The organism is Streptosporangium sp. NPDC087985, assembly GCF_044741965.1.
Taxonomy (GTDB): domain Bacteria; phylum Actinomycetota; class Actinomycetes; order Streptosporangiales; family Streptosporangiaceae; genus Streptosporangium.
The window spans coordinates 36,155-93,825 of the sequence record NZ_JBIUTQ010000006.1 but is presented as its reverse complement, the minus strand read 5'-3'; the positions used below and the strand labels follow the sequence as shown (position 1 = coordinate 93,825).

Genomic DNA, 57,671 nt, shown 5'->3' with positions numbered 1-57,671 from the left:
CGGTCACGGCAGCCGCCTGCTCAACGCGACTGTCGACTACCTCCGTGACGACGGCTACCACACCATCGTGACCTGGGTGTTCGCCGACAACCACGGCCCGCTCGGATTCCTGGAGTCGGCCGGCTGGGGCGAGGACGGGGCCGAGAGGGTTCTCAACATAGGCCGGCCGGTGCGGATGATCCGCCTGGCCACCGACATCAGCTAGGACCGCCGGCGCCGGGACCATCGTTGTCGACGTGGCCCTGGCGCCGGCGGCAGGAAACACCCGAGAGGAAAACCGCAACACCATGGCCACCCCGAGCCAGTGGATCGCCGGAGCCCGTCCGCGCACCCTTCCCGCCGCCGTCGTCCCCGTCGCCGTCGGTACGGGCGTCGCGATCGGGTACGGCGGGGCGGTCTGGTGGCGGGCCCTGCTCGCCCTGTTCGTGGCGCTCGCCCTGCAGGTGGGCGTGAACTACGCCAACGACTACAGCGACGGCGTGCGCGGCACCGACGACGAGCGGGTCGGCCCGATGCGCCTGGTCGGTTCGGGGGCGGCGGCGCCCCGCGAGGTCCTCGGCGCGGCTTTCGGCTGTTTCCTGGCCGCCGCGGTGGCCGGGCTGGTGCTGGTCATGGTCACCGGCGCGTGGTGGCTGCTGCTGGTCGGCGCGGTGTCGATCGCGGCGGCTTGGTTCTACACCGGCGGCTCCCGGCCCTACGGCTACCGCGCGCTCGGCGAGATCTCGGTATTCGTGTTCTTCGGCCTGGTCGCGGTGGGCGGCACCACGTACGTGCAGCTCGAATGGCTACCCTGGACCGCGCTGGCGGCCTCGGTCCCGGTGGGCCTGCTGGCCTGCGCGATGCTGGTGGTCAACAACCTGCGTGACATCGTCACCGACGGTCCGGCCGGCAAGCGCACCATGGCGGTGGTGCTCGGTGAGCACCGCACTCGCACGCTCTACGCCCTCTGCCTGATACTTCCCCTGGCCATCGCGCTGGTCATGGCACCGTGGCAGCCGTTAGCGGCGCTCGCCGTGCTCGCCACACCGCTCGCGCTCGGTCCTGTGAAGGCCGTCAGGCAGGGCGCGACCGGCCCCGCCCTGATCGCCACCCTCCAGCAGACCGGCCGCTTCCAGCTCGTCTACGGCGTGCTGTTCACCATCGGCCTGGCCCTCCAGGCGCTCTGAAACGATCACTTTGGAGATCGCTACAGGCGCGCTCTCCCCGTCTCGTGCTCGCCGACAACGAGGACATTCCCCTCTCTTTGATTCACTGAACGTGAACGTTCAATGACAAAGTTGGAGGAGTCGTGGCCGTCGAGCAACGCGGGATCGAGCTGGTCTCGCCGTCTGAGAGGTACGGCCGGCCGCGTGATCTGCTCTTCCTCTGGAGCGGCACCACGCTCGGCATCTTCACCCTGGTCTACGGCACGGTCGTCGTCTCCCTGGGACTGAGCTTCCCGCAGGCGGTCATGGCCATCGTGATCGGCAACCTGCTGGCCTTCCCGCTGGTCGGCCTGACCAGCCTGCAGGGTCCGGCCGTCGGCACCTCCACGATGGCAGTCTCCCGGGCCGCGTTCGGCCCCAAGGGCGCCCGGGTGCTCAGCTTCTTCGGCTGGATCAACATGGTGGGCTTCGAGGCCGGCGGCATGGTGCTGATCACCTTCGCCGCCCTGGCCCTGCTCGACCAGGCCGGGGTCACCGGCCAGGGTGCCGGCCTGAAGATCGGCGTCATCGTCGTCGCGGCCCTGATCCAGCTCGTGCTGCCGCTCATCGGGCACGCCGCCGTGATGAGGGCGCAGAAGTACTTCACCTGGGTGTTCGTCGCGATGTTCGCCGTCATGGGCGCGCTCATCGCGCCGAAGGTCCAGATCGCCTCGGCCGGCGGCGCCGACTTCGCCACGTTCACCATCGCGGTGGCGCTGGTCATGGCGGCCGGCGGACTGTCGTGGGCGCCGCTGGGCAGCGACTACTCGCGCTACCTGCCGGCGGACTCCAGCAAGAAGGCCGTCTTCGGCTACGCGATGTTCGGCGGGCTCGTGCCGTACGTCCTGCTGATGACGCTCGGCGCGGCCGTCGCCACTGTGGTCAAGGACGCGGGCGACCCCGTCTCGGGCCTGCCCGGCGCGCTGCCGTCCTGGTTCGTCGTGCCCTACCTGCTGCTGGCGATCGTCACGCTGTTCGCGGTGAACACCACCGACCTCTACTCCTCCGGTCTGAACCTGCAGGCCTCCGGGATCAGGCTGAGCAGGTCCTCCGCGGTCGTGCTCGACCTGGTGATCTGCGTCGCGATCACCTGCGTGGCGGTGTTCTCCGACTCCTTCAACACGATGCTCAACACCTTCCTCGGTCTGCTGATCCTCTGGCTGGCCCCCTGGGCGGGCATCTATCTGACCGACTGGCTACGACGCAGGGGCCGTTACGACGCCAAGGGCCTGTTCGCCGACGGCGGGCCGTACCACGGCAGCGGCGGCATCCGCTGGACCGGCATCGCCGCGCAGGTCGCCGGCATGATCGCGGCGGGCCTCTGGATCAACTCGACGGCCTTCACCGGACCGCTCTCGGAGATCACCGGCGGCTCCGACTTCAGCATCTTCGCGGGCTTCGGAGTGGCGGCTCTGGTGTACGCCGCGCTCGACCGCCGGACCGCCCCCGTCCCCGTCTCCGTCTCCGTCCCCGCCTGACAGCCCGCCGACGCGAAAGGCACCACAGAGAAATGCCCGACCACACCCTGCTCGACGTCGCCTACGGACGGCGTCCCGCCGACACGATCATCACCAACGGCGTCCTCGTCAACGTGCTGACCGGTGAGACCTACCCGGCCGAGATCGGCATCAGCGGCACCCGGATCGCCGTCGTCGGAAACGATCTCGAAAGGGGTCCCGGCACCGAGATCATCGACGCCCGGGGCGGCTACCTGGTCCCCGGCCTGATAGACGGCCACCTGCACATCGAGTGCAGCAAGCTCTCCGTGACGAGCTTCGCCGACCTGGTCGTCCCCTACGGCACCACCAGCGTCGTCTCCGGCCTGGACCAGATCCTGGTGGTCGACGGCCTGCCCGGGGTGCGGGGCTTCCTGGACGAGGCCGCCCGGACCGGCATGCGCGTCTGGTGGGGGGCACCCGCCAAGGCTCCCTACACGGTCCCCGAGTCGACCGTCGGGCACACCTTCGGCCCGGCCGAGCATCTGCTGGCGCACGAGTGGCCCGAATGCGTCGGCATCTGGGAGACCGTGCAGGAGTTCGTCGAGCACGGCGACGAGGCCGTAATGGAGGCGCTCGACCTGGCCGCCGGACGCCGGCTGCCGGTCTTCGGCTGCGCCCCGCTGTCGGACCCGCGCCGGATCAGCGGCCTGGCCGCGGCAGGGATCCGCCTGGACCACGAGTCCTACTCGGCCGAGGAGACGCTGGAGAAGCTGCGCCGGGGCATCTACGCCATCGTGCGCGAGTCGAGCGTCGCTCATTTCCTGGAGGAGAACATCAAGGTCGTCTCCCAGGTGGGCGCGCGCCGGGTGGCCTTCTGCACCGACGACGTGCACGCCGCCGACGTGCTCGCCGGAGGCCACATGGACAAGCTGGTCCGGATGGCCGTCAAGGCGGGCGTGGACCCGGTGACCGCGATCCAGATGGCCACGGTCAACTGCGCGGAGATGTACCGGATCGACCACCTGGTCGGCAGCATCGCCCCCGGCCGGTACGCCGACGTGCTGATCGTGGACGACCTGGCGGACTTCCGGGTGCGCGAGGTCGTGGCGGACGGAACCCTGGTCGCCAGGGACAGCGCGATGATCACTCCCTCCGCGCCTCCCCCGCGCGGCCAGGTGCGGCCCTTCCCCGTCCCGGAGCTGACCGCCGGCGACATCGTGCTCCGCGCCCCCGAGGGCGCCTCCACGGTCACCGCGCTGTCGATGCGGATGACTCCGGAGCAGGTGTTCGTGCGCAGGCGGCACGACGTCACCCTCCCGGTCACCGGCGGGATCGTGGAGCCCTCCGTGGAGGACGATGCGCTCTACATCACGGTCGTCGAGCGGTACGGCAAGACCTCCAACCGGCCGGTCGGCCTGATCAGCGGCTACGGTCTCACCCGGGGCGCGATCGCGACCAGCGCCGCCCCGGACGACAACAACATCATCTGCGTCGGCGCCTCCCGTTCCGACATGGCCCTGGCCGTCAACGAGGTCGTGAAGGCCGGCGGCGGCCAGGTCGTCGTCGTGGACGGCGAGGTGCGCGGGCTCCTGCCGCTGCCGGTCGGCGGTATCGTCTCCGACCTGCCGGCCGGGGAGATGGCCGAGGCCGAGAGCGCGCTGGACGACCTGGCCCGCGAGCTGGGATGCGAGCTGCCGTCCCCGCTCATGTATCTGTTCTTCCTGTCGATCACCGCGATCCCCGACTACGCCATCACCGACCTCGGCCTCGTCGACTGCGTCAAGCTCGAGGTCGTCGACCCGATCCTCTCCTGGAGCTGACAATGACGGATTTCATCGAAGGTATGCCCAAGTGCGAGCTGCACCTGCACATCGAGGGGACCCTGGAACCGGAGCTGAAGTTCGAACTCGCCCGGCGCAACGGGCTGGAGCTGCCCTACGCCTCCGTCGAGGAGATCCGGGCCGCCTACTCCTTCGACGACCTGCCCTCGTTCCTGAAGATCTACTACGAGGGCATGGACGTGCTCCGCACCGAGCCCGACTTCTACGACCTTGCCATGGCCTACCTGCGCAAGGCCGCCTCGCAGAACGTCCGCTACGCGGAGATCTTCTTCGACCCGCAGGCCCACACCTCACGCGGGGTGCCGTTCGACATCGTGATCCGCGGCCTGCGCCGGGCACTGATCGACGCCGAGAACCAGCTTGGGATCAAAGCGCAGCTCATCATGTGCTTCCTCCGCGACTTCCAGGCGGAGTACGCCATGGCGACACTCCTTGAGTCCCTGCCCTACCGCGAGTGGATCGTGGGCGTCGGCCTCGACTCCGATGAGAAGGGCAACCCGCCGGCCAAGTTCGCCGCCGTCTACGAGCGGGCCCGGCAGGAGGGCTACCTTCTGACGATGCACTGCGACGTCGACCAGGAGAACTCCACCGAGCACATCCGCCAGGCCATCGAGGACATCGGCGTCAACCGCATCGACCACGGGGTCAACGCCCTGGAGGACCCCGCGCTCGTCGAGGCGATCCGCGCGAAGGGACTGGGCCTGACCGTGTGCCCGATCTCCAACGGCTACGTGACCGACTCGATGAAGGCCGACGCCATCCGCCGGATGCTCGACCTCGGCCTGCGGGTCACGGTCAACTCCGACGACCCGGCCTACTTCGCGGGCTACGTCCAGGAGAACCTCGTCGCCCTCGCCGAGGCCCTCACGCTCTCCCGGGAGGAGCTCGTCCAGCTGGAGCGGAACGCCTTCGAGATCACCTGGCTCCCCCGCCGCCTCAAGGACGCCTACCTCGCCGAGCTGGACGCCTACGCCGCCGCGACGTCCTGAGAAACCGCCGCGGGGACACGGCGGCGTCCGGGGCGCGCCGCTCGGAGCCGTCTAGCGCATCCTGATCGCCAGCAGGAAGTCGACCCGCTCGTCCAGGGCGTTGAGCGACCGCCCGGTCAGCTCCTCGATCCGCTTCAACCGGTATCTCAACGTGTTGACGTGGACGTGGAGCCGGTCGGCGGTCGCGGCCCACGACCCCGACTCCTCCAGGAACGTCTCCAGCGTCTCGATCAGATCTGTCTGGTGCGCCGCGTCGTACTCCTCCAGCCGCCCCAACAGCCGTGTCCGGAAGGAGTGACGCAGCTCCCCCGGGATCGCGGCGATCAGCGAGCGGTGGGAGCTGACGTCGTCGCCGGTGATCGCCGACACCCGGCCCTCGCCCAGCTCGGCCAGGATGCGGGCGTGCCTGGCCTCCTCGATCACACTACTCAGCGCGGCCGGCCCCGTGGTGACGCTGCTGACGCCGACCGTGATCCGGGCGTCGCCCAGCCCGGCCTCCAATGTGGCCGCCCCGGACAGCATGTGGGCGGTCAGCTCGGCGGCGGTGTTGCCGGCCAGCGGAACCAGCGCGACCACCTCTCCGCCCACCGCCGTCGCCACGCCCGGCGCCAGCGGGCGTAACAGCTCGTCGAGCACGGCGACACCCACCTCGTCCGCCCGGTCGGCCCCCTCGACCGCGAGCACCACCGCCAGCAGGCCGTCCTCCGTCTCGATGTGCAGAGTGTGCAGCCGGGAGACCACACCCGGCAGGTTCGCGTCCCCGGAGGCGAGCAGCTCCAGGAGCTGGTCCAGCACCCGCCGCTCGATCCGCTGCGCCGCCTCCAGCCGGGAGCGCTCCAGCGCGACCAGCGCGGCCAGCTCCACGATCAGATCCTCGTGCTCACCCCCGGCCCGCACCTGCTCCCCCGCGTAGGCCAGAAACCAGTTGGCGATCCGGTGCGGCGCCCCCTTGCTGACCGGGAAGACCGACAGCACGGTGCCGTCGGCCTGCGTGGCCGTACCGGGGAGGAAGCGAGCGGACAGGAACGCGTGCGCCAGCCGCGCACCGGCCCCCGCGGGCAGCGGTTGCGAACCCACGACGACCCGGCCGGTCGCCGACATGACCCAGCAGGGGACATCCAGCTCTCCGGCCACCGTGGTGACGACCTTGCTCAGGCTCCCGCCGTCCACGAGGGTGCTGGCCAGCCTCCTGCGGGAGCCGTACGGCCTGCTCGGGACGGAGCCGAACTCGTCGATCAGGGCACGCAGCACATACTCGGTGAGGGCGCTGAAGGAGACCTCCACGCCGAGGGCGAGCATCGGCAGACCGGCGTCGGCGCAGGCGTCGATGAGGTCGGCCGGCGGGACCTTGAGCGCGGTCCCGGAACAGAGCGCGGCGACCCTGGCCTCGGCGAGCGCGGCCACGAAACGCCGGGCGGACTCCGGGCCGTCATGCCAGGTCAGCTCGGTGAGGACGAGCTCGTCGGCCTTGAGGAAGCGGCCCGGCTCGATCAGGTCGGTGGTGGCGATGCCACGGATCCGGCGATCGAGCAGATCATGACCGCTGAGCACCTTCAGCCCCAGGTGGTCGACCTGGCACAGGTTCCTCAGGCGCATACCAGTAGGTTAGCCGCAGCTCATACCGGCCAGGACTCCCGCCGCCAGGCCGCGTCCCAGAACAGCCACTCGTAGCGGGCGGTGGTCAGCGCGTGCTCGCACAGTCTCCCGCGGTCCGCCTCAGGCAGCGACGCGGCGACCTCGTCGAGCAGGTCCAGCACCCCGGCGACGGTCTCCTGGTAGTGCTCGTTGCCGTAGGTCTCGATCCACCACGCGTACAGCGGGTCGGGCGACGACTGCTTCAACAGCTCCTCGCCGACCTTCGCGTAGATCCAGTAACAGGGCACGATCGCGCCCAGCGCCTCGGGGAAGGTGCCCAGGTGACATGCGCGCAGCAGGTAGGAGCCGTAACCGACGGTGGTGGGGGTGGCGCCCTCACCGCGCGCGTCGTCCTCGTCCATGCCGAACGCGGCCAGCAGCTCGACGTGGAGGCTGTGCTCCACCTCGACCGTGCGCGCGGCGTCCCCGGCGAACCGCTGCACCACGGCCGGGTCCGCCGCCCGCGCCCCGCAGGCCGCCAGCGCCCGCGCGTAGTCGGGCAGGAAGTGCGTCTCCTGGACCACGAAGTGCCGGAAGACCTCGCGCGGCAGTGTCCCGTCGGTCAGCCCGGCGAGAAAGGGGTGAGCCAGGATCTCGGCATACACTCCCCCGACGACCTGCCACAACTCATCACGGAACCGGCTCACGCCAGCGATGCTATCGGCATCGGCCGCCCCGGGGACCTCCGGAGGGCCGGGGTCCGCGATGTCACAGCGCACCGTCCCGTCTCGTCCTCCCTGAGAGACTCACGGAGGGAAGGCGAGAATGCCTCATGTGGTCCCCTCCGGAAAGGTGATGCCCACCTGGGCGAACACCCCGTCGGCGGCGACCTCCACAGCCGCGAGGCCGGGGAGCTCCCCGGCCTCGGCCCAGCGGACCTCAGTCGAAGTCGAAGATCGAGTGCTTGTCATGGAACTGGAGGACATAACGGCAACGCACGCAGATCATCAGGGTCATCCGGTGGGAGGTCAGCCCCCATCGGCTGTCGAGCCTGCCTTGCTCCTGCTGGAACTCCGTGCCCTAGCAGAGGGGACAGACGAGCTCGGGTGGCGTCATATCCATTACGACGGACAGGCCGTCGCCGGAGTTCCTGACCTACAGATCGAGCAGGGGCTCCAGACCGACGGTCAGCCCCGGAGTCTCCCCGACCCGGCGGACGCCGAGCAGCACCCCCGGCGTGAACGACGAGCGGTTCATGGTGTCGTGACGGATGGTGAGAGTCTCCCCGTCGCCACCCATGAGCACCTCCTGGTGGGCGATCAGCCCGGCCAGCCGTACCGAGTGCACGTGGACCCCGTCCACGTCCGCACCCCGGGCCCCGTCCAGCTCGACGCTGGTCGCGTCGGGCATCGCCGCGGCGCCGGCCTTGCGCCGCGCCTCGGCGATCAGCTCGGCCGTATGGCGGGCGGTGCCGGAGGGCGCGTCGGCCTTGTTCGGGTGGTGCAGCTCGATGATCTCGACGGAGTCGAAGTAGCGGGCGGCCTGCTGGGCGAAGTGCATCATCAGCACGGCCGCGATGCCGAAGTTGGGCGCGATCAGCGCGTTGACGCCGGGATTGCCGTCCAGCCAGCCCCGGACGGTCGCCAGGCGCCCGGCGTCGAAGCCGGTGGTGCCGACCACCGGGTGGATGCCATGGGAGATACACCATTCGAGGTTGCCCATGACCACGTCGGGGTGGGTGAAGTCGACCACCACCTCGGAGCCGGCGAGGCCCTCGATCGAGTCGCCCTTGTCGACTGCCGCGACCAGCTCCAGGTCGTCCGCCGCCTCGACGGCCTTGCACACTTCGATACCGACGCGCCCACGGGCGCCGAGAACTCCAACCCTGATCACGGCCCCAAGGGTATACCGTCGCCGTCCACGGAGGCTCGTGAGCCATACCGGACCGCGGCCCGTACCGGGGGCGTGAGCCCGTACCCCGGCCGTACGAGTCACGGACCGCGGGCCGTACGGACCCGTCCGATCCGGTCGGTGAACGGGTCCCTGCCCGTACGTGAGAACGGCCCCGGCGTGTGAAACGCCGGGGCCGTTCTCGAGCGACGGACGGCTAGCCGTTGACGGCCCAGCCGAAGTCCTTGTCCTCGTAGGGACCGATCACCGCGAGGGTCATCGGCCGGTTGAGGATGTCACGGGCGACCTCGGTGATCTCCTCCGGAGTCACCGCTTCGATCCTGGCCAGGACGTCGTCGACGGAGAGCAGCTCGTCGTAGACGAGCTCGCCCTTGCCGATCCTGGACATCCTGGAGCCGGTGTCCTCCAGGCCGAGCACGAGACCACCGCGCATCTGGCCCTTGCCGCGGACGATCTCCTCCTCGGTGATGCCGTCGGCGACCACCCGGAGAATCTCCTCGCGGCAGATCTTCAGCACGTCGTCGATCTTCGACGGCAGGCAGCCGACGTAGATGCCGAACTGGCCGGTGTCGGCGTAGGCGGAGGTGTAGGAGTAGGCCGAGTAGGCGAGGCCCCTCTTCTCCCTGATCTCCTGGAACAGCCGCGAGGACATGCCGCCGCCGAGAGCCGCGTTGAACACGCCAAGCGCGAAGCGGCGCTCGTCGGTCCGGGTGAGGCCGGTCGTGCCGAGGACCAGGTTGGCCTGTTCGGTCGGCCGGTGCACCATCCGGACTCCGGAACGGGTCTCGACGCCGGGGCCGGACACCCGGGGGGCGACCGGCGAGGCGTCCCCGCCGAGGGCTCCGGCCCGTTCGTAGGCCGCGGCGACCAGCGCCACGACCTGCTCGTGGGTGACGTTTCCCGCCACCGACACCACGGTGTGCGTCGGCAGGTAGTAGCGGCGGTAGTACTCCGCGATCCGGTCGCGGCTGACGGCGTTGATCGAGTCGACGGTGCCGAGGATCGGACGGCCGATGGGCGTGTCGCCGTACATCTCGGCGGAGAACTGCTCGTGCACCATGTCGGAGGGGTCGTCGTCGTGCATGGCGATCTCCTCCAGGATCACGCCACGCTCGGCCTCGACGTCCTCCGGGGTGATGAGCGAGGAGGTCACCACGTCGGCGAGCACGTCGATCGCCACCCGCAGGTCCTCGTCGAGGACCCGCGCGTAGTAGCAGGTGTACTCCTTGGCGGTGAAGGCGTTGATCTCACCGCCGATGCCCTCGATCGCGGCGGAGATCTCCAGCGCGTCGCGTGTGGGGGTGCCCTTGAACAGCAGGTGCTCAAGGAAGTGGGAGGACCCCATGTGCTCGGGGCCCTCGTCCCTCGATCCGATGCCGACCCACATGCCGACCGCGACGGAACGCACGGTCGGCATGGACTCGGTCACCACCCGGAGCCCACCGGGGAGGACGGTGCGCTGCACGACCCCGGCGCCGTCCTTGCCGGGGTGCAGAGTGGTGGTCATCACGAGTTGCGGTCTTCCCCCCCGCGGCCGCTGCCGCTGGTGCGGGTACGGGTGCGGCGGGGCCGCTCCTCACGGGGACGATCGTCGGCGGCCGGCGCCGCGGGCTGCTCCTCGGGAGCACCGCCCTCGGCCTTGGCCGCGGCCTCCTTCTCGACGACCTCGACGGGGACCAGGGAGAGCTTGCCGCGCGAGTCGATCTCGGCGATCTCCACCTGGATCTTCTCGCCGACGTTCATGACGTCCTCGACGTTCTCGATGCGCTTGCCGCCGTGCAGCTTGCGGATCTGGGAGACGTGCAGCAGGCCGTCCTTACCCGGCATGAGGGAGATGAAGGCTCCGAAGGCGGCGATCTTGACGACCGTGCCCAGGTAGCGCTCGCCGACCTCCGGCATGTGCGGGTTGGCGATGGCGTTGATCGCCGACCGGGCCGCCTCTGCGGACGGGCCGTCGGTGGCGCCGATGTAGATGGTTCCGTCGTCCTCGATCGTGATCTCGGCGCCGGTGTCGTCCTGGATCTGGTTGATCATCTTGCCCTTCGGGCCGATGACCTCGCCGATCTTGTCCACCGGGACCTTGATCGTGATGATGCGCGGGGCCGTCGCGTTCATCTCCGCCGGGGAGTCGATGGCCTCCTGCATCACGTCGATGATGGCCAGCCGGGCGGCCTTGGCCTGCTTCAGCGCGGCGGCCAGGATCGAGGCGGGAATGCCGTCGAGCTTGGTGTCGAGCTGGAGCGCGGTGATGACCTCCTTGGTGCCGGCGACCTTGAAGTCCATGTCGCCCATGGCGTCCTCGGCGCCGAGGATGTCGGTCAGCGTGACGTACTGGTCGCCCTCGTTGATCAGGCCCATCGCGATACCCGCGACGATGCCCTTGAGCGGGACACCCGCGTCGAGCAGCGCCATGGTCGAGGCGCAGACCGAGCCCATGGAGGTCGAGCCGTTGGAGCCGAGCGCCTCGGAGACCTGACGGATCGCGTAGGGGAACTCCTCGCGGGCCGGGAGGACCGGGACGAGCGCCCGCTCGGCGAGCGCGCCGTGGCCGATCTCCCGGCGCTTGGGCGAGCCCACGCGGCCGGTCTCACCGGTGGAGTAGGGCGGGAAGTTGTAGTTGTGCATGTAGCGCTTGGTGCGCTCGGGGTTGAGCGTGTCGATCATCTGCTCCATGCGGAGCATGTTCAGCGTCGTGATGCCCAGGATCTGGGTCTCGCCGCGCTCGAACAGGGCCGAGCCGTGCACCCGGGGCACAACGTGGACCTCGGCGTTGAGCTGGCGGATGTCCTTGACGCCACGGCCGTCGATGCGGACGCCCTCGGCGATGACCCGCTCGCGCATGAGCTTCTTGGTCAGCGAGCGGAACGCGGCGCCGACCTCCTTCTCACGGCCCTCGAACTCGGAGCCGACCTTCTCGGCGGCCAGCGCCTTGACGCGGTCGAGCTCGGTCTCGCGCTCCTGCTTGCCGGCGATGGTCAGCGCGGCGGCCAGCTCGCTCTTGACCGCGTTGGTCACGGCCTCCAGGACGTCGTCCTGGTAGTCGAGGAACAGCGGGTACTCGGCGGTCTCCTTGGCGGCGACCTGCGCGACCCTGGCCTGCGCCTCGCACAGCACCTTGATGAACGGCTTGGAGGCCTCCAGGCCCTGGGCCACGGTCTCCTCGGTCGGCGCCATGGCACCGTCGGCGACGAGCTTGAGCGTGTCACGGGTGGACTCGGCCTCGACCATCATGATCGCGACGTCGCCGTCCTCCAGGACGCGACCGGCGACCACCATGTCGAAGGTGGCGTTCGCCAGCTCCGAGTGGGTCGGGAAGGCGACCCACTGGCCCTCGATCAGCGCGACGCGGACGCCGCCGATCGGGCCGGAGAAGGGCAGCCCGGCGAGCTGGGTGGACAGGGACGCGGCGTTGATCGCGATCACGTCGTACAGGTGCTCGGGATTGAGCGCCATGATGGTCGCCACGACCTGGATCTCGTTGCGCAGGCCCTTGACGAACGACGGGCGCAGCGGCCGGTCGATCAGGCGGCAGGTGAGGATGGCGTCCTCGGAGGGACGGCCCTCACGCCGGAAGAACGAGCCGGGGATGCGGCCCGCGGCGTACATTCGCTCCTCGACGTCCACCGTGAGCGGGAAGAAGTCGAGGTTCTCCTTGGGATGCTTGGAGGCGGTGGTCGCGGACAGGACCATCGTCTCGTCGTCCAGGTAGACGACGGCGGAACCCGCCGCCTGGCGCGCGAGCCGCCCGGTCTCGAACCGGATGGTACGCGTACCGAAAGAGCCGTTGTCGATAACGGCTTCGCTGCTGTGGACACCCTCCACGGGGGACCTCCTTGTGTCGGTCGCCCGCGTCCCTCAGGCACGCGTCTCGCACCTGAGTCGTCTTCTTAGCCTGCTCCCCGTAGGTGCAGTGCCGGTCTTCGATCGAAGCGCCCGGTTCCGTACGGCTTACGCCATGATGACCGGGGGCCACTACCGAGGACCGGCCCTCCGACGCCGTGGGGCGCGCTTGCTGGCGGACGCGGGGCACTATCTCGGCTATTCAGTTTGCTCACTGAAACGGTGTCTCCGTCGCGCGACGCGCCGGGACCCGTCCCCATGAGATTCCCTATGAAATGAGGGAGCGACGCGGGCGCCGCTCCCTCACCACTCTATCGACGCAGGCCAAGGCGCTCGATGAGCGAACGGTAACGCGTGATGTCCTTGCTCTGCAGGTACTTGAGCAGACGACGGCGACGACCGACGAGCAGCAGCAGGCCGCGGCGGCTGTGGTGGTCGTGCTTGTGCATCTTCAGGTGCTCGGTGAGCTCGCTGATGCGCTTGCTCAGCAGCGCGATCTGCACCTCGGGGGAACCGGTGTCGGTCTCACCCTTGGCGTACTCACCGATGATCTGCTTCTTGGCGGCGGTGTCGAGCGACACGTCTCTCCTTGAACTCCTACGGGCACGCGTGATGTACAAGATGCCCGAGCGACCGTGCGTGCCTACAGTCGCCGTGGCGAGATCAGCGCCGGGGTTGTGAGACCACCGGTTACATAGCTGACATGCCAGGTTACCACCAGCTCCGGAGCACCGCACATTCCCGGACACGCCGCGGAGGCGGCCGGCTCCGGGAGAGCCTTTCAGGAAGTGAGGCGGCGGGCCTCGGCCACGTCGGCGTGCATCTGTTCGATGAGCGCCTCGACCGAGTCGAACCTGAGGTTGGCGCGGAGCCGGGGCCCGAAGTCCACGGCCATGTGGGCGCCGTAGAGGTCCAGATCGTCGCGGTCGAGCGCGTAGGCCTCGACGGTGCGCGGCACCCCCTCGAAGGTGGGGTTGGTGCCCACCGAGATGGCGGCGGGCCAGCGTTCACCGCCGTAGACGGCCGGTAGGTCGCCCGTCGAGACCCCCTGCAACCAGCCGGCGTAGACACCGTCGGCGGGGATCGCGGTGAAGTCGGGCGACTCCACGTTGGCCGTGGGGAAGCCGAGCTGCCGGCCACGCTGGTAGCCACGGACGACCACGCCCTCGACGCGGTGCGGACGGCCGAGTGCCGCGGCGACGGCCTCCATGTCCCCGGCGGCGAGCCGCTCACGGATGAGGGTGGAGGAGATGGTCTCCCCGTTGCTCACCAGCGGGACCGCCTCCGCCACGAAGTCGTACTTCTCGCCGAGGGTCTGCAGGGTCTCGACGTCACCCGCGGCCTTGTGCCCGAAGCGGAAGTTCTCCCCCACCACGACCCCGCCCGCGTGCAACCGGTCCACCAGCACGGTCTGCACGAACTCGTCCGGGCTCATCTGGGAGAACTCCAGCGTGAACGGCAGCACGCACACCGCGTCCACGCCGAGTTCGGCGAGCAGCTCGGTGCGGTGCCGGGCCGTCGTCAGCCGGGACGGGTGAGTGCCTGGCCGCACCACCTCTTCCGGATGCGGGTCGAAGGTCACCACGACCGAGAGCAGTCCGAGCTCATCGGCCAGCTCGACCGCACGGGCCACCATCCGCTGATGGCCGAGGTGAACCCCGTCGAAGACCCCGATGGTGATGACGGACCTGCCCCAGCCTTCGGGCACGTCGTCCAATCCGTGCCAGCCTCGCACCGCAGCCTCTTCCCCTCGTAGCGGATCGACCCCTAAAGCCTGCCATGCCTGGCGACCATCCCTCCAATCGGGGAGCTCATTGGAGAGTGGCATGCCCGCCGATGCCCGCCGATCCGTCCGGCGCGTGTTTCCGGCTCCGCTGCCGGGCAGGGGCCGCTCCGACGCGTTCAGGAGACGAACACCGCCAGCGACCTGGTTGTCCTGCCGTGCTCCTCGGCCAGCGCCAGCAGGGTGCCGTCCGGGCCGAACACGCCGATCGGACCCTTGCCCAGCCCCAGCGAGGGCAGCCGCCCGCCGTGCGCGACGGTGCTCGCCTCCTCGGCGGTCACGTCGCGGCGGGGAAAGGCCGCCGCGACGGCGTCGGCCATCGGCAGGATCACGCAGTCGGCGGAGAGCTGCTCGACGGTGCGCGCCATCGACAGGTCGTAGGGCCCCACGCGGGTGCGGCGCAGGTAGGTCAGGTGACCGCCGGTGCCCAGACCGGCCCCCAGATCACGTGCCAGTGCGCGGATGTAGGTGCCACTGGAGCAGGTCACCGAGGCGTCGATGTCGATCAGGTCGCCGTCGCGCCGGATATCGGTGATCTCGAAGCCCGACACGGTCACCGGACGTGCCTGGAGCTCGACCTCCTCTCCGGCCCTGGCCCGTTTGTAGGCGCGCTCACCGTTCACCTTGATGGCGCTGACCTGCGGCGGCACCTGCATGATCCGGCCGGTCAGGGCGGCGACGCCCTTTCTGATCTCCTCGTCGGTCACCTCGGCCGCCGAGGCCGCCGAGGTGATCTCACCTTCGGCGTCGTCGGTGTTGGTGGACTGGCCGAGGCGGATCGTGGCGTCGTAGCCCTTCTCGGTGAGCGCGAGATGGCCCAGGAGCCGGGTGGCCTTCTCCACGCCGACCACCAGCACTCCGGTGGCCATCGGATCCAGGGTGCCCGCGTGACCGACCTTGCGGGTGCCCGCGATGCCGCGGAGCTTGCCGACGACGTCGTGCGAGGTCCACTCGGCGGGCTTGTCCACGATGATCAGTCCGCTCGGCGGCGGGGTGCGCTTGGCGCGAGCCGTACTCATTCGAAAGTCCTTCTACAGGAGGGCGCGGAGACTCGCCATCGTCTGCTCGACGGGCAGATGGGAGGTGAAGCCTGCCGCCTTGGTGTGCCCGCCACCGCCCAGCGCGGCGCAGACGCGGGCGACGTCCACCGCGCCCTTGGAACGGGTGGAGACCTGCCAGGCGCCGTCGTCGTCCTCCTTGAGGACCACGGCCATGTCTGCCTCCTCGGTGCGCCGGATCACGTCGATGATCCCCTCCAGCTCGTCGTACGGCAGGCCGTAGGCGGCCCGGTCGGCCCGGGTGACGGACGTCCAGACCAGCCCGCCGCCCACCTCGGGTTCCAGCACCACCCGGTCCAGGACGGCGCCGAGCACCCTGAGGTAGCCGAACGGGGAACGGTCCCACAGCTCCCGGGCGATCTCCTCGGGGTTCAGCCCGGTGGCGACCAGCCGGGCGGCCATGAGGTGCGCCTCGGGAGTGGTGGAGGAGTGCCGGAACGAACCGGTGTCGGTGACCAGCCCGGCGTACAGGCAGGTCGCGATGGCCTTGTCGACCGGCAGGCCGAGCCGGTGGATCAACTCCTCGGCGAGCGCGACGGTGGCCGCGGCACCGGGGTCGACCAGGTTGAGCGTGCCGAACCCGGTGTTGGACGGATGATGGTCCAGCACGACCAGCTCGCGGGCCCGGGCCGCGTTGCCGGCGAGCACACCGAGCCGCTCGACGGTGGGGGCATCGAAAGTGATCATCAGCTCGGGCGCGGCCGGGTAGGCGTCGGGCTCGGACAGGAGTTCCTGCCCGGGCAGGAAGCGCAACAGCCGGGGCACCCGGAACCGGCGTTCCCCGAAGGAGGCCGTGACCCGCCTGCCCGCCGCGCGCAGCGCCATACCGAGCGCCAGCATCGAGCCGAGCGCGTCGCCGTCCGGTGAGATGTGGCAGGCCAGCGCGATCTCGTCGGCGGACGAGATCAGACCGACGGCCCGGTCCCAGTCACCGACCGGGACCGGACCGACGTCGCGCGGGTCGGGCGTCACGTTGCGGAGTATCCCGCGCGCTCTGACGGCTCGTCGTCGTTTTCGCCGGATTCGTCGCCGTTCTCGTCAGGCTTGCGGTACGGGTCGGCGTCTCCGGCGTGCTGAGCGCCTTCGGCCCGCTTGGCGATCTCGGCGTCTCTGACCTTCGCCTCGGCCAGCAGACCGTCGAGGTGACGGGCGCTGTCGGGAAGCGGGTCATGGGTGAACATCAGCGTCGGGGTGTGGCGCAGACCTGTCTGCCGGCCCACCTCCGAACGGATGAGCCCCTTGGCGCTCTCCAGCGCCGTGGCCGAGTCGGCCCGCTCGGCCTCGGAGCCGAACACGGTGTAGAACACCGTGGCCTCGCTCAGGTCGTTGGTGATACGCGTGTCCGTCACGGTCACGAAACCCAGCCTCGGGTCCTTGATCCGGCGCTCCAGCATCTCGGCAACGATCTGCTGGATCCGGTCAGCGATCTTACGTGCGCGTGCGGCGTCCATTTTCGCTCCCCCCTTCTCACAGTAACGACCGGACGCAGAAGGGTGATTCCGCGGCCGGCCGTCCCTGTAACTAGTCCTCGTCCTCGTTGTAGAGCCGCTGCCGAGCGGACAACAGCTCGATCTCCGGGTGGAACGCGATCAGGCGCTCGCAGTCGTCCAGCACCGTGCCGCAGTTGGCGGCGGTGGCGGAGACGACCGCGATCCCGATCTCGGTACGGCGGTGCAGATCCAGGTGGCCGGTCTCGGCGACGGCCACACCCGGGAACCGTCGTTGCACCTCGGCGATGATGGGACGCACCACGGAGCGCTTCTGCTTCAGCGAATGAACGTCGCCGAGCAGGATGTCCAGTGTGAGGGCACCTACATACATGTTGGGTTTCGCCACGGATGTCACCGTGCCACCGGCGGCGCCGGGACGCCCGCCGGCCGGAGGTCCTGCCCACTAGGTGGGCGGCGCCTCCGACCGGCGAGCGGTCCCCTTGCCGGACCGGAGCATCAGACGCGCGGCTTCTCCCGCATCTCGAACGTCTCGATGACGTCGTCGATCTTGATGTCGCTGTAGCCGACACCGATACCGCACTCGTAGCCCTCACGGACCTCGGTCGCGTCGTCCTTGAACCGGCGCAGCGAGGACACGGTGAGGTTGTCGGAGATGACGACCCCGCCGCGGATGATCCGGGCCTTGCTGTTCCGGACGATCGTGCCCGAGCGGACCAGCGCACCGGCGATGTTGCCGATCTTCGGCACCTTGAAGACCTCGCGGACTTCGGCGGTGCCCATCTGGACCTCTTCGAACTCCGGCTTGAGCATGCCCTTGAGGGCCGCCTCGATCTCCTCGATCGCCTGGTAGATGACCGAGTAGTAGCGGATGTCGACGCCCTCGCGCTCGGCCAGGTCACGCGCCCTGACTTCGGGGCGGACGTTGAAACCGATGATGACGGCGTTGTCGTCGGCGACCGCCAGGTTGACGTCGTACTCGGTGATCGCACCGACGGCGCGGTGGAGCACCCGCAGGCGCACCTCGTCGCCGACATCGATCTTGAGCAGCGCGTCCTCGAGGGCTTCGACCGAACCGGAGACGTCACCCTTGATGATGAGCTTGAGCTCGTCGACCTGGCCCTTCTCCATCTCGCTGAAGAGCTCTTCGAGGGTGCGGCGACGGCCGGACCTGGCCATGTCCGCGATGCGCTTGCGGGCCGCACGCTGCTGGGCGATCTGGCGCGCCATCCGGTCGTCGGTGACGACGATGAAGTTGTCACCGGCACCCGGCACCGCGGTCAGACCGAGGACCAGCACGGGACGCGACGGGTCGGCTTCCTGAATCGCCTCACCGTTGTCGTCCAGCATCGCCCGGACGCGGCCGAAGGCCTCGCCACAGACGATCGAGTCGCCGACGCGGAGCGTGCCGCGCTGGACCAGCACGGTCGCGACCGGGCCGCGGCCCTTGTCGAGGTGCGCCTCGATGGCGACGCCCTGGGCGTCCATCGTGGCGTTGGCCCGCAGGTCGAGCTCGGCGTCCGCGGTGAGCAGGATGGCCTCGAGCAGGTTCTCGATGCCGATCCCGTTCTTGGCGGAGATGTCGACGAACATCGTGGTGCCGCCGTACTCCTCGGCGACCAGGCCGTACTCGGTGAGCTGCGCCCGGACCTTGCCCGGGTCCGCGCTCTCCTTGTCGACCTTGTTGACCGCGACCACGATCGGCACGTCGGCCGCCTGGGCGTGGTTCAGCGCCTCGATGGTCTGCGGCTTCACACCGTCGTCGGCCGCGACGACCAGGACAGCGATGTCGGTGACCTTGGCACCACGGGCACGCATGGCGGTGAACGCCTCGTGACCCGGGGTGTCGATGAAGGTGATCCGACGGTCTTCGCCCTCGTGCTCGGCGGAGATCTGGTAGGCACCGATGTGCTGGGTGATCCCACCGGCCTCGTGCGCCGCCTCGTTGGTGTGCCGGATGGCGTCGAGCAGCTTGGTCTTACCGTGGTCGACGTGACCCATGACGGTCACCACCGGCGGACGCGCGACCAGGTCGGACTCGTCGCCCTCGTCCTCGCCGAACTCGATGTCGAAGGTCTCCAGGAGCTCGCGGTCCTCCTCCTCCGGGCTGACCACAAGCAGGTTGTAGTCAAGCTCGGCGGCGAGAAGCTGCAGCGTCTCCTCGTTGACCGACTGCGTGGCGGTCACCATCTCGCCCAGGTGCAGCATGATCTGCACCAGGGACGCCGGGATCGCACCGATCTTGTCGGCGAAGTCCGACAGGGAGGCGCCACGCGACAGGCGGATCGTCTGACCGTTGCCGCGAGGAGCCTGCACGCCGCCGATCGCCGGGGCCTGCATGTTGTCGAACTCTTGACGCCGCTGGCGCTTGGACTTGCGGCCACGGGTCGGGCGACCACCCGGACGCCCGAAGGCACCCGCCGTACCGCCACCACGGCCACGACCGCCGCCACCGGGACGACCGGCGAAACCGCCACCGCCGCCACCGGGACCACCGGTACCGGTACCGGTACCGGGACGGCCTGCGCCGCCACCGCCACCGGGACGGCCGGCGAAACCGCCACCGCCACCGGGACGACCGGCGCCACCACCGGGACGGCCAGCGCCACCACCGGGACGGCCGGCGCCACCACCGGGACGGCCGGCGCCGCCGCCGGGACCGGCAGGACGGCCCTGCGGCATCATCATCGGGCTGGGACGGGGACCACCGGGACGCGGACCACCCGCACCGGCGCCACCGCCGGGGCGGGGACCACCGGCACCGGCACCGGGACCCGGACGCGGGCCGGCCGCACCGGGAGGACCGGAGCGAGCGGCGGGCGGACGGGGACCGGCGCCGTCGCGCTGCCCCTGCTCGCGGGGACCACGGTCCTCACGAGGACCGCCGGGACGCGGGCCCCGGTCGCCGGGGCCTCCGTCACGGCCACCGGGACCGCCCGGACGCGGCGGACGGGCCTGGCCCATGCCACTGGCGTTCGACGAGAACGGGTTGTTGCCGGGACGCGGGCCACGCGGGCCGGGACGCGGACCGGGCTTGGGACCGGAAGCGCCCGCACCGGGCCGGGGGCCCGAGGGGGCTCCACCCGGGCCACCGGAGGGGCGGCCTTCCGGACGCGCGGCCTCGGGACGGGATGCCGGACCCGGACGCGGAGCCGGGCGGGGCCCAGGCTTGGGTCCGGAAGACGCGGGCCGACCGGCCTCGGGACGCGGAGCCTCGAACCGGGGCGGCTGAACCGGCGAGGGCTGCTGCGGCTGCTGCTGCGGCGGCGCCTGCTGGGGCTGCACCTGCTGGGGCTGAGGGACCGCCGGCGGGGCCTGCGGCGTGGGTGCCGCGGGACGCGCCGCGGGCCCAGGCCTCGGACCCGGCTTGGGAGCCGGTCCCGGCTTGGGAATGGATGACGGCACCGCCGGGGCGCCGCTTCCGGCCTGGCTACCAGCCGGCCGGGGGGCCGCCTGAGGCGGCCTGGGCGGCCTGTTGCCACCCTTGTCGGACGATCCCCTGGGGGGGCCGCCCAAAGCTTCCGTGAGCCTACGGACTACCGGTGCTTCGATAGTCGAGGACGCCGAACGCACGAACTCGCCCATCTCCTGGAGCTTGGCCATGACGACCTTGCTCTCCACACCGAACTCCTTGGCGAGCTCGTATACCCGGACCTTCGCCACTGCACTCCCTTACTCGGCCCGGGAGGCAGTGCCGCCGGACCGTCGTTACGTAGACGTACTCATCGCCGCATGCTCATCAGGCGCTCATAGCTATCTGACCAGCCCATCAACTCGGCGTCCTACATGACAGTTGGTAACCATTTCACCCGATCCTTTCGGCTTGGACCTCTTCCAGGTGGCCTCGCACCTGCGACAGATCAAGCGGACCCGCAACGCGAAACGCGCGGGGAAACGCTCGGCGACGCTCGGCGAGTTCCAGACAGCTCAGGGAGAGATGCAGTGAAGCACCACGCCCCTGGAGCCGTCGTCGCAGGTCAGGGACGATAACGTCCTCGACCACCACCAGGCGGAGCAGCTCGGAGGAGACCGTGCGAACCCGGCACCCCACACACGTTCTCAGTGGGGCGGCCTGGCCACCATATTCCAGCTTACCGTGTGGACGCATCTGCGGAACCGGCCGCATCCCCCGCTTGCGTATCCGGGCGGATGTCGATACGCCATCCGGTGAGCCGATTGGCCAGCCGGGCGTTCTGCCCCTCCTTGCCGATGGCAAGGGAGAGCTGGTAGTCCGGCACGGTCACCCGTGCGGCACGCCCTTCGGCGTCAATCACCTCAACGTGGGAAACGCGGGAGGGTGAGAGGGCATTCCCCACGAACTCCGCGGGGTCGTCCGACCAGTCGATGATGTCGATCTTCTCACCGTGCAGTTCGGCCATCACGTTGCGCACCCGTGACCCCATCGGGCCGATGCAGGCGCCCTTGGCGTTCACTCCGGGACGCCTCGACCGCACCGCGATCTTGGTCCGGTGGCCGGCCTCGCGCGCGATGGCGGCGATCTCGACCGTCCCGTCGGCGATCTCCGGCACCTCCAGGGCGAAGAGTTTCTTCACCAGGCCGGGGTGGGTGCGCGACAGGGTGACCGACGGGCCCTTGTGCCCCTTCTTGACCTGGACCACGTAGCAGCGGATGCGCTCACCGTGGACGTAGTCCTCACCGGGGACCTGCTCGTTGTGCGGGAGCACGGCCTCGATCCTGCCGAGGTCCACCAGGACAACCCTCGGGTCCTTGCCCTGCTGGATGACCCCGGCCACGAGCTCGCCCTCACGGCTGGCGAACTCACCGAAGTTGATCTCGTCCTCGGCGTCCCTGAGCTGTTGCAGGATGACCTGCTTGGCGGTCGTCGCGGCGATACGGCTGAAGTTGCCCGGGGTGTCGTCGAACTCCCTGAGCACCTCCCCGCTCTCGTCGTCGATCTCAGCGGCGAAGATGGTCACGTGCCCGGATTTCCGGTCGAGCTCGGCCCGCGCCTTGGCGGCCGCGCCCTCGCTCCGGAAATATGCGATCAGTAGCGCGTCCTCGATCGCCTTGACGACCAGGTCGAAGGAGATGTCCTTCTCCCGCTCCAGGCTGCGCAGGACGCTCATGTCGATGTCCACGAGGCTCCCCCCTTAGCCTTCGTCGCCGTCTTCGCCGTCGTCTTCGGCGTCGTCCAACCGGCGGAATTCCACCTGTACCCGGCCTCGGGTCAGGTCTTCATAATCAATGCGGCGCGGTGCGCCCGCAATGTCAAGCTCCACACCGGTCTCGTCAGTGGCGACGATCCGGCCCTCCACCGAGGTGCCGTCCCGCAGATCGGCCTTGACCAGCCGTTTCACCGCCCGGCGCCAGTGGCGCGGCTCGGTGAGCGGACGGTCGACTCCGGGGGAGGAGACCTCAAGCACGTAGGGGGTGGTCCCCATCGCGTCGTCGGCGTCCAGCGCGGCGGAGACGGCGAGGCTGACCTCGGCGACGTCGTCCAGGCTCACGCCACCGTCACAGTCGACGACGACGCGCAGCAGCCGCCGCTTGCCCGCCGGTGTGACCGTGACATCCTCCAAGTCGAGCCCTTCGGCGCCGACGACAGGTTCCAGAAGCTTCATCAGGCGGTCGCGGGATGTGGCGCTGCCCATGCCGACCTCCCATTGTCACAATCTCAGCCGGGCGGACCTCGCCCATGCGGTTCACCAGCCTATCCACACCGGGACGTGGAAAGAGCGCCACTCGGTGCGGCGAGCCCGTCCGAGAAGCGCGGTGACTGCGATTCCAAGCCCTTACGATGCTAGAGGCGTCAGCAGCCCACCCATGACCGGAGGTCGTCCGTGCGTTCCCTGTCCCGGCGCGCCCTGCTGCGGGGCGGCGCTCTCGGGGCGGCCGCCGTGGCGGTCGCGGGATGCGCCGCCGAGGAGCGGAAGCCCCTGCGGACCGAGCCTCCCGATCCGGAGACCGTCCTGCTCAAGCAGCTGATCGCGGGCAAGGAGGAGATCATCGCTCTCTACTCGTCGATCGCCTCCGCCAAGCTCGCACCCTTCAGAGAACGGCACGAGGCCCATCTCGCCGAGCTCCGCAGGCGGCTGCCTTCCGGCGCCGCGCCCACCCCCGCCGCCCCCTCGGGCGCCCCGGAGCCCTCGGCCTCGGGCACTCCGGCGCCGGGCCCGAAGGTCTCCCTGCGGAGCCTGCAGAGACTGGAGCGGACGGCGGCGGCGCTCCGTCCCCGCCAGCTCGACGGGATCTCCCCCGCCCTGGCCCAGCTGATCGCCTCCATCGGCGCCTGCGAGGCCGCGCACGCCCTGGCCCTTTCGAGGCCGTCGTGAGGGCCGATCAGGCGCTCGGCGCGGCCCTGGCGGCCGAGCACGCGGCCGTCTACGCCTACGGGGTCATCGGCGCCAGGACCACGGGCAACCTGCGCGCCGTGGCGACGGACGCCTTCAACGCCCATCGCGCCCGCCGCGACCGGCTCCGCACGCTGATCATCACTCGCGGCGGCACCCCGGCCGAGCCGAGCCCGGCCTACGAGCTGCCGGTCGTCCCGTCCACCGCGGCGCAGGCCGTGGAACTGGCCGTGCTGGTCGAGCGGGGAGTGACGGGCGCCTACCTGGAGCTGACCGCGTCCGAGGACCCGGCTCTGCGGAAGATGGCCGCGCTGGCCATGCAGGAGTGCGTGGTCCGCTCGTACGGCCTGCGCCCCGCCATCGAGACCTTCCCCGGCATGCCCGTGCGGCCCGATCCCACGCCCGCGGCGACGCCGCCCTCATCCTGACCGCCGGCGCGGACAGCGCATGCGGAAGAGCGGCCCGCCGACGTCGGCGGGCCGCTCTTCCCCGTACGGAGGACCGGAAGATCAGGCGCGGCAGGCGGCCACGACGCGGTCGACGGCCTCGGCGAGGGGGATCTCCTCCTTGACGCCGGTGGCGCGGTCGCGCAGCTCGGCGACGCCCTGGGCGAGCCCTCGGCCGACGACCAGGATGGTCGGCATGCCGAGCAGCTCGGCGTCCTTGAACTTCACGCCCGGGGAGACCCCGGGACGGTCGTCCACCAGGACACGCAGGCCGCGGGCCTGGAGGTCTTCGGCGAGCTGGGTCGCGACCTCGATCTGGTTGTCCTTGCCTGTGCCCACGATGTGGACGTCCACGGGGGCGACCTCACGGGGCCAGACCAGGCCGAGCTCGTCGTGCCTCTGCTCGGCCAGCACGGCCACGGCGCGGGAGACGCCGACGCCGTAGGAGCCCATGGTGATGCGGATCGGCTTGCCGTCGGGGCCGAGGGCGTCCAGCTTCGCGGCGTCGGCGTATTTGCGGCCGAGCTGGAAGATGTGGCCGATCTCGATGCCCCGGTCGATGGAGAGGCCGGAGCCGCAGACCGGGCAGGCGTCGCCGGCGCGGACCTCGGCGGCCTCGATCGTGCCGTCGGCGGCGAAGTCACGACCGGCGACCACACCGGCCGCGTGCCTGCCGGGCTCGTTGGCACCGGTCACCCAGGCGCTGCCGTCGACCACGCGGGGGTCGACCAGGTAGCGGATGCCGAGATCCTTGAGCACCTGCGGGCCGATGTAGCCGCGGACCAGACCGGGATGCCTGGCGAAGTCCTCGGCCTCAAAGATGGCGGGCTCGCCGGGGGCCAGGGAGGCCTCCAGCCGCTTGAAATCGACCTCCCGATCGCCCGGCACGCCGATGACCAGCGTCTCGGTCTTGTCGGAGCCGGGGGTGGTGACCTTGACCACGATGTTCTTGAGCGTGTCTGCGGCGGTGACGTTCAGGCCGTGGTGCTCGTTGACGTGGTTGACCAGCGACTCGATGGTCGGGGTGTCGGGGGTGTCGAGGACCCGCAGGGCCGGCCGCTCCCCGGTGATCGCGGCGGGTGCCGTGGTGGTGACCGCTTCGGCGTTGGCCGCGTAGCCGCACTGGTGGCAGGCGACGAAGGTGTCCTCACCCGTCCTGGCGGGCGCGAGGAACTCCTCGGAGGCGGAGCCGCCCATCGCGCCGGAGGTGGCGAAGCAGATCTTGTAGGTGATGCCGAGGCGGTCGAAGGTCCTGATGTAGGTGTCGCGGTGCCGATCGTAGGAGCGCTGCAGACCCTCGTCGTCGAGGTCGAAGGAGTAGGAGTCCTTCATGACGAACTCGCGACCGCGCAGGATGCCTGCCCGGGGACGGGCCTCGTCACGGTATTTCGTCTGAATCTGGTAGAGGGTCACCGGATAGTCCTTGTAGGAGGAGTACTCCCCCTTGACCATGTCGGTGAACATCTCCTCGTGGGTGGGACCGAGAAGGTAGTCGGCGCCCTTGCGGTCCTTGAGGCGGAAGAGCGTTTCGCCGTACTCCGTCCAGCGGCCGGTGGCCTCGTAGTACTCCCGGGGCAGGAGGGCGGGGAAGAGCACCTCCTGGCCGCCCATGCGGTCCATCTCCTCACGCACGATGCGCGTGACGTTCTCCAGAACCATCTTGCCGAGCGGCAGCCAGGAGTAGACGCCGGGTGCGACACGACGGACATAACCGGCGCGGACGAGCAGCTTGTGGCTCGGGACTTCCGCGTCTGCCGGGTCGTCCCTCAGCGTTCGAAGAAACAACGACGACATGCGCAGCAGCACGGCTACTCCTAGCTAGCAGGGATCGATGGCTACAGGCTATCGACTCGCGCAACCCGGTTGTCTGCCATCAGAGACCGGAGGCGAAGACGAAGTAGGCGGATGCGATGCCCGCGCCCACGAAAGCCGAGCCGAACCGGGACTTCCCCCGCCGTAGCGAGAGCAGCAGCCCCAGCGAGAGCCCGGCCACGACCAGGGCGCTCCACGGCCAGAATCCGGGGACGTGCTCCGGCCAGTCGGGCAACGCCTTGCCCATGCCGTAGATCGCGACTATCCCGACCAGCGCACCGCCCGCGAGGTCTCCCCACAGGTCGTCGCGCTTGGTGAAGTAGGACAGCACGCCGAAGGACGCGACGACGAGGAGTGCGAGGTTCAGTGCGGCGCCGTTGCTGCCGAGGTCCAGCTCATCGCCCTGTCTGAAGATCGAGGCGGTCAGCAGCGAGATCAGCGCGCCGAGTGTGGCCAACGCGCTGGTCAGTCCCGCCCATCCGAGACCGGCGGCGGTACGTCCCACGATGGCGACGAACAGCAGGTAGGCGTAGGGTTCGTAGATCGCGTACAGCGGGCCGGGACCGTAGGAGAGCACCGCCCCGATGAAGCCGAGCGTCAGTCCGCCGACGAGCGAGAGCACCAGGTGGAGCATGATCGCCCGCTCCTGTTGGTCATCGGCGAGACAGTCCGCAGTGTAGTTCTGGTCGCACGCGGCGCTCTGGTCAATCGTGTGATTCCGGTCAAGCGAAGCCACTGATCCCCCGATCCGCATTCGCTTATAGCCATACAAAGCTACTCCGACCTGCAAGAACACGTCAAAAGTGACAAATGTTCCCCGCGGGCGGAACCTGTCACGGTGCCCGGGCGAGCCCGGCCGGGGAGCCTCTCTCCGCAAAACCCGGTTTGACCGCCGTATAGGCGGATATACCCGGTACGGTTCCGGAATCCCCACCGGGGGCGAGATCGCGCCAACCGCATGGATCAACTGGATCACGTCGGCCTGTCGAGGCTGGCAGAGCGGGTCCCCTTGATACAGAATCGCCTTCACGGGAGCCGGTTCCTAGGAGGCAACGTGTCATTGCGGATCGCGATTGTCGGATCGGGACCTGCCGGGATATACACGGCCGAGGCCCTGATGAAGCAGGCTCCCGGCTCCGTCGAGGTGGACGTGATCGAGCGGCTGCCCACGCCGTACGGGCTGGTGCGCTACGGCGTTGCCCCCGACCACACCTCGATCAAGTCGATCGCGGAGTACCTGCGCCGGGTGCTGGAGCTGTCCAACGTCCGGTTCCTGGGCGGTGTCGAGCTCGGCCGGGACCTGAGTACCACGGACCTGCTGGACTGCTACGACGCGGTGGTCTACTGCACCGGCGCGATGGTGGACCGCCGGATGGGCATCCCCGGTGAGGACCTGCCCGGCAGCGTGGCGGCCACCGACTTCGTGAACTGGTACTGCGGCCACCCCGACATGCCCGCCGACCGTTTCGTCCTCGACAGCCCGGAGGTCGCGGTGATCGGCGTGGGCAACGTGGCGGTCGACGTGGTGCGCGTCCTCGCCAAGAGCGCCGAGGAGCTGCGCGCCACCGACGTGCCGCACGAGGTGCTGACCCGGCTGGCCGGCAGCCAGGTCAAGGCCATCCACATGATCGGACGCCGAGGACCCGAACACGCCAAGTTCACTCTGAAGGAGCTGCGGGAGCTGGGCGAGCTGGCCAACGCGGACGTGTGCGTGCGGCCGGAGGAGGCGGCAGCGGACGTCACGGAGGCGTCGCGGCAGATCCGGGGGAACGTCGAGGTGCTGCAGAGCTGGGCCACCCGCGGCCCGGCAGGCCGTCCCCGGCGGCTGGACGTGCGGTTCTGGATGCGCCCGGTGGAGATCCTCGGCGAGGACCGGGTGGAGGCACTCAGGCTCGAACGCACCCGGCTGGTGGACGGCCGCGTCGTGGGCACCGGTGAGTTCGAGACCCTTCCGGTCGGCATGGTTCTGCGCTCGGTCGGCTACCAGAGCGTGCCGCTGCCCGGCGTCCCCTTCTCCGAGTCCACCATGACCGTGCCGAACGAGGCCGGCCGGGTCCGTGACCGCGAGTACGTGGCAGGCTGGCTCAAGCGCGGCCCCACCGGCGTGATCGGCACCAACAAGTCCGACGCCGCCGAGACGGTCCGCACGCTCCTGGCCGACCTCGCCGGCCGCGAGCCGGCACCGCACGCGGACCTGGACAGCCTGCTCTCGTCCCGGGGCGTCTCGCCCATCACCTACCAGCACTGGCTCTCCATCGAGGCGGCCGAGGCCGCCCTGGCCAGGACCCTGAACCGCGGTGAACGCGTCAAGCTCGTCGGCCTCGCCGCCATGCTCACCGCCTCCGGCCGGTGACCTCGGCCCGGACCGCCCGGGCACCCGGCTGCGCCCCCAGCCCCCGCTTACGAGGAGCACCACCATGCGCGTCACGCTCGCCGACCCGTCGGCCCTGATCTCCGGCTTCGAACAGGTCCACCGCGAGCAGACGGCGGCCTGTCCCGCGGCGGCGGTGGCGTGGCAGCCGGTGCACACCGTCTACGTCCCGGCCGACCGGTTCGACGCGGAGACGGTGACGGTGTGGGGGAACGCGGCGCTGGATCTGTTCGGGCGGCACCTGCCCGGGAAGGAGCTGGCCGGACTCTTCGACATGCGTGAGCAGATCGCGGGGGCCGTGCACGAGAGGGTCGCCGCGAAGCTCGGCCGGGAGCCGATCGAGGATCTGCGGGTGGACTTCGAGGACGGCTACGGCCTCCGTCCCGGAGAGGAGGACGGCCACGTCGCGCAGGCCGCGGAGGCGATCGCGGCCCTGCACGCCCGCGGGACGCTCCCCCGCCGGTGGGGGCTGCGGGTGAAGTCGTTCGCCGACGGCGACCCGGTCCGGAGCATCAGAACGCTGGACGGGTTCCTGACCGGGGTGATCGAACGGGTCGGGCACCTGCCCGGGGATTTCGTGGTGACCTTCCCGAAGGTCTTGATGAAGGCCTACCTCGGCCAGTTCGCCGACTGCCTCGAGGCGCTGGAGAGGGGACTCGGCCTCGCCGAGGGCGAGCTCCGGTTCGAGATGCAGGTGGAGGCTCCCCAGACGGTGCTGTTCCTCGACGCCGGTCTGGTCCCCTCGCTCGGGGGCAGGCTGGCCGCGGCGCACTTCGGAGTGTTCGACTACACGGCGAGCTGCTCCCTGCCGCCGCACGAGCAGCGGCTGGACCATCCGGTCTGCGACCACGCCCGGCACGTCATGCAGACGTCGTTCGCCGGGACCGGGGTGGAGCTGTCGGACGGCTCGCTGGCCGCCTCACCCGCCTCGGACGACAGGCACGTCGTGCAGGGCCTGTGGCGGCGGCACGTGAGCCTGATCAGGCACTCCCTGAGTCACGGCTTCTACCAGGGCTGGGACATGCACCCCTCGCACCTGGTCAGCCGCTATGTCGCGGTCTACCACTTCCACCTGTCGCACTACGAGGAGTACGCGCAGCGGGTGCGCGCCTGGGAGGAGCAGCGCGAGGCGGGAGGAGGGGTGATGGACGAGCCCGCCACCGTCAGGACGATGGCCGCCGCCCTCCGCCGCGCCGACCTGGCCCTGGGGAACGTCTGAGCGGTCCTCCCGTACAGGTCAGTCGATCAGCGCCCGCCACTGGCGCACCAGGTGCGTCTCGACCGGGTCGGACCACGACGCCCGTACGGCGCTGCCGACGTGGAAGGCCCGCACGCCATAGTCCAGAAGCACCGGGACGAGCCCTGGCCTGAGCCCGCCGCCCGCCATGATCAGCGGACCGTCACCGGCCTCGCACCGGGCCTTGAGCAACGGCAGCCCGTCGGCCACGCCACTGGGCGCACCCGCGGTGAGCACGGTGGCGAGGTTGGGCAGCAGGCGGACGGCCCGCCAGCTCGCCTGGGTGTCCGCGGCGTGGTCGACCGCCCGGTGGAAGGTCCAGGGCAGCGGCGCGACGGCATGGATGAGCGCCTCGGTGGCGGCCAGGTCGACCGCTCCGGCCGAGTCGAGAAAGCCGAACACGAACCCGGCCGCGCCCGCCTCGGAGAGCGCCCTGGCATCGCGCCGCAGGCCCTCCAGCGATTCGGGCGTGGCCAGGAACGAGGCCTCGCCACGCAGCATCACCATCTGTGGCAGCGCACACTCCTTGGAGATCGCCGCGACCGTCTCCGCCGCCGGGGTGAGCCCGTCTGAGGCCATGTCAACGACGATCTCCAGGCGGTCGGCACCGCCTGCTTCCGCCGCGACGGCGTCGCGCACGTCGAGCGCGATCACCTCAAGCAAGGATCCGGTCATGGGGTGAGGCTATCGGATGACTTTGTCCCGGGATCGCCGTGGTTCAGACATTCTGCCGCACGGATGATCCACGGCTGTCCACGAAGGGCAGCTCGGCGCCGAGGGCACTGCCGCGCAGGCCTCCGGCCCGCTGGAACAGCGCCCCCGACGCACGGTGCGGCAGGTCGACCGTGCGGAGATGGGCGAAACGCTGGCCCCGATAGTAGTCCTGCAGCCGCGCGTTGTCCTTGGAGCAGTCAAGCCGGAGCCATCGCCTGCCCATCCCCAGGACCCGCAGGCCCGCCCAGTCGAGCAGCGCCTCCCCCAGACCCCGGCCGGAGTGGGCGCGTGCCACGGACAGCTTGTGGACGTAGAGCGCGGACCCGGGGTCGTCCTCGGCGGCCCAGAACTCGGGGTCGGCGTGGCCGTCCAGGGCGAGGGTGGCGGCCGGCCCCTCCTCGCCGTCCAGCAGGTACATGGTCCCCTCCTCGATCAGCGGGACGATGCGCCCGGCGGGGAAACCTCCGGCGGGCCACTGGCGCACGCCTCGGGCGTTCAGCCAGCTGGCGGTCTCCGCGAGGAGCGCGAGGACCGCCGGGAGGTCGCCTCCGCAGGCCCTGCGTAGCGTGAGCCGGTGCGTCGAGGAGGGGTTGACGGTGTTCGAGTGCATGGTTCATCCCTTCGTTGCGCTGGGTGCGCGAGTTGATACGCATGGTCACCGGACGGTGACGTACGGCATCCATGCCGGGCTAGGCGGAACGCCTAGGGATAGGGGGCGAGCGAGGGAGAGAGACCACGTCTGGCCGTACGGCGGACGCGACCCGGCAGCCGCCCGCACCCGTCCGTCCGGCGGGCGCGGCCCGCCGGCCGCCGGCGGCGCGGACGGAACTGGGGCCGCCCCGTCAGGGCGGCCACGGGGGCGTCAACGGCTTTCCAGCTCGTACCTGATCAGGTGCTTGTCGGCGGGGAGCACGGACACCGCGACACGTACGGGGGTGTCGGCCTCGTCGTATCCGACCCGGACATAGACCACCACGGGCGTTCCCGACTGGAGCTGGAGCCGCTCGGCCTCGGAGCTGGTGGGCATCCGCGCCCAGATGTCGTCCACCACCCTGACCTGGGGGTGGCCGAGATCCTCCAGCACCCGGTTGGCACCGCGCACGATGTCGCCCGGACGGGCGATCTCGGAGTCCGCGACCAGCGCCAGGGGGAAGTAGGAGTCGTTGGTGTTGTACGGCTGGCCGTCCACGAACCGCAGCCGGCGGCGGACCACGGCGAGCCCCTCGTCGGGCAGCTCCAGCCTGCTGGCGACCTCCTCGGCCGGTTGCACGATCGAGACCTCGATCTCCTGGCTGGGCACCCGGCCCTCCTGGGAGACCGCCCAGGCGAAGGCCTCCCTGGTCTCCATGGGCTGGGGCTGGAGCTCTCGCTGGGGGTGGATGAGCAGCGGGCGGCGCTCCCTGACCACGGTCCCTCTGCGCGGGGTGCGGGTGACCAGGCCCTCGTTGACCAGTTCGCCGAGGGCGAGCCGCACGGTGTTGCGGCTTACCTGGTGCACCGACATGAGCTCCGCTTCGGTCGGCAGCTGATCCCCCGGCCCGAGCACACCGGAGTAGATGGTCCTCCGAAGATCGGAGGCCACCAATTGGTACAGCGTTGACCGTGCCATTTAGTCCCCTTTGTGCCAACAAAACTAGACGATCTGGTTCTAGTGGGGAACAGCCTCTTGACCCAACCTCCCGTGACCCGCATCATCCAATCGTTGGTACAAATCCATCGAAAGGTCTGCCAAGGGGTGAGAGCCGGTGCTGTCGGTCCACTCGGATGCGCCTTACCAGCCCTGGCGCGATCCCTGCGAGGCAACACGTTTACTGCGCTACGCGTTGCACCGCCAGGGATTCACCCACACCTACCAGAGCAATGGGAACGGGATGTCCGTGCTTTCAGTACAGGCCGATCTGACCATATGGTGCAAAAACGGCCTTTTCATCTGGAGCGAAGGCGGCCGAGAGATCTCCCATCCGGCCGACGACCCGGTGGGGATGGCCCGTCTCATCTCACAGCACTACCGCCGGCCAGTGGCCGGCGACGATCCCCCCGAGGAGAGGACGGGTTCCCAGACCCGCCCCTCTCCTCTCCCTGACTCCGAGCGCGAGTAGACGGAGTGAGGACCCCACCCCTCGCCGGGGTCCTCGCACCACCGCGCCGGAGCGGAACGCGCCCTGGCGGGTCCCCCACGCCCGCCAGGGCGCGCCTCCGTGTCATCGAAGCTCCCATCCCGGACGAGGAACAACTCGTCCTGGCCGGCCTTGCCAGGGGCTGGCGCCGTACTGTTTTGAGGGTGAGCATCCCCGCAAAGTCAAGGAGCCCGTTATCCGGGGCTTGGCGAGGGGGTCGACAGGTCAAGGTTCCACCGCCGTAACGTGCCGTCCTCACCGGCGGAGACGGCGATCTCCTTACCGTCCAGCCGCCCGACCGCCACCGACCGGATGGAGCCGGTGTGGCCGGTCAGAGAGGCGCCGACCTGCCTGCCCGCCACCGGATCCCACACCTGAACGTTTCTGTTGTAGCCCGCGCAGACGACGACCGTCCTGCCGCCCAGCTGCCCCACCGCCACCGACCGGACAAGATTGGCGTGATCGGTCAGGGACCCGCCGACCTGCCTGCCCGCTACCAGATCCCACACCCGCACCGTGCCGTCGTTGGCGGCGGAGACGGCGATCTCCTTACCGTCCAGCCGCCCGACCGCCACCGACCGGATGGAGCCGGTGTGGCCGGTCAGAGAGGCGCCGAGCTGCCTGCCGGCGGGCAGATCCCATACCCGCACGGTGCTGTCGTCTCCGCCAGAGACGGCGATCTCCTTACCGTCCAGCCGCCCGACCGCCACCGAATTGACGATGCCGACATGGCCGGTCATGGAGTGGCCGAGCTGCCTGCCCTCGGCCGCATCCCGCACCCGCACCGTGCCGTCCCCCCCGGCGGAGACGACGACCGTCCTGCCGCCCAGCTGCCCCACCGCCACCGACCGGACAAGATTGGCGTGATCGGTCAGGGACCCGCCGACCTGCCTGCCCGCTACCAGATCCCACACCCGCACCGTGCCGTCATTGTCGGCGGACACGGCGACCGTCCTACCCTCCAGCCGCCCGACCGCCACCGACCGGACGGCGGCTACGTGACCCTTCAGAGAGTGGCCGAGCTGCCTGCCCTTCGCCGCATCCCACACCCGCACCGTGCCGTCATCACCGCCGGACACGGCGACCGTCTCCCCGTCCAGCTGCCCCACCGCCACCGAGTTGACGGGGCCGGTGTGACCGGTCAGAGGCTTACCCAAAGGGCTCCCCGTGAAGACGAGACCGTTGACGGGGGAGAGTGCGTCGGAGGTGCCGGGGGGAGAGGTGGAGGAGGTCACGCGGACGGCTCCGTCCGGTCCTCGCAGCCAGGAGAGAACGGCGACGGCGACGGCGAGCAGGGCCAGGCCGCCGGGCAGGATGAGGCGTCGCGGGTGCCGCCGGGGCGCGGTGCCCCGCGTCGGGCCAGCCGGTGTTCCCGGAGGTGCGGACGGTGGCCGGGGCCGGGTCGGCGCACTGGTCGCGGAAAGCACCGCGGCCACGTCAGCGTCGTGGGCACGATCGTGCCGGTCGTCGTGGGTGAGGTGGCTTAGCAGGTCGGCGGTGCCGGGCCGGACGTCGGGGCGTTTGTCCAGGCATGCTGAGAGCAGGGGGCGCAGGTCGTCGGGGACGCCGCGCAGGTCGGGTTCGCGGGTCATGATGGCGTGCATCACGGCCGGGAGCGTCGGGCCGGGGAAGGCCAGGTGCCCGGTGGCCGCGAAGACCATCATGGCGGCCCAGCTGAAGACGTCGGCGGCGGCCCCCGTCGACCGTCCTTCGAACTGCTCGGGCGCCATGTAGGCGGGGGTGCCCACCGCCCCGGAGCGGGTGGTGACCTGCTCCAGTACACGGGAGATGCCGAAGTCGATGACGACCGGCCCCTCGGGGCCGAGGATGACGTTGCCCGGTTTGACGTCGCGGTGGACGATGCCGGCCCGGTGGATCGCCGACAGAGCGGTCAGGGTCGCGACCGCGAGGCGGTGCAGGCCGCTGCCGGTACGCGGGCCGTCGCTTTTGACCAGGTCGTCCAGTGATATGCCGGGAATGTACTCACTGACGACGTAGGGGCGGTCGTCGGCCAGGCCCATGTCCAGCACCCGGGCGGTGCAGAAGGGCGCGATCCGGCGGGCGATCTCCACCTCGCGCAGCAGCCGTTTACGCGCGTCGAAATCGGCCGTCATCCGGGCATGCAGCATCTTGATCGCGACCTGGGTGCCGGCAGGGGTGCGGGCGCGGTAGACGATGCCCTGACCGCCCTCCCCCAGCACACCGCCGAGCAGGTAGTCACCGATCCGCTCGGGATCTCCCGGCCCCAGCGGGCGAAGACTCGGCAATGCCCACCCCTTGGATCTCGGCGACCGTAACGGGCATCACGACGATAGATGACCTTCACAGCGAGCGGAAGACACCCGGCGTCGGGGGGGCCGGGCGGTGGACACCGCGGGTCTGCGGCGTCCACCGGCCCCCGCGGACCGGGAACCTCAAGGTGACGGCTCCGGGAAGCTATCCCTGGCACACCGCGGCGTAGTGGCAGGCGGTCTGGGAGTCGGCCGAGGCGGAGAGCACGGGGAGCTGCTGCGACCTGCACCGTCCGTCGACCCCGGCCTCGGCCGCCGCGCCCGACGCGAGGACCTGGCAGCGCGGGTGGAAGCGGCAGCCGCCGGGGATCCGGGTCGGGTCCGGCGGCTCACCGCCCAGCACCACGGGCGAGGGTGACTCCGGCAGCACCGACAGCAGCGCCTGCGTGTAGGGGTGGGACGGCGACTTCAGGACCTGTTCGACAGGCCCCGACTCGACGATCCTGCCCAGATACATCACGGCGACGCGGTCGGCGATGTTCCAGGCCAGCCCGAGGTCGTGGGTGACCACGAGGGCGGACAGGCCCAGCTCGTCGCGGAGCCGCAACATCAGGGCGAGGATCTCGCCGCGGACCGAGGCGTCGAGCGAGGCCACCGGCTCGTCGGCGACCAGGACACGGGGGTCCAGCGCGAGGGCTCCGGCGATGACGACGCGCTGCCGCTGGCCGCCGGACAGCTCGTGGGGGTAGGAGTGCAGGAAGCGCTCCGGCGGGCGGAGCCCGGCGCGTGACAGCGCCGACGCGACCCGCTCCTCCTCGTCGGGCAGGCCGTGGATGCGCGGTCCCTCGGCCACCGCCTCGTAGACGGTGTGCCGGGGGTTGAGCGACCCCGTCGGGTCCTGCAGCACGAGCTGTACCTCGCGGCGGTAGGCCTTCAGCGCGCGCGAGGAGTAGGACAGGGGGGATCCGCCGTACAGGACCGAGCCCGAGGTGGGCCGTTCCAGGCCGAGCAGGGTGCGCGCCAGTGTCGTCTTGCCGCAGCCGGACTCGCCGACCAGCGCGACGATCTCGCCCTCGCCCACCTGGAGGTTCACCCCGTCCACCGCGCGGGCGCGCCGCCCGCGCGAGGAGAACTCCACGTGCAGGTCCCGGGCTTCGAGCAGGGTCACGCGTCCTCCTTCGCCGGTCGCATGACCGAAATGCCGTGATCTTCGGTTTCCTCCGCCGGCGTCACCGAGGTGCCGGGCGTCTCGTCGCCGTCGCCGTGCCCGGCCGGTCGGCCGGTCTCCGGCAGGACGTGCACGCATGCCACGGTACGGCTCTCGCCCGCGGGCCAGAGCTCGACGTCCGCCGACGCGCACGACGGCAGCGACACCGGGCACCGGGGGTGGAAGGAACAGCCGGTGGGCAGGCGCATGGGGTCGGGCGGGTCGCCGCCCAGGCCCCGGGGCGCCAGCCGGGAAGCAGGGTCCCCGACCGTGGGGAAGGCCGCGGCCAGCGCCTTGCCGTAGGGGTGGCGTGCGTCCTGGAAGACCTCGTGCGAGGGCCCCGACTCGACCACCCGGCCCGCGTACATGACCGCCAGCCGGTCAGACATGGAGGCCAGGACCGACAGGTCGTGAGAGATCATGATCAGGCTGATGTCGTGCTCGGCGATGAGCGAGCGGATCAGCGCGAGCACCTGCGCCTGGATCATCACGTCCAGGGCGGTCGTCGGCTCGTCGGCGATGATCAGGCGCGGAGAGCAGGCCAGCGCCATGGCGATCATCACCCGCTGGCGCTGCCCGCCGGACAGCTCGTGCGGGTAGCTGCGGGCCCGCCAGGCGGGCAGGCCGACCTGTTCCAGCAGCTCCCCCACCTTCCGCCGCGCCGCGGCCGGCGTCGCCAGCCCGTGAACCAGCAGCGGCTCGGCGAGCTGCTCCCCGATCCGGCGCACCGGGTTCAGCGCGTGCTGGGCCCCCTGGAAGACCACCGAGGCCGACGCCCAGCGGACGGCGCGCAGCCGCCCCCACTTCATCGTGAGGACGTCCTCGCCGTCCAGCAGGATCTCACCGGTCACCCGGGCGTCCCGGGGAAGCAGCCGGAGCAGGGCCATGGCCAGGGTCGACTTGCCCGACCCCGACTCTCCCGCGATGCCGAGCGCCCGGCCCGCGGCCAGGTCCAGCGACACCCCGCGCACAGCGGGCACCTCTCCCGAGGCGGTCCGGTAGGTCACCGCGACGTCGCGCAGCTGAAGCAGGCTCATCGGGAGACTCCCCGCAGGCGTGGGTTGAGTACGGCTTCCAGCGCCCGGCCGCAGAGCGTGAACGCCATGACGACCACGACGATGCAGAGGCCGGGCGCCAGGATGTACCACCACGCGCCGGAGGTGGCGGCGCCCCAGTCGTAGGAGCCGCGCAGCATGCCACCCCACGACACCTGGCCCGAGTCCGCACCCAGGAAGGCCAGGGTCGACTCGGCGACGATGGCGCTGGCCACCTGCAGGGTCGTGTTGGCCAGCACCAGCGGGGCGACGTTCGGGAGCACGTGGCGGGTCATGATGTGCCAGTGTCCCGCGCCGAGGGCCTTGGAACGTTCGATGTACGGCCTGGCCTCCACGGACAGGGTCTGCGCCCTGATCAGCCTCGCGGTGGACGCCCAGGAGGTCACCCCGATCGCCAGGATGATCGTGGAGGCGCTGCCGCCGAGGATGGCCGCGAGCACCAGGGCCAGCACGAGCGACGGCAGGACCAGGAACCAGTCGGTGATCCGCATCAGCACGGCCGACGTCCAGCCACGGAAGTGACCGGCCGCGATGCCCATCACGGTGCCGATGGTCATGCTGAGCAGGGCCGACATGAAGCCGATGAGCAGCGAGACGCACGATCCCCACAGGATCATCAGCAGGATGGACCGGCCCGACTCGTCGGTGCCCAGGAGGAACTCCAGGCTCGGCGGGGCCATCTTGGCGCCCGTCGCCTTGGTGACGTCCATCCCGGCCGGGTCGGTGAGCAGCGGGGTGAGGAGGGCCAGGGCCACGGCCACGACCAGGATCGCGGCGCCGTACAGTCCGGCCCGCTGTCTGCGGTAGTCCCGCCAGAAGCGGGACATCGCCCTCTTGCGCCGGGTCCAGGTGATGCTCACGCCGACCTCACCCTCGGGTCCAGGACGTGGTAGACCACGTCGGCCAGCGTGTTCATGACGATCACCGCGGTGCACACCACCATGAACGTCCCCTGCATGACCGCGAAGTCCGGGCCCTTGATCGCCTCATAGAACAGCAGGCCCAGGCCCGGCCAGGAGTAGACGGTCTCCACCGACACCGCTCCGCCGACCACGAAGCCGATGTGGATGAACACCAGCGTCACGGTCGGCAGGAGTGCGTTGGGGACGGCGTGGCGCCGCCGTACCTCGTCGTCGCGCAGCCCCTTCGCCCGGGCGGTGGTCACGTAGTCCTGGCCGATCTCGTCGAGCAGCGAGGAACGCATGACCAGCAGGTACTGGGCGTAGACCACGGCGACCAGGGTGAGACACGGCAGCACCAGATGGTGGGCGACGTGCAGGAGGTAAAGCGGCCCATCGGGGGCGTCGACGCCCTCCATTCCCCGGGTGGGGAAGATCCCCGGGATCGGCCCCACCCCGGCCGCGAAGACCATGAGCAGCAGCAGCCCCAACCAGAACGTCGGCACCGACCACAGGACGAGCGAGACGCCGGTGGAGAGGCGGTCGAACCGGCTGCCGTGCTTCCACGCCGCCCTCGTGCCCTGCCACAGGCCCAGGCTGACCGCGATGACCAGCCCGGTGCCCACGAGCACCAGGGTCGGGCCCACCCGTTCCCCGATGAGGTCGAGGACCGGGCGCCTGTACTCGTAGGAGGTGCCGAGGTCCAGCCGGAGGGTCCGCAGCACGAAGTCGAGGAACTGCTGCATCAACGGCCTGTCGAGCCCCATCTGGCGGCGGAGCAGGTCGAGCTGGTCCGGGCTGAGCGGCACGTTGCGCGTGTAGGCGATCGCGGGGTCGCCGGGGATCAGCCGGAACAGGAAGAACGTGGCGACGATGACCATGCCGATGCTGAGCGCGGCCCCGCCGGTCTTCGTCAGTGCGTAGCGCAGCACCCCCCGACGGGCACCGCGGTCCTTCCCGGAGCCCGCCGCCGGTACGGCGGCGGGCTCGGTGTCGAGAGGTGCTGTCATCGAGGTGTTACTCGCGTTCGTCCGCGACGGAACGGCGCCGCCGGGCGAGGAGGAAGCCGCCGGCGCCCAGGATCACGACGGCCGCGATGCCGCCCACGACGAGGCCGGTGCTGGAGCCGTCGGCCGGACCGTCCGAGGTCTCCACCGCCTCCAGGGAGTAGGCGGGCCAGTAGCTGCTCGCGCCGTACAGGATGCCCCTGTCCTCGGGGATCGGGGTGATGCCGGCGATCCGGTCCTTGCGGTAGCCCTCAAGGTTGTTCGGGTAGTAGAGGGCGATGACCGGGGCGTCGGTGTAGAGACGCTTCTGCATCTGCTTGATGATCTCGACGCGCTTGGCGCGGTCGAGCTCGGCCAGCTGCTCCTGGTAGAGCTTCTCGTAGTCCGGGTCGCAGTAGAACGACTCGGTGCCGCCGCCCTCGCCGCTCGCCGTGGGCCGGCGGCTGCACAGGTGGGTGGCCAGGATCTCCTCGGGGTCGGGGTTGACCGACCAGCCGCTGATCGCGATGTCGAAGAGGCCGGTGAACCCGGTCTCCTCGGTGAACTTGTTGGAGTCGAGCTTCTTGGTCGACAGCGCGATGCCGACGTCCTTGAGCCAGCCGGTGACGAACTGCGCGAGCTTCTCCTCGACCGGGTCCTCTGCGTGGATGCTGAAGCGCATCTCCAGCTTGCGCTTGCCGTCGGGCATCGTCCGGATGCCGTCGGCGCCCTTCTTGTAGCCGGCGTCATCGAGGATCTGGTTGGCCTTCGCGATGTCATAGGTGACGAGGTCGTCGCCCTCGGCCTTCCAGAAGAACTCCTGGTACATCGGCGGGATGATGGACCCGTCGGCCGGTACCGCGAGACCGTTCTGCACCTGGTCGACCAGGGCCTTCTTGTCGATCGCGTAGTGGATGGCCTGCCGTACCTTCGGGTCCTGCAGGGCGGGGTGCCCGTCGCCGACCGGCTTGTTGTCGATCGTCTGCGCGCCGTGGTTCAGCTGCAGGTAGCTGGCCCTGCGGCCCTGGGTGTTCCACTGCACGATGTTCGGGTCACCCGCCAGTGCGTCGAACTGGGGGGCGGCCAGCCGGCCCATCCAGTCGATGTCGCCCTTCTTCAGGCCGGTGATGGCCGCCTCGGGGTTCTCGTAGAAGATGACGTGCAGCTCGTCGATCTTGGGGGCGCCCCGCCAGTAGTCGGGGTTGGCCTTCAGCTTGATGTAGGCGTTCTTCTTGTGCTCGATCGCGATGTAAGGGCCGCTGCCGACGACCGGGTACGTCTCGTTCTCGAACGCGCCGACGTCGCCGACCCCCTCCCAGACGTGCTTGGGCACGATCGGGATCGGGTTGTCCAGCATCGAGGCCTGCGGCTTCTTGGTCTTGATGACCAGGGTCCGGTCATCGGTCGCCGTGACACTCTCGAAGTTCTCGACCGCCGGGCCGTTGGACTGCTTGGCCGCGTCGACGGTCATGATCGTGTTGAAGGTCCATGCCGCGTCCTGGGCGGTGACCGGCTTGCCGTCCGACCACTTGGCCTCGCGGATCTTGAAGGTCCAGGTCAGCTTGTCGTCCGACGCCTCCCACGACTCGGCCAGGTCGGGACTCGGCTGCAGGGTCTTGGGATCGGGAACCGTGAGGAACCCGTATATCCACCGGTGGACCGACGACGAGACCAGCCGGACCGCCAGGAACGGGTTCATCGAGTCCACGCTCTGCGTCACGCCCAGCCGCACGACCTTCTTCCCCGGCTCGGGCGCCGGTCCGGCCAGCGCCTGCGTCGCCGGGAGTATCGCCAGCAACAGCGTCAGGCCCAGCGCGGCCAGCCGCGCACCCAATCTCGTCATGGTGGTGCCCCATCCTCGAACCGATGATCCGTTGTAGAAGAAGGCACACCATAAGGACTCCGCATGTCAACGAATGGTGGAAGATTGTTTCACTCTCGTTTTCTTCCCTGACACTATTTTTCAACCAACCGGTCAGTATGGACGGATGGAACGGAGGTGCGACATGCTGCGGAACATGACTCTGTTCTCCGTGGAAGGCAAGACCGTTGTCGTCACCGGCGGCTCACGCGGGATCGGCCGGATGATCGCGGCGGGGTTCGTGGATGCCGGAGCGACGGTCTACATCTCCTCACGCAAGGCCGCCGAAGTGGAGAAGACGGCGGCCGAGCTGGGCTGCGTCGCCGTACCGGCCGACCTGTCCACCGAGGACGGCGCACGCGCGCTCGTGGAGGCCGTCTCGGCGCGGGAGTCACGGCTGGACGTGCTGGTCAACAACGCCGGGGCGACCTGGGGCGCACCGCTGGAGGAGTATCCCGAGCACGCCTTCGACAAGCTCTGGGGGATCAACGTCAAGGGCGTGTTCCACCTGACCCAGCGGTTCCTGCCGCTGCTGCGCGCCGCCGCGAGCCCCGACGACCCGGCCAGAGTGATCAACATCGGATCGATCGACGGTATCCGGGTGCCCACGCTGGAGAACTACGCCTACTCGGCGGCCAAGGCGGCCGTGCACATGCTGACCCGGCACCTGTCCCAGCGGCTGGCCAAGGAGTCGATCACGGTCAACGCCATCGCGCCGGGTCCGTTCGAGTCGAAGATGATGGCCTTCGCCCTCGACGACCCGGCGACCCGGGCGGCGATCGAGTCCCACGTGCCACTGGGCCGCATCGGCCGCCCGGAGGACATGGCCGGAACCGCGATCTTCCTGTCGTCGCGGGCCGGCGCCTACCTCACCGGGGCGGTCATCCCGGTGGACGGCGGCATCTCCGCCCACGGGTGACCAGAAAGTCCCGTCAGATCGCCTCGGCCAGCGCGCGGGCCAGGTTGGCCGCCGCGTCGGGCGCCCAGCGCAGGAACAGGTAGGGCTCGGTGAGCTCCAGCTCGATGAGGACCGGGGTGCCGTCTGACAGGCGGACCAGGTCCACGCGGGCGTAGAGAAGCTCGGGGAACTCGGCCAGCACCCGCTCTGCCAGGGCGAACTGGTCGGGCTCGGGGGTGCGGGGCAGGTGCTGGCCGAGCTCGGGGGTGCGGAGCTCACCTCTGCCGTTCTCCTCGTCCGGGGCGGTGACCTCCCCGGCGAGCATCGGGGGGCGCCGTACGGCATGGCTGAACCGGCCGCCGAAGTAGAGCAGCGACGTCTCCCCCTCGGCCTCGACCATGTCCAGATAGGGCTGGATCATCGCGGTACGCCCCTCGGCGGCCAGCCGGGCCGCATGGGCCTCGGCCTCCTTCCGGTCACGGGTCCTGATCGTGTCACGAGCCCCGGACGACACCGAGGGCTTCACCACGTACTCGTCGAGGACCGGGAAGTCCACGGCCTCGCCCGGCGCGACCCAGTAGGTGGCGATGGCCGGCGCCTTCAGGTCCCGCAGGTAGGTCTTGTCGGTGTTGCGCTCCAGCACCGCGGCCGGGTTGAGCAGCCGGGTGACGGAGTCGACGCGGCGCACCCAGCCGAGGAACTCCGCCCGGCGGTCGATGTAGTCCCAGGGGGAGCGGACCACGACGGCGTCGAACGCGGCCCAGTCGACCTCGGGGTCGTCCCAGCGCACGATCTGCCCGGCGATCCCCACCTCGGCCCAGGCCGCGAGGGCGATCTCCTTCTCGTCGTCGACCCCATCCGGGTCGGCAAAGGTCACATACGCCACCGAAGCGCCCATGAAAAATCCCCTCATGTCACTACCAACCAAATACCAGGGACCTTACACAGGGCCGCACGCCGCGCCCTTGCGGACCCACCGGCGTCAACCCGGCGATCCCCTCCACCCAACGGCCCGCATCTCTGCTTTTCACGCCTTTACCGGAGCAGGGACCGCCTTTACGAAGTATGTCTGTTTTTGGCTGTGCTGGAATGGACCTACAGGACGGTCAGCCCCCGCTCGGCGAGGATCGCGGCGGCCTGGGCGGAGCTGAGGATCGCGCCGCGGAGCGAGCGGAGCCGGGTGTCGTCGACCGGACCGAGGTCGGCCCCGCGGAGGTCCGCCTGGGCGAAGACCGTATCGACGGTCCGGGCCCCGACCATGCGGCACTCACTGAACACCGCCTTGGTGAAGTCGACGCCCGACAGGTTGGCCTCGTCGAAGCGCACGCCCTCGAAACGGACACCGCGCAGCGAGCAGCCGACCAGGTCGGCCAGCATGAGGTTGCATCCGGTGAACCGGTATCCGGTGCCCCGGCACTCGGACAGCACCGCGCCGACCATGCGGCAGCCGGTGAAGGACGCGTCGGTGAGCAGCGCCCCCTCGAAGGCCGCTCCGGCGAGGTCCACGTCGGTGAAGACCGCGTCGATCATCTCGGCGCGGCCGAAGCGCATCCCCGCTCCCCCGCCCCCTGAGAAGCTCGCCCTGTCCAGGTCGGCGTGCCGGAAGTCGGCCCCCTCCAGCACGCACCCCTCGAACGAGGCCCGCACCAGGCTCGCGTCGGTGAAGACGGCCCTGGAGAGATCACAGTCCCTGAAGACGTACGGAGGACCGTCCTCCGCCAGATGTCCGGTGACCGAGACCTCGGTGAGGTCCACGCCCACGATCTCCCGCCCGTCTGCCAGCAGCCTCGCCACGTCCATCCCGCGATTCAAGCAGCCGTGTCCGACAGAATCCGACGGCCCGGGGATCCCCGCTCCGGAGATCGGCCCTCGGGCCGGCCGGCGCCGGCCGTACGGGAGGTCAGAGCCGGGCGTCTCCGGCGAGGACCTCGGCGGCGGCCTGGCCGCAGACCCGGGCGGAGCCGTGGGTGGCGATGTGGACGGCGCCGAGGTCGGAGCGGCCGGGCAGTCCCATCTCGACCACGACGGCGTCCGGACGGGCGGCCAGCAGGTGGTTCAGGACGTCCGTCTGCCAGGGGTGACGGTGGGCGTCGCGGACGACGGTGACCAGGGGGCGGCCGGCCGCAGCGGTCAGGACGGCCTCGACCGCACCGCCGGTGGCGGTCGAGGCGTCCAGACGGGTCACCGTGGTGCCGGGAAGGAGTTTACCGAGCGGCTCTCCGACGCCCCAGGGGGTGTCCTTCTCGATGGCGAGGTTCATCTCCGGGGCCAGCTCGACCACGTGCGGCGGGGCCGGCAGCGGGAGGACCGCCGTCGCGGAGCGGCGGATGATCCGCAGGGCCCGCCGGGCGGCGGTCAGTCCGATCGCGACGTCACCGGGGCGGGTGGGCGCCGAGCGCCGGTGTACGGCGGACGCGCTCCAGAGGGCGAGTCCGCGGACCCGGTGAGCCGCGTCGGCCAGCCGTTCCTCGGAGAGCCGGCCCTCGATCACCGCGTCCACGATGGCGTCACGGACCGAGGTCGCGGTGTGCTCGTCGGCGTGCTCTCCACCCACGCAGACCGCGTCGGCACCCCCGGCGATGGCCAGCACCGAGGCGCCGCCGATGCCGTGGGGCCCGGACACGGCCGTCATCTCGATGCCGTCGGTGATGATGACGCCCTCGAAGCCGAGCTCGACCCGGAGCAGGTCGTGTAGTACCCGGCCGCTGAGTGTGGCGGGCATGTCGGCGTCGTAGGCGGGGACCAGGAGATGTCCGGTCATGACCGTGCGCACGCCCGCGGCGATGGCCGCGCGGAAGGGGCGCAGGGCCACCTCGTGGAGCTCCTCGGCGCCCGCGGTGACCAGCGGGACACCGTGGTGGGAGTCGATGGAGGTGTCACCGTGGCCGGGGAAGTGCTTGGCGCAGGCGGCGACGCCGGTCGACTGCAGACCCCGGATCCAGGCGACGGTGTGCCGGGCGACCAGGTCGGGGTCCGCGCCGAAGGAGCGGAGGCCGATGACCGGGTTGTCCGGGTTGGAGTTCACGTCCGCCGAGGGAGCGAAGTCGAGGTTGACCCCCGCCCGGGCGAGGTCGTGGCCGAGGTCACGGGCGATCTGCTCGGTCAGCTCGACATCGTCGACAGCGCCCAGGGCGAAGCTCCCCGGCCGGGTGCTTCCGGCCGCGGCCTCCAGGCGTGTGACCTCTCCCGACTCCTCGTCAATGCCGACGAGGACCTGGGGGTTCTCCGCCCGGAGCGCGGCCGTCAGGTCGGCCACCTGGGACGGGCTCGCGATGTTCCTGGAGAAGAGCACCACTCCGGCCATGCCGTCGGCCAGACGCCGGCGGAGCCAGTCAGGTGGCGTCTTCCCCACGAACCCCGGCAGGACGACCGTGTCCGCCAGGCGGAGCAGCTCTGGGCCGCGCTTCATGCACCCTCCTCGCCTGACAGCCGAACGGCATCCCCTGCCGAAGACCCGCAGACAGCACGTTGTTGGGGGGCCTCCGGAGAAAGCGCATCCTGAGGCCTGGCGCAAATCTAATAGGAAAGTTTCCTAATTGCTAGTGGGCTGACCATGGGCCTTCCACTCCAGATCTCCGCCCCGGAGCGACCCGGGGAGACCGGAGACCCCCGGCCGGGGCCGGACCCGCCGGCCGGGGCCGGAGCACGCACCCAGCCGTGCCGAAAAGCGGGAATGAGCCGGCCCATTCAGGTGAACAAGCGATTGAGCAAGGGCTCATAATGGGGGACGTGAACACGCGAAAGAACTCCGGCGGCGCGACCACCACCCAGGTCAGGCGCCAGGTGACGACGGAGCGCGCGGCCTCATCCAGCTCCGCCTCCGAGCGCCGCAACCACCTCGTCAGGCTCGCCGCCGAGCTTTTCGCCCGCAAGGGCTTCCAGGCGACCACCGTCCGCGAGATCGCGGAGGAGGCCGGCATCCTGTCCGGAAGCCTCTATCACCACTTCGACTCCAAGGAGTCGATCGTCGACGAGGTGCTGACCACCTTCCTCGACGACCTCATCAGCCGCTACCGCATCGCACTGGAGCAGGGGGGCGAGCCCCGCGCCATCCTCTCAGAGATGGTGCGCATCGGATTCGGCACCCTCGAACCGCACCGCGCCGCGATCACCGTCATGCAGAACGACTGGAACTACCTGCTCTCCCTCACCGGCGGCCGCTTCGACTACCTGGTCAAGGCCGAGGACGAGGTCGAGCGCATGTGGGTCGAGCAGATCAAGCTCGGCCAGGCGGTGGGCCAGTTCCGCGCCGACGTGGAACCCAAGCTCACCTATCGCATGATCCGCGACACCATCTGGGTCGCCGTCCGCTGGTTCCGTCCGGGCGGCCGTCTCAACACCACCAGCCTCGCCGAGCACTACATCACCGTCCTGTTCGATGGCCTGGCGACCGGCGAGCGGAGTAGTCAGAGGGTGTGACGCCCACCAACGAACCCGGTGAGGGACAGACCATCCGCGGAGCGAACGAGGAGTGGTGGGCAGGCATGGACACACTGCACAAGGCCGTGCGGCTCGCACTCACCGAGGTGGCGGACCCCGGCAAGGCCCCGACGATGCAGGCCTACATGAAGTCGGACATGCCGTTCCTCGGGGTCCAGGCCGCGCCTCGCCGTACGGCGCTGAGGAGGGTCTTCGCCGAGCAGCCGATCGAGAACGCACCCGAGTGGCGCAGGACGGTGCTCTCGCTGTGGCGGGACGCCGAATACCGCGAGGAGCGCTACGCCGCGATCGAGCTGACCGGCTTCCGGCTGTACAGGGAGTTCCAGACGCTCCAGGCCCTTCCGATGTACGAGGAGATGATCGTCACCGGGGCCTGGTGGGACTACGTCGACGAACTCGCCGTCCACCGCGTCGGCGGCCTCCTGGCGAGCTTCCCCGACACCATGCGCCCTCTCATGCTGAAGTGGGCCCGCGACGGCGATCTATGGAAGCGCCGCACGGCCATCCTCTGCCAGAACAGGTTCAAGTCCGCCACCGACACCGGCCTGCTCTACGCCTGCATCGAGCCGAACCTGTCCGACAACGACTTCTTCACCCGCAAGGCGATCGGCTGGGCCCTACGCGAGTACGCCAAGACCGACCCCCAGGCGACTGTCCGCTACGTCGACCACATGGGTATCAGCGGCCTCAGCCGCCGTGAGGCCCTGAAGAACCTCCCCGCCGGATGACCTTCCGGTACGGCTCCCGCCCCTCGGCAGCTCCCTGTCGACCTCGGTGGCCAGACAACGGCCCCCTGGGCGTGTAGAGCGCCGCGGATGGCCGATCAATTGGCTAGCTGTACTATCCAATAATGCGGGTATCCCAGCTCAGTGCCGCGTCGGGCGTCCCCGTCCCCACAATCAAGTACTACCTGCGCGAAGGTCTGCTCCCCGCGGGGGAGCAGACGTCGGCCACCCGGGCGGAGTACGGCGAGGGCCATGTGCGCCGGCTGCGGCTGATCCGCGCGCTGCTGGAGGTCGGACGGCTGCCCATCGCGTCCATCCGCAAGGTGATCACCGCCGTGGACGACGAGAGCCTGGGCCTGCACCAGGTGCTCGGCACCGCCCACTACGCCATCGCCCCCTCGATCGAGTCCCACCCGGATCACGAGGACTGGCGGCGCGCCCGCGCCGAGACCGACCGCCTGATCGCCGACCTCGGCTGGCGGATCCACCCCAACGCCCCCACCCGCGACGAGCTCGCCCAGGCCGTCCTCACCCTCGGCCAGCTCGGCGTGCCCGTCACCCGCGAGTCCCTGCGCCCCTATGCCGAAGCCGCCACCGATCTCGTCGAGCACGAGATCGGCGCCATCCCCGTCGACGGCTCCCGCGAGGCCGCGGTCGAAGCCCTGGTCGTCGGCACCGTCGTGCACGGCCGGGTCCTCGACGTCATGCGCCGCCTCGCCCACGAATCCGCTTCGGCCCGTTTCTTCGACGTCTCCGAGGGATGACGCCCTCCGGGCGGGGGCGGGCCCGCCCGGCGGAGAGGCGACTCACAGCCCCCGGAGGGGCGGATGCAAACTTTTCCCACAGCCTCTACCAGGCCAAACAGTCCCAGGTAACATCCTGTTCACATTCGGGCAACAGATATGAAATCGTGACTTGCGACTCTGAAGGAGCAGCGAACCACTCCTCCTCAAGGACGCGTCGATGACCTTCAAGGCTGAATACATCTGGATCGACGGCACCAAGCCGACCGCCAAGCTCCGTTCGAAGACCAGGGTCCTGGCCGACGGCGCCGAGCTCCCGCTCTGGGGCTTCGACGGGTCCAGCACCAACCAGGCTGACGGCTCCTCCTCCGACCGCGTGCTCAAGCCGGTGTTCATCTGCCCTGACCCGATCCGCGGCGGCGCCAACGTGCTGGTGCTCTGCGAGGTGCTCGACACCGAGATGCACCCGCACTCCAGCAACACCCGCGCCGCGCTCGTCGAGGTGGCCGAGAGGTTCGCCGACCAGGAGTCGTGGTTCGGCATCGAGCAGGAGTACACCTTCTTCAAGGAGGGCCGCCCGCTGGGCTTCCCGCTCGGCGGCTTCCCCGCCCCGCAGGGGGGCTACTACTGCGGCGTCGGCGCCGACGAGGTCTTCGGCCGGGAGGTCGTCGAGAGGCACCTCGACCTCTGCATCGAGGCGGGTCTGGCGATCTCCGGCATCAACGCCGAGGTCATGCCCGGCCAGTGGGAGTTCCAGATCGGCCCGGCGGGTCCGGTGGAGGTCTCCGACCACATGTGGATCGCCCGCTGGCTGCTCTACCGCATCGCCGAGGACTTCGACATCGCCGCCACGCTCGACGCCAAGCCGGTGAAGGGCGACTGGAACGGCGCGGGCGCGCACACCAACTTCTCCACCAAGGCGATGCGCGAGGGCTACGACCCGATCATCACCGCCTGCGAGGCTCTCGCCGAGAACGCCGCGGAGCACGTCAAGCACTACGGCGCCGGCATCGAGGAGCGTCTCACCGGTCACCACGAGACCGCTCCGTGGAACAGGTTCACCTACGGTGTCTCCGACCGCGGCGCCTCGGTCCGCATCCCGTGGCAGGTCGAGGTGGACAAGAAGGGCTACATCGAGGACCGTCGCCCCAACGCCAACGTCGACCCCTACCTGGTGACCCGCCTCATCGTGGACACCTGCTGCACCGCTCTGGAGAAGGCCGGCCAGGTCTGATCCGGCAATCGCCACCGGACCGGCCGGCTCAGGTCAGCCAGCTCACGGGCCTGGACACCGAATCGATAAATACAAACCCAAATAAGGCGCTTTAGGACAGCGCAAAACTGCCGCCGCGCGCCGTAGCATGACTGCGATGCGGGACGTCGTGGAACAGTTACAGCGCCTGGGCATGTCGGGTTACGAGGCCAAGGCCTATGTCACGTTGGTCGGCTCCGGCCGGCCGCTCAACGGATACGAGGTGGCCAAGCGTTCAGGCGTGCCGCGCAGCACGGTCTACGAGACGCTGGGCAAGCTGGTCGCCAAAGGGGCGGCCTACGAGGTGCGCGGGGCCGAGGACGCCACCGACTACCTGCCGCTGCCGCCCCGGTCCCTGCTGGAGCGGATGCGCCGGGAGTTCGACGACTCGATCGAGTCGCTGCAGGCCTCGCTGCCCACGATCGTGGCACCCCCCAAGGCTCACCTGATCCACAACCTCAAGGACGCCGAGGCACTGCTCGCCCGGGCCGAGGACGTGGTGGCGGCCTCGCGCACCGACCTGTTCCTGTCGATCTGGCCCGAGGAGATGAGGCGACTGTCGTCGCTGGTCAAGCGTGCGGTCGAGCGGGGTGTCGACGCGTCGGTGATGCACTTCGGGCCCGCCCAGGACGTGGTGGGGCACCTGTACGAGCACCGGTTCTCCACCCCCGACCGGGTCATGGAGAACCTGGGCTGCCGCCTCCTGGTCGTCGCGGGCGACCGGCAGGAGGCCCTGATCGGCGGATTCGTGAACGGCTCGGCCTGGGGCGTCTACACCGAGGACCCTGCCGTGGTCCTGATGGCGGTGGAGTACATCAGGCACGACATCGCCCTGCAGATCATCGCCGACCGGGTCGGGCACGAGTCACTGCGCGAGTTCTGGACCAGCGACCCGGAGTTCACCCGGCTGCGCGCCGGCCAGAACCGCCCGGCCGCCCTGCTCCGCGCCGCGGGGTGCCCTGCCCCGGACTGACGGCCGACCACCTGGACGACCTACGGCCTCGGGCGGGCACGGCGGCGGCCGTACGCTCAGGAGCCGTGGACGCCGTTGACCGTGTCCATCAGGCGGGCCAGCACCTGCCCGCCTGAGACGCGGACGCCGTCGTGCTCCCACTCGTTGGTCACCCAGGTCCGCACGTTGCCGACCGCGCGTGCGGTCCGCGCGGACAGGCCCTCGTCGACGTACATGTCGTCGTAGTAGACGGCGGCGGCCACCGGGACCCGGTTGGCGGCCAGCCGCACCGGGTCGTAGAGGTCGGGCCATACTCCGTCGGCGGCGAGGATCTCGGCAGCGCCCTTGAAGGGGCGTAGGGCGGCGATCTCGTCGAACATCCAGGGATAGATCATCTCTCCGACGGGGAGCAGCGGGTCGGCGTCGTGGCCGAACTCCTTGGGCAGCAGCCGGTCGGCGGCCCAACCGGTGGGTGCGCCCTGGGCGTAGATCGACTCGTGGAGCACCGCGTAGAGCGGACTGCCGACGAATCCGGTGGCCATCATGACCTCGTACAGGAAAAGGTCGGAGAGTCGCTCGCCACTCCAGGCGGTCTCCAGCAGCCAGTGCAGGTACTCCGCGCCGTCGCTCATGCCCAGGCACCGGCCCAGCGTCTGCAGCCGCCGGACGGTCAGCGCGTCGCCGTCGGGCAGCAGGATCTCCTCGCGGCGCAGGTGCCCGGCCACCGCGTTCAGGCGGGCGTCATCGCCGGGATAACGGGCGAAGTAGCGGTCCACCTTGTCGCGGACCCGGGGGTAGGTGCGGGAGTAGACCTCGTCGGCGGAGGCGTCCAATCCCGGCAGGCCGCCCGTCACGTAGCAGGCCCTGAGCCCTTCGGGGGCCCGGGACAGGTAGGTCAGCGTGATGAACCCGCCGTAGCTCTGACCGAGTGTCTCCCAGGGCCGGTCACCGCAGAGCTCGTGCCGGATCAGCTCGGCGTCGGCCACGATCGCGTCAGCGCGGAAGTGCTTGAGGTAGGCGGCCAGCTCGGCGTCCGTGCCGGCCGGCGTCCCGGTGGTGACGGGAGTGCTCCGGCCGGTCCCCCGCTGGTCGAGCAGGAGCACCCGGTGCGTCCTGAGCGCGTGCCCCAGCCAGCCGTCGGCCGCCGTCGGCCTCGGCGACCTGCCTCCCGGTCCGCCCTGCAGGAAGACCAGCCACGGCAGTTCCACATCCCGCTTGGCCGGGTCCACCGCCTCACGCGCGAAGACCTCTATCGTCCGGCCGCCGGGATCGGCGTGGTCGAGGGGGACGGTGAAGACGTGGTCGGTGAGCGCGACACCGGGCAGCAGGACAGTCACCCGGAAACGCTACACCCGCGTCCCACCCGCGTCCCACCCGCGGACCGCCCGAGACGGCCGCCCCGGCCCGAGGGAGCAGGAGGAGAACCCCCGCCTCTTGACTACCATCTTTCCAATAAGTTAAATCAAGTATCGAAATAAGGCGTTGATTTACGACATGTCGCCGGTCGCGCCTTACTCGCTGCTAGACCTTCCACCCCCCGGATCCCCTGTGGAGACAAGCATGAGAGGTCTGCCCCGTTCCATCGCTTTATGGGCCGCTTCCGCGGTCGTAGCGGCTCTGATCGCAGTACCATCCGGCCCGGCCTTCGCGGACACGTTGTTGTCGCAGGGCAAGACCGCGACGGCCTCATCCACCGAGAACGCCGGCACCGGCCCGGCCAACGCGGTCGACGGCAATCTCAGCACCCGCTGGTCCAGCGCGAAGACCGACTCCGAGTGGCTCCAGGTGGACCTGGGGGCCTCGGCCGACATCAGCAGAGTCGTGCTGAACTGGGAGGCCGCCTACGGCAGGGGATACAAGGTTCAGGCATCCCAGAACGGGACCACGTGGACAGACCTGAAGACCATCACCGACGGCCGCGGCGGCACCGAGACCTGGGACGTCACCGGCAGCGGCCGGTACGTCCGGATGCTCGGCGTGACGCGGGCCACCGGCTACGGCTACTCCCTGTGGGAGTTCCAGGTCTTCGGTGCCGGTTCGGGCACCGGCGCCCAGTGCGGAACCACCAATGCCGCACTGAACAAGCCCTCCAGCGCGTCGTCGGTCGAGAACGCCGGCACTCCCGCGAAGAACGCCTTCGACGGCAACAACGGCACGCGATGGTCCAGCGCGGCCAGTGACCCGCAGTGGATCCAGGTGGACCTCGGCTCGGTGCAGACCATCTGCAAGATCGGCCTGTGGTGGGAGGCCGCGTACGGGACCGCCTTCAAGCTCCAGGCGTCGGACAACGGCAGCACCTGGAGCGACCTGAAGTCCGTGACGGGCGCCACCGGCGGCACGCAGTCGTACGACGTGAACGGCTCCGGCCGGTACGTCCGGATGTACGGCACAGCGCGGGCCACCGGCTATGGCTACTCACTCTGGGAGTTCGCCGTGTACACCACGTCGGACGGTCCGATACTGCCCGGCGGGGGCGACCTGGGCCCGAACGTTCACGTCTTCGACCCGTCCATGTCCAGCGCCGGCATCCAGAGTCAGCTTGACGCGGTCTTCCAGCAGCAGGAGTCCGCCCAGTTCGGCACCGGGCGCCACGCCTTCCTGTTCAAGCCCGGCTCCTACAACGTGAACGCCAACATCGGTTTCTACACCTCGATCGCCGGCCTGGGACAGTCGCCGGACGACGTCACCATCAACGGCGGCGTGACCGTCGACGCGGGCTGGTTCGGCGGCAACGCGACCCAGAACTTCTGGCGGTCGACGGAGAACCTCTCGGTCCAGCCGACCGGCGGCACCAACCGGTGGGCCGTCTCCCAGGCCGCGCCGTTCCGCCGTATGCACATCAAGGGCGCGCTCAACCTGGCTCCCAGCGGCTACGGCTGGGCCAGCGGCGGCTACATCGCCGACAGCAAGATCGACGGCGCCGTCGGCCCGTACTCGCAGCAGCAGTGGTACACCCGGGACAGCTCCGTCGGCGGCTGGGTAAACGGCGTGTGGAACATGGTCTTCTCCGGAGTGGTGGGCGCCCCCGCCACCGCCTTCGCCGACCAGTCCTACACCACGCTGAACAACACCCCGATCAGCCGCGAGAAGCCGTACCTCTATATGTCCGGCAACGAGTACCGCGTGTTCGTCCCGTCCAAGCGGACCGACGCTCGCGGCGCGAGCTGGGCGAACGGGGCCACCCCCGGCAGCTCGATCCCGCTCAGCCAGTTCTACATCGCCAAACCCGGAGACACGGCCGCGACCATCAACGCCGCGCTCAGCCAGGGCCTGCACCTGCTGCTCACCCCCGGCGTCTACACCATCAACCAGCCGATCAACGTGACCCGCGCGAACACCGTGGTCCTGGGCCTCGGCCTGGCCACGCTGATCCCGAGCGGTGGCGTCAGCGCGGTCAAGGTCGCCGACGTGGACGGCGTGAAGCTCGCCGGCTTCCTGATCGACGCGGGCACCCAGAAGTCCAACGTGCTGCTGGAAGTCGGCCCGCAGGGGTCGAACGCCGGCCACGCCGCCAACCCGACCACCGTGCAGGACGTGTTCGTCCGGATCGGCGGCGCCTTCGCCGGCAACGCCACCACCAGCGTGGTGATCAACAGCAACGACGTGATCATCGACCACACCTGGCTGTGGCGCGGCGACCACGGCGAGGGAATCGGCTGGAACGTCAACACCGCCGAGACCGGCCTGGTGGTCAACGGTAACGACGTGCTGATAACGGGCCTGTTCGTCGAGCACTTCCGCAAGTACGACGTGGAATGGTACGGCGAGCGCGGCCGGACGATCTTCTTCCAGAACGAGAAGGCGTACGACCCGCCGAACCAGGCCGCCTATATGAACGGCACCACCAAGGGCTGGGCGGCCTACAAGGTGGGCAACGCGGTCAACACCCACGAAGGCTGGGGTCTCGGCAGCTATGTCTACTTCAACGTCGACCCGACGATCGAGGTGGAGAACGCGTTCGAGACGCCGGTGAAGCCGGGCGTCAAGTTCCACAGCCTGCTCACCGTCTCCCTCGGAGGCAACGGCCGGATCAACCACGTGATCAACGGCACCGGCGGCCCCGCCTTCGGCACGGCGACGATCCCGTCCAAGCTGGTCTCCTACCCCTGAGGCTCTGAACCCGCCTGATCGGCGACGGTCACCTCGCCGATCAGGCGCCTCACCTGCACCCCTTCACGCCAGATGGCTCTCCCGGCTACCCGGGAGAGCCATCGCATCACTCTCCGGCAAAGTTCGCGAACCATGACAACCGATCACGGGGGTGAGACCGTCGAACAGATGACGGCGCTCGGAGGGGGACTGAATGGTTCCGGGGTACCACGAGGTGCGAGAGCTCGGCACCGGAGGGAGCGGCCGGGTGGTGCTGGCCACCTACGCCCCCACCGGCGCCTACGTGGCCATCAAATACCTGAACGCGAACTTCCGGGACGACCACGCTTCCGTGACCCGTCTCCGCGAAGAGGCGCGGATCATGGTGGAGCTGCGCGACCCGAACGTGGTCCGGTTCCACGAGTACTACGAGGACGTGCTCGAAACCGCGATCGTGATGGAACTGGTGGACGGTGTCGCACTCAGGACGATCCTGTCCGAGCACGGCAACACGAGCCCCGAGGCGGCGCTGACGGTGCTCAAGGGCTCGCTGGCCGGTCTGGCGTCCGCGCACTCCGCAGGGGTCGTGCACCGCGACTACAGGCCGGAGAACGTGCTGATCCAGGCGGACGGCACCGGCAAACTGACGGACTTCGGCATCGCCGCCCGGACCGGGGAAGCGGACATGCCCGCGGGCACCCCGCCCTACACGGCGCCCGAACGGTGGGCCGGAGAACCGGCCGGCCCCGCGAGCGACATCTACGCGGCCACCTGCGCGTTCTTCGAGTGCCTCACCGGGCGCGGACCGTACGGGGTGGGTCGTCCCGCCGCGCTCATGCACCGGCACCGGACGGCGCCGATCCCGTTGGAGGCGGTGCCCGGCTCGGTGCGGAAACTGGTCGCCCGGGGTATGGCCAAGGACCCGGCGGACCGGCCGCCGACAGCCCGGGCGTTCGTCGCGGAGCTGGAGACGGCGGCGTTGTCGGCCTACGGGCCGGAGTGGGAACAGCGCGGCCGGCGACACCTCGCCGAGCTCGCCACACTGCTGGCGCTGACGTTCCCGCTGGCCAGACCCGTCCCGGAGGGGGGCGGCTCGGTCACGCGGAACGCGGACGGCCGCAGGGGCGGGATACGCCGCCCTCGGCTGGGTCCCCGGGTCATAGCCGGGATCGCTGTGATCACCGCCGCGGTCACCGTCGGCCTGGTCGCCGCCAACCGGGCGCCTGACAGGCTCTCCGCCGGCGCGATCTTCACCCCGGCGCCCCGGTCTCCCGCGGCCGGGGGCAGGACGGTGCCTCCCGTGAAGCCGCCCTCGGAGAGAGCCACGGAATCCCCGCCGCCCGAGCCGGTCACCACCCTTGGACCGTCGCGCCGCGCCGGCACCGGCTGGCCCCCGGCTTCCTCGGAGAGCGCCAACCCGAGCCGCCCGAACAGCCCTGGCCGCCCCACCCTGACTTCCACGGGAACGCCCCCGGCACCCACCCCGACCTCCACAGGGACTCCCCCGGCACCCACCCCGACCTCCACGGGGACTCCCCCGGCACCCACCCCGACCTCCACGGGAACGCCGCCGTCCGCGCCCGTGGTCAGCGGTCTGACGATCACCGGGATCGACGCGGACGGCACCACGGTCCGGTTCCGGATACGGACCGGCAGCACCTCGGCGGTGACGGTAAGGCTGGGGTCCGCCCAGAAGGTCGTCGGCGGTGAGGGCGGGTTCACCCGCGGCGTCCAGGTGCTGGAACTGTCCGGTCAGACGGACTACGAGCGTGAGGTCACCGTGGAGTTCGCCGCACTGCCCGGATGTGGCGAGTACGTCCACCGGGTGGTGACGGTCACCACCGTTCCCGGTGGCGACATGCGTTCCAGCGACGTGAGAATCGGCCTTCCCTCGTGCGGCCCGGTCCCGGACCCGGATCCCGACGGGCCTGTTCCCGACCGCTCCGCAGTGGGCGACACCCCCCGTGAGCCCACCGGGCCCGCCGACTCGGTGATCGACGACCGGTGACAATGACGGATGCCGTACCCGGCTGACACCGGGCACGGCATCCGCGCCTTCTCCGGTCTCCTCAGCCCGCAAACGCGACCCTGGCGAGGCACACTCCGGGAGACTGGTAGGTCAAATAGGCCAGAGGGGACCCGTAAGCCAGGACGGCGGACCCGAGAGCCGTGGGCACGCACGACCAACAGGCCACACACGCCCCGGGACTTGTAGGGGGATTCCCAGGACCTGCGGTGGGGTTCCCGGAATTCACTTGACCGGGAAGGCCGACGGGGCCAACAGGACCAGCGGGTCCGGGCGGGCCAACAGGACCAGGCAGGCCAACAGGACCAGGCAGGCCGACCGGACCGGGCGGACCAGCAGGACCAGCAGGACCAGGCGGGCCAACAGGACCAAGCAGGCCGACCGGACCGGGCGGGCCAGCAGGACCAGCAGGACCAGCAGGACCAGGCGGGCCAACAGGACCAAGCAGACCGACCGGACCAGCAGGACCGGGCGGACCAGCAGGACCAGGCGGACCAGCAGGACCAGGCAGGCCGACCGGACCAGGCAGGCCGACCGGACCAGACAGAGGACCTGCGAAGGGAAGACCGGTGGGGCCCGTGGGACCTGCAGGGCCGGCAGAGCCGGCAGAGCCCATGGGACCGACGAGGCCTAGAGGACCGGTAGCACCCGTAGAACCGGCGGGGCCTATGGGACCAGCGGGACCGGGAAGGCCAACAGGACCAGCAGGACAGGCAGGACCTGCAGGACCTGCAGGACCTGCAGGACCTGCAGGACCACTCGCACCGTCAAGCCCGATGGCCCCGTCGAACCCATCGGCCCCTTCGATACCCGGAATGCCCAGAGCGCACGGAGGACTCGGCTGGCCGTCTACGCCGCCTACGCCGTCTCTGCCATCTCTGCCGTTCCTGCCCCTGCAGCCGCGGTGTCCATGCGAGCATCCACAGCGCCTCCTGCAGCATCCGCAGTGCCTTCTCCGGCATCCACAGTGGCCACCTGAGCAGCGAGCTCTCTCCCTCACGACGTGTACGGCGGGAGCGCGGACCGGGATGGGAATGCCGTCGCTGACACCGGCCCGGGAGGTGGCCACTTCCGCTTGTTCGGTCCCGGCGTTCGCTGGGGCGGGATTCGACGAGACGATGAGGGCACCGGCCATGGCCGCCACAGCCAAGGCTCCGGCGCGTTTCCCGAAGATAGCGCTCGATGTCCACCTATTTATGCGATGAAGCACTTAACTTCCCCTGACGTTCTTAACGATAGAAAATTCCGATCGATCGCGCCGCCACAGCGACGATTAGCCAGAAAGTATCTTTGAAGAACGGGACATCGCCAGATAACATAGTTGAGAAAAAGCAAATATATGCTATGGAAATAAAACTTTCGACGCCTCTTCACACGCTTCACCCTCACCGTCGGGATTCAGCGCGAAATTAGGTCTTTTATGCGTTCGACGCCGAGGCGCCGTGGCGGGATGCCCCACCACGGCGCCTCGCTGCCCCTCGGGCTTCCCGACCCACGTATCGAGACGCGGGGCCGAGCGTGATGAACCGCCCGAGAAATCACCGAAAAGATCAGAAGGAGAAAACGTCGCGGGTCGCGTTATGCATCATGCAAGGGTTGCTGTAGGTCCGGTCGAAGCGGATGTATCGGCCATTCCAGACACCGTTGGCGGTCGCTCTGACCGGCTCGTACAGCTGGGAGCAGAACACTCCTATTATGGGCGCGACAGCAGCGGGGTTCCCCTGCGCCGGGGTGAGCTCGGCGCATGCCTCGAAGGCGCGAGGGTGTGTACCGCGTGGCGGACTACACCCGAGCCGGACACTCCGCGTTCCGGACTGCGGGCCGACCGTCCTTGTGACGGTCAGCAGGAGTTCCTGCACCGCGGGCTGCCCGATCGGGCCCGGGTAGGGCAACGGCGGAATCGGCCTGGGCGGAATGGGATACGGATACGGCGGAAGCGGATAACCCTGAGGCCATCCCGGGTAGGGCCACGGCGGGAGAGGTCTTGGCGGGATCGGCCTCGGCCTCGGAGGGATCGGCCTCGGCCTCGGCGGGATCGGAAAGCCCTGCGGCCCCCCCGGACCCGGCTGAGGCGGCATCGGATAACTCGGCGATCCCCCCGGACCCGGCTGAGGCGGCATCGGATAACTCGGCGATCCCCCCGGACCCGGCTGAGGCGGCATCGGATAACTCGGCGATCCCCCCGGACCCGGCTGAGGCGGCATCGGATAACTCGGCGATCCCCCCGGACC

50 protein-coding genes (1 of these 50 cut by a window edge) are annotated in these 57,671 nt (G+C 69.8%); 17 read left to right on the top strand and 33 right to left on the bottom strand.

The window, feature by feature from the left end; translation table 11 throughout:
- The 5 genes from ACIN94_RS15155 to ACIN94_RS15135 all read left to right on the top strand — a co-directional run.
- Window positions 1-205, top strand: partial view of a GNAT family N-acetyltransferase gene (locus ACIN94_RS15155; RefSeq protein WP_400705313.1) — the 3' end only. Its footprint begins 407 nt before the window's first position; the window shows 205 of its 612 coding nt (coding positions 408-612); its start codon lies beyond the left edge, outside the window; its stop codon occupies window positions 203-205.
- 82 nt (window positions 206-287) lie between these two features.
- Window positions 288-1,166, top strand: coding sequence for a 1,4-dihydroxy-2-naphthoate polyprenyltransferase (locus ACIN94_RS15150; protein WP_400705861.1), 879 nt, complete (start codon window positions 288-290; stop codon window positions 1,164-1,166).
- Between the two features lie 122 nt (window positions 1,167-1,288).
- A complete protein-coding gene (locus tag ACIN94_RS15145) occupies window positions 1,289-2,662 on the top strand; it encodes a purine-cytosine permease family protein (RefSeq protein ID WP_400705310.1) in 1,374 nt (457 codons plus the stop codon).
- Window positions 2,663-2,694: 32 nt separating this feature from the next.
- A complete protein-coding gene (locus tag ACIN94_RS15140; protein WP_400705307.1) occupies window positions 2,695-4,443 on the top strand; it encodes an adenine deaminase C-terminal domain-containing protein in 1,749 nt (582 codons plus the stop codon).
- 2 nt (window positions 4,444-4,445) lie between these two features.
- Window positions 4,446-5,453: an adenosine deaminase gene (locus ACIN94_RS15135; protein WP_400705304.1), complete on the top strand. Its 1,008-nt coding sequence runs from the start codon at window positions 4,446-4,448 to the stop codon at window positions 5,451-5,453.
- Between the two features lie 51 nt (window positions 5,454-5,504).
- On the opposite strand, the gene ACIN94_RS15130 is transcribed toward ACIN94_RS15135, so the two are convergent.
- The 16 genes from ACIN94_RS15130 to rimP all read right to left on the bottom strand — a co-directional run bounded on the left by ACIN94_RS15130 (window position 5,505) and on the right by rimP (window position 22,680).
- Complete coding sequence (locus ACIN94_RS15130; protein ID WP_400705301.1) at window positions 5,505-7,049, bottom strand: PucR family transcriptional regulator; 1,545 nt, start codon at window positions 7,047-7,049, stop codon at window positions 5,505-5,507.
- Between the two features lie 20 nt (window positions 7,050-7,069).
- Entirely contained in the window at window positions 7,070-7,735 is a 666-nt protein-coding gene (gene tenA / locus ACIN94_RS15125) for a thiaminase II (RefSeq protein ID WP_400705298.1), read from the bottom strand.
- 123 nt (window positions 7,736-7,858) lie between these two features.
- Window positions 7,859-7,999: a hypothetical protein gene (locus tag ACIN94_RS15120; RefSeq protein WP_400705295.1), complete on the bottom strand. Its 141-nt coding sequence runs from the start codon at window positions 7,997-7,999 to the stop codon at window positions 7,859-7,861.
- 184 nt (window positions 8,000-8,183) lie between these two features.
- Window positions 8,184-8,921, bottom strand: coding sequence for a 4-hydroxy-tetrahydrodipicolinate reductase (gene dapB, locus ACIN94_RS15115; RefSeq protein ID WP_400705292.1), 738 nt, complete (start codon window positions 8,919-8,921; stop codon window positions 8,184-8,186).
- 214 nt (window positions 8,922-9,135) lie between these two features.
- A complete protein-coding gene (locus ACIN94_RS15110; protein WP_400705289.1) occupies window positions 9,136-10,446 on the bottom strand; it encodes a M16 family metallopeptidase in 1,311 nt (436 codons plus the stop codon).
- Entirely contained in the window at window positions 10,446-12,761 is a 2,316-nt protein-coding gene (locus ACIN94_RS15105) for a polyribonucleotide nucleotidyltransferase (RefSeq protein ID WP_400705286.1), read from the bottom strand. Before ACIN94_RS15105 ends, ACIN94_RS15110 begins: the two co-directional genes overlap by 1 nt.
- A gap of 329 nt (window positions 12,762-13,090) precedes the next feature.
- Window positions 13,091-13,360, bottom strand: a complete 270-nt coding sequence (gene rpsO, locus ACIN94_RS15100) for a 30S ribosomal protein S15 (RefSeq protein ID WP_400705283.1) — start codon at window positions 13,358-13,360, stop codon at window positions 13,091-13,093.
- Window positions 13,361-13,560: 200 nt separating this feature from the next.
- Window positions 13,561-14,514 carry a bifunctional riboflavin kinase/FAD synthetase gene (locus ACIN94_RS15095; RefSeq protein WP_400705280.1) on the bottom strand — a complete coding sequence of 318 codons (954 nt, stop codon included), beginning with the start codon at window positions 14,512-14,514 and terminating at the stop codon, window positions 13,561-13,563.
- Window positions 14,515-14,681: 167 nt separating this feature from the next.
- On the bottom strand, window positions 14,682-15,581 hold the full coding sequence (gene truB / locus ACIN94_RS15090) for a tRNA pseudouridine(55) synthase TruB (protein ID WP_400705277.1): 900 nt from the start codon (window positions 15,579-15,581) through the stop codon (window positions 14,682-14,684).
- Between the two features lie 12 nt (window positions 15,582-15,593).
- Window positions 15,594-16,592, bottom strand: a complete 999-nt coding sequence (locus ACIN94_RS15085) for a bifunctional oligoribonuclease/PAP phosphatase NrnA (RefSeq protein WP_400705274.1) — start codon at window positions 16,590-16,592, stop codon at window positions 15,594-15,596.
- Window positions 16,589-17,071, bottom strand: coding sequence for a 30S ribosome-binding factor RbfA (gene rbfA / locus ACIN94_RS15080; RefSeq protein WP_400705271.1), 483 nt, complete (start codon window positions 17,069-17,071; stop codon window positions 16,589-16,591). The genes ACIN94_RS15085 and rbfA overlap by 4 nt, the downstream gene beginning before the upstream one ends.
- Window positions 17,072-17,141: 70 nt before the next feature.
- Entirely contained in the window at window positions 17,142-17,441 is a 300-nt protein-coding gene (locus ACIN94_RS15075; RefSeq protein ID WP_400705858.1) for a DUF503 domain-containing protein, read from the bottom strand.
- Window positions 17,442-17,566: 125 nt separating this feature from the next.
- Window positions 17,567-20,731 carry a translation initiation factor IF-2 gene (gene infB / locus ACIN94_RS15070; protein WP_400705268.1) on the bottom strand — a complete coding sequence of 1,055 codons (3,165 nt, stop codon included), beginning with the start codon at window positions 20,729-20,731 and terminating at the stop codon, window positions 17,567-17,569.
- A gap of 142 nt (window positions 20,732-20,873) precedes the next feature.
- Window positions 20,874-21,176 (bottom strand): YlxR family protein, encoded by a 303-nt coding sequence (locus tag ACIN94_RS15065; protein WP_400705856.1) that lies wholly within the window; start codon window positions 21,174-21,176, stop codon window positions 20,874-20,876.
- Window positions 21,160-22,155: a transcription termination factor NusA gene (nusA, locus tag ACIN94_RS15060; protein WP_400705854.1), complete on the bottom strand. Its 996-nt coding sequence runs from the start codon at window positions 22,153-22,155 to the stop codon at window positions 21,160-21,162. The genes ACIN94_RS15065 and nusA overlap by 17 nt, the downstream gene beginning before the upstream one ends.
- A 24-nt stretch (window positions 22,156-22,179) precedes the next feature.
- Window positions 22,180-22,680: a ribosome maturation factor RimP gene (gene rimP, locus ACIN94_RS15055; RefSeq protein ID WP_400705265.1), complete on the bottom strand. Its 501-nt coding sequence runs from the start codon at window positions 22,678-22,680 to the stop codon at window positions 22,180-22,182.
- 189 nt (window positions 22,681-22,869) lie between these two features.
- Between rimP and ACIN94_RS15050 the strand changes: the two genes are divergently transcribed.
- Both ACIN94_RS15050 and ACIN94_RS15045 read left to right on the top strand, forming a co-directional pair.
- Window positions 22,870-23,361: a hypothetical protein gene (locus ACIN94_RS15050; RefSeq protein ID WP_400705262.1), complete on the top strand. Its 492-nt coding sequence runs from the start codon at window positions 22,870-22,872 to the stop codon at window positions 23,359-23,361.
- Window positions 23,358-23,807 (top strand): ferritin-like domain-containing protein, encoded by a 450-nt coding sequence (locus ACIN94_RS15045; RefSeq protein ID WP_400705259.1) that lies wholly within the window; start codon window positions 23,358-23,360, stop codon window positions 23,805-23,807. Before ACIN94_RS15050 ends, ACIN94_RS15045 begins: the two co-directional genes overlap by 4 nt.
- An 81-nt stretch (window positions 23,808-23,888) precedes the next feature.
- Here the strand turns inward: ACIN94_RS15045 and ACIN94_RS15040 are convergent, their stop codons facing one another.
- Both ACIN94_RS15040 and ACIN94_RS15035 read right to left on the bottom strand, forming a co-directional pair.
- Window positions 23,889-25,631, bottom strand: a complete 1,743-nt coding sequence (locus tag ACIN94_RS15040; RefSeq protein ID WP_400705256.1) for a proline--tRNA ligase — start codon at window positions 25,629-25,631, stop codon at window positions 23,889-23,891.
- Window positions 25,632-25,698: 67 nt separating this feature from the next.
- On the bottom strand, window positions 25,699-26,271 hold the full coding sequence (locus ACIN94_RS15035; RefSeq protein WP_400705253.1) for a hypothetical protein: 573 nt from the start codon (window positions 26,269-26,271) through the stop codon (window positions 25,699-25,701).
- Between the two features lie 420 nt (window positions 26,272-26,691).
- Here ACIN94_RS15035 and ACIN94_RS15030 point away from each other — a divergent pair, with 420 nt between their 5' ends.
- Together ACIN94_RS15030 and ACIN94_RS15025 are read left to right on the top strand one after the other, a co-directional pair.
- Window positions 26,692-27,990, top strand: a complete 1,299-nt coding sequence (locus ACIN94_RS15030) for an FAD-dependent oxidoreductase (RefSeq protein WP_400705250.1) — start codon at window positions 26,692-26,694, stop codon at window positions 27,988-27,990.
- Between the two features lie 64 nt (window positions 27,991-28,054).
- On the top strand, window positions 28,055-29,227 hold the full coding sequence (locus ACIN94_RS15025) for a DUF6986 family protein (protein WP_400705247.1): 1,173 nt from the start codon (window positions 28,055-28,057) through the stop codon (window positions 29,225-29,227).
- A gap of 18 nt (window positions 29,228-29,245) precedes the next feature.
- Here ACIN94_RS15025 and ACIN94_RS15020 read toward each other — a convergent pair whose 3' ends face one another.
- The 9 genes from ACIN94_RS15020 to ACIN94_RS14980 form a co-directional block, all read right to left on the bottom strand.
- Complete coding sequence (locus ACIN94_RS15020) at window positions 29,246-29,920, bottom strand: copper homeostasis protein CutC (RefSeq protein ID WP_400705244.1); 675 nt, start codon at window positions 29,918-29,920, stop codon at window positions 29,246-29,248.
- Between the two features lie 43 nt (window positions 29,921-29,963).
- A complete protein-coding gene (locus ACIN94_RS15015; protein WP_400705241.1) occupies window positions 29,964-30,569 on the bottom strand; it encodes a GNAT family N-acetyltransferase in 606 nt (201 codons plus the stop codon).
- Between the two features lie 252 nt (window positions 30,570-30,821).
- The gene (locus ACIN94_RS15010) at window positions 30,822-31,568 is read right to left on the bottom strand and encodes a GntR family transcriptional regulator (RefSeq protein ID WP_400705238.1); all 747 of its coding nucleotides are present in this window, start codon (window positions 31,566-31,568) and stop codon (window positions 30,822-30,824) included.
- Between the two features lie 702 nt (window positions 31,569-32,270).
- On the bottom strand, window positions 32,271-34,343 hold the full coding sequence (locus ACIN94_RS15005) for a protein kinase (RefSeq protein WP_400705235.1): 2,073 nt from the start codon (window positions 34,341-34,343) through the stop codon (window positions 32,271-32,273).
- Window positions 34,344-34,512: 169 nt separating this feature from the next.
- Entirely contained in the window at window positions 34,513-35,475 is a 963-nt protein-coding gene (locus ACIN94_RS15000; RefSeq protein ID WP_400705232.1) for an ABC transporter ATP-binding protein, read from the bottom strand.
- Window positions 35,472-36,551 carry an ABC transporter ATP-binding protein gene (locus tag ACIN94_RS14995; protein WP_400705229.1) on the bottom strand — a complete coding sequence of 360 codons (1,080 nt, stop codon included), beginning with the start codon at window positions 36,549-36,551 and terminating at the stop codon, window positions 35,472-35,474. Before ACIN94_RS14995 ends, ACIN94_RS15000 begins: the two co-directional genes overlap by 4 nt.
- Entirely contained in the window at window positions 36,548-37,429 is an 882-nt protein-coding gene (locus tag ACIN94_RS14990) for an ABC transporter permease (RefSeq protein ID WP_400705226.1), read from the bottom strand. The genes ACIN94_RS14995 and ACIN94_RS14990 overlap by 4 nt, the downstream gene beginning before the upstream one ends.
- The gene (locus ACIN94_RS14985) at window positions 37,426-38,478 is read right to left on the bottom strand and encodes an ABC transporter permease (RefSeq protein ID WP_400705223.1); all 1,053 of its coding nucleotides are present in this window, start codon (window positions 38,476-38,478) and stop codon (window positions 37,426-37,428) included. Before ACIN94_RS14985 ends, ACIN94_RS14990 begins: the two co-directional genes overlap by 4 nt.
- A 7-nt stretch (window positions 38,479-38,485) precedes the next feature.
- Window positions 38,486-40,297 (bottom strand): ABC transporter substrate-binding protein, encoded by a 1,812-nt coding sequence (locus tag ACIN94_RS14980; protein ID WP_400705220.1) that lies wholly within the window; start codon window positions 40,295-40,297, stop codon window positions 38,486-38,488.
- 175 nt (window positions 40,298-40,472) lie between these two features.
- On the opposite strand from ACIN94_RS14980, the gene ACIN94_RS14975 reads away from it, so the two are divergent.
- A complete protein-coding gene (locus ACIN94_RS14975; RefSeq protein ID WP_400705217.1) occupies window positions 40,473-41,234 on the top strand; it encodes an SDR family oxidoreductase in 762 nt (253 codons plus the stop codon).
- 13 nt (window positions 41,235-41,247) lie between these two features.
- Here ACIN94_RS14975 and ACIN94_RS14970 read toward each other — a convergent pair whose 3' ends face one another.
- From ACIN94_RS14970 to ACIN94_RS14960, 3 genes are all read right to left on the bottom strand, one after another.
- A complete protein-coding gene (locus ACIN94_RS14970; protein WP_400705214.1) occupies window positions 41,248-42,111 on the bottom strand; it encodes a RimK family alpha-L-glutamate ligase in 864 nt (287 codons plus the stop codon).
- A 197-nt stretch (window positions 42,112-42,308) separates the two neighbouring features.
- The gene (locus ACIN94_RS14965) at window positions 42,309-43,013 is read right to left on the bottom strand and encodes a pentapeptide repeat-containing protein (protein WP_400705211.1); all 705 of its coding nucleotides are present in this window, start codon (window positions 43,011-43,013) and stop codon (window positions 42,309-42,311) included.
- Between the two features lie 100 nt (window positions 43,014-43,113).
- Entirely contained in the window at window positions 43,114-44,622 is a 1,509-nt protein-coding gene (locus tag ACIN94_RS14960; protein ID WP_400705208.1) for a glycoside hydrolase family 3 protein, read from the bottom strand.
- Between the two features lie 320 nt (window positions 44,623-44,942).
- Here ACIN94_RS14960 and ACIN94_RS14955 point away from each other — a divergent pair, with 320 nt between their 5' ends.
- The 5 genes from ACIN94_RS14955 to ACIN94_RS14935 all read left to right on the top strand — a co-directional run bounded on the left by ACIN94_RS14955 (window position 44,943) and on the right by ACIN94_RS14935 (window position 49,346).
- Window positions 44,943-45,632, top strand: a complete 690-nt coding sequence (locus ACIN94_RS14955) for a TetR/AcrR family transcriptional regulator (protein ID WP_400705205.1) — start codon at window positions 44,943-44,945, stop codon at window positions 45,630-45,632.
- A 65-nt stretch (window positions 45,633-45,697) separates the two neighbouring features.
- Window positions 45,698-46,381 (top strand): DNA alkylation repair protein, encoded by a 684-nt coding sequence (locus ACIN94_RS14950; RefSeq protein WP_400705202.1) that lies wholly within the window; start codon window positions 45,698-45,700, stop codon window positions 46,379-46,381.
- Window positions 46,382-46,503: 122 nt separating this feature from the next.
- Window positions 46,504-47,142: a MerR family transcriptional regulator gene (locus ACIN94_RS14945; protein ID WP_400705199.1), complete on the top strand. Its 639-nt coding sequence runs from the start codon at window positions 46,504-46,506 to the stop codon at window positions 47,140-47,142.
- Between the two features lie 199 nt (window positions 47,143-47,341).
- Window positions 47,342-48,355, top strand: coding sequence for a glutamine synthetase (gene glnII / locus ACIN94_RS14940; protein ID WP_400705197.1), 1,014 nt, complete (start codon window positions 47,342-47,344; stop codon window positions 48,353-48,355).
- A gap of 136 nt (window positions 48,356-48,491) precedes the next feature.
- Window positions 48,492-49,346 (top strand): TrmB family transcriptional regulator, encoded by an 855-nt coding sequence (locus tag ACIN94_RS14935; protein ID WP_400705194.1) that lies wholly within the window; start codon window positions 48,492-48,494, stop codon window positions 49,344-49,346.
- Window positions 49,347-49,402: 56 nt separating this feature from the next.
- Here ACIN94_RS14935 and ACIN94_RS14930 read toward each other — a convergent pair whose 3' ends face one another.
- Window positions 49,403-50,662, bottom strand: coding sequence for an alpha/beta fold hydrolase (locus tag ACIN94_RS14930; protein ID WP_400705191.1), 1,260 nt, complete (start codon window positions 50,660-50,662; stop codon window positions 49,403-49,405).
- 223 nt (window positions 50,663-50,885) lie between these two features.
- Here ACIN94_RS14930 and ACIN94_RS14925 point away from each other — a divergent pair, with 223 nt between their 5' ends.
- Together ACIN94_RS14925 and ACIN94_RS14920 are read left to right on the top strand one after the other, a co-directional pair.
- Window positions 50,886-53,435: a discoidin domain-containing protein gene (locus ACIN94_RS14925; RefSeq protein WP_400705188.1), complete on the top strand. Its 2,550-nt coding sequence runs from the start codon at window positions 50,886-50,888 to the stop codon at window positions 53,433-53,435.
- 193 nt (window positions 53,436-53,628) lie between these two features.
- Window positions 53,629-55,422, top strand: a complete 1,794-nt coding sequence (locus ACIN94_RS14920) for a serine/threonine-protein kinase (RefSeq protein ID WP_400705185.1) — start codon at window positions 53,629-53,631, stop codon at window positions 55,420-55,422.
- A gap of 243 nt (window positions 55,423-55,665) precedes the next feature.
- Here ACIN94_RS14920 and ACIN94_RS14915 read toward each other — a convergent pair whose 3' ends face one another.
- Together ACIN94_RS14915 and ACIN94_RS14910 are read right to left on the bottom strand one after the other, a co-directional pair.
- Window positions 55,666-55,884: a hypothetical protein gene (locus ACIN94_RS14915; protein WP_400705182.1), complete on the bottom strand. Its 219-nt coding sequence runs from the start codon at window positions 55,882-55,884 to the stop codon at window positions 55,666-55,668.
- 1,106 nt (window positions 55,885-56,990) lie between these two features.
- Window positions 56,991-57,518, bottom strand: a complete 528-nt coding sequence (locus ACIN94_RS14910) for an SSI family serine proteinase inhibitor (protein WP_400705179.1) — start codon at window positions 57,516-57,518, stop codon at window positions 56,991-56,993.
- Window positions 57,519-57,671 lie beyond the last annotated feature (153 nt).

What these genes read in the sequence shown, in the direction of transcription:
- ACIN94_RS14950 (WP_400705202.1), top strand. Translation starts at nt 45,698, where the DNA reads ATGGACACACTGCACAAGGCCGTGCGGCTCGCACTCACCGAGGTGGCG.
- ACIN94_RS15135 (WP_400705304.1), top strand. Translation starts at nt 4,446, where the DNA reads ATGACGGATTTCATCGAAGGTATGCCCAAGTGCGAGCTGCACCTGCAC.
- ACIN94_RS14975 (WP_400705217.1), top strand. Translation starts at nt 40,473, where the DNA reads ATGACTCTGTTCTCCGTGGAAGGCAAGACCGTTGTCGTCACCGGCGGC.
- ACIN94_RS15020 (WP_400705244.1), bottom strand. Translation starts at nt 29,920, where the DNA reads ATGACCGGATCCTTGCTTGAGGTGATCGCGCTCGACGTGCGCGACGCC.
- ACIN94_RS15035 (WP_400705253.1), bottom strand. Translation starts at nt 26,271, where the DNA reads ATGCTCCACCTGGTGCTCTCGCTCGTCGGCGGACTGACGCTCGGCTTC.
- ACIN94_RS14970 (WP_400705214.1), bottom strand. Translation starts at nt 42,111, where the DNA reads ATGGGCGCTTCGGTGGCGTATGTGACCTTTGCCGACCCGGATGGGGTC.
- ACIN94_RS15110 (WP_400705289.1), bottom strand. Translation starts at nt 10,446, where the DNA reads ATGACCACCACTCTGCACCCCGGCAAGGACGGCGCCGGGGTCGTGCAG.
- ACIN94_RS14935 (WP_400705194.1), top strand. Translation starts at nt 48,492, where the DNA reads ATGCGGGACGTCGTGGAACAGTTACAGCGCCTGGGCATGTCGGGTTAC.
- rimP (WP_400705265.1), bottom strand. Translation starts at nt 22,680, where the DNA reads ATGGGCAGCGCCACATCCCGCGACCGCCTGATGAAGCTTCTGGAACCT.
- ACIN94_RS14980 (WP_400705220.1), bottom strand. Translation starts at nt 40,297, where the DNA reads ATGACGAGATTGGGTGCGCGGCTGGCCGCGCTGGGCCTGACGCTGTTG.
- ACIN94_RS15010 (WP_400705238.1), bottom strand. Translation starts at nt 31,568, where the DNA reads ATGGCACGGTCAACGCTGTACCAATTGGTGGCCTCCGATCTTCGGAGG.
- ACIN94_RS14925 (WP_400705188.1), top strand. Translation starts at nt 50,886, where the DNA reads ATGAGAGGTCTGCCCCGTTCCATCGCTTTATGGGCCGCTTCCGCGGTC.
- ACIN94_RS14945 (WP_400705199.1), top strand. Translation starts at nt 46,504, where the DNA reads ATGCGGGTATCCCAGCTCAGTGCCGCGTCGGGCGTCCCCGTCCCCACA.
- ACIN94_RS14985 (WP_400705223.1), bottom strand. Translation starts at nt 38,478, where the DNA reads ATGACAGCACCTCTCGACACCGAGCCCGCCGCCGTACCGGCGGCGGGC.
- rbfA (WP_400705271.1), bottom strand. Translation starts at nt 17,071, where the DNA reads ATGGACGCCGCACGCGCACGTAAGATCGCTGACCGGATCCAGCAGATC.
- ACIN94_RS15065 (WP_400705856.1), bottom strand. Translation starts at nt 21,176, where the DNA reads ATGCGTCCACACGGTAAGCTGGAATATGGTGGCCAGGCCGCCCCACTG.
- ACIN94_RS15140 (WP_400705307.1), top strand. Translation starts at nt 2,695, where the DNA reads ATGCCCGACCACACCCTGCTCGACGTCGCCTACGGACGGCGTCCCGCC.
- ACIN94_RS15015 (WP_400705241.1), bottom strand. Translation starts at nt 30,569, where the DNA reads ATGCACTCGAACACCGTCAACCCCTCCTCGACGCACCGGCTCACGCTA.
- ACIN94_RS14920 (WP_400705185.1), top strand. Translation starts at nt 53,629, where the DNA reads ATGGTTCCGGGGTACCACGAGGTGCGAGAGCTCGGCACCGGAGGGAGC.
- ACIN94_RS14965 (WP_400705211.1), bottom strand. Translation starts at nt 43,013, where the DNA reads ATGGACGTGGCGAGGCTGCTGGCAGACGGGCGGGAGATCGTGGGCGTG.
- glnII (WP_400705197.1), top strand. Translation starts at nt 47,342, where the DNA reads ATGACCTTCAAGGCTGAATACATCTGGATCGACGGCACCAAGCCGACC.
- ACIN94_RS15150 (WP_400705861.1), top strand. Translation starts at nt 288, where the DNA reads ATGGCCACCCCGAGCCAGTGGATCGCCGGAGCCCGTCCGCGCACCCTT.
- ACIN94_RS14960 (WP_400705208.1), bottom strand. Translation starts at nt 44,622, where the DNA reads ATGAAGCGCGGCCCAGAGCTGCTCCGCCTGGCGGACACGGTCGTCCTG.
- ACIN94_RS14910 (WP_400705179.1), bottom strand. Translation starts at nt 57,518, where the DNA reads ATGCCGCCTCAGCCGGGTCCGGGGGGGCCGCAGGGCTTTCCGATCCCG.
- ACIN94_RS15075 (WP_400705858.1), bottom strand. Translation starts at nt 17,441, where the DNA reads ATGTATGTAGGTGCCCTCACACTGGACATCCTGCTCGGCGACGTTCAT.
- ACIN94_RS15130 (WP_400705301.1), bottom strand. Translation starts at nt 7,049, where the DNA reads ATGCGCCTGAGGAACCTGTGCCAGGTCGACCACCTGGGGCTGAAGGTG.
- ACIN94_RS15025 (WP_400705247.1), top strand. Translation starts at nt 28,055, where the DNA reads ATGCGCGTCACGCTCGCCGACCCGTCGGCCCTGATCTCCGGCTTCGAA.
- ACIN94_RS15120 (WP_400705295.1), bottom strand. Translation starts at nt 7,999, where the DNA reads ATGACAAGCACTCGATCTTCGACTTCGACTGAGGTCCGCTGGGCCGAG.
- ACIN94_RS14995 (WP_400705229.1), bottom strand. Translation starts at nt 36,551, where the DNA reads ATGAGCCTGCTTCAGCTGCGCGACGTCGCGGTGACCTACCGGACCGCC.
- nusA (WP_400705854.1), bottom strand. Translation starts at nt 22,155, where the DNA reads ATGAGCGTCCTGCGCAGCCTGGAGCGGGAGAAGGACATCTCCTTCGAC.
- truB (WP_400705277.1), bottom strand. Translation starts at nt 15,581, where the DNA reads ATGAGTACGGCTCGCGCCAAGCGCACCCCGCCGCCGAGCGGACTGATC.